This is a genomic window from Brotaphodocola sp. (genome assembly GCF_050873365.1).
Taxonomy (GTDB): domain Bacteria; phylum Bacillota; class Clostridia; order Lachnospirales; family Lachnospiraceae; genus Brotaphodocola.
The window spans coordinates 1-40,630 of the sequence record NZ_JBNMIQ010000030.1; the positions used below are offsets into that span (position 1 = coordinate 1).

Annotated in this window: 39 protein-coding genes, 2 tRNA genes and 1 pseudogene; 7 read left to right on the top strand and 35 right to left on the bottom strand. The window is 47.5% G+C overall.

Annotated elements, in window-relative coordinates; all coding sequences use genetic code 11:
• Positions 1–337: 337 nt before the first annotated feature.
• The 10 genes from ACR0QT_RS11985 to ACR0QT_RS12030 all read right to left on the bottom strand — a co-directional run bounded on the left by ACR0QT_RS11985 (position 338) and on the right by ACR0QT_RS12030 (position 8,591).
• Positions 338–426: transfer RNA gene (locus ACR0QT_RS11985), tRNA-Ser, on the bottom strand.
• A 64-nt stretch (positions 427–490) separates the two neighbouring features.
• Positions 491–576, bottom strand: a tRNA-Ser gene (locus ACR0QT_RS11990).
• A gap of 263 nt (positions 577–839) precedes the next feature.
• Positions 840–1,619 (bottom strand): 2-C-methyl-D-erythritol 4-phosphate cytidylyltransferase, encoded by a 780-nt coding sequence (gene ispD, locus ACR0QT_RS11995; protein WP_432630963.1) that lies wholly within the window; start codon positions 1,617–1,619, stop codon positions 840–842.
• Between the two features lie 62 nt (positions 1,620–1,681).
• A complete protein-coding gene (gene tsaD / locus ACR0QT_RS12000) occupies positions 1,682–2,770 on the bottom strand; it encodes a tRNA (adenosine(37)-N6)-threonylcarbamoyltransferase complex transferase subunit TsaD (protein ID WP_432630989.1) in 1,089 nt (362 codons plus the stop codon).
• Positions 2,771–2,772: 2 nt separating this feature from the next.
• On the bottom strand, positions 2,773–3,702 hold the full coding sequence (locus ACR0QT_RS12005) for a ribonuclease Z (protein WP_432630965.1): 930 nt from the start codon (positions 3,700–3,702) through the stop codon (positions 2,773–2,775).
• Positions 3,703–3,817: 115 nt separating this feature from the next.
• On the bottom strand, positions 3,818–4,060 hold the full coding sequence (locus ACR0QT_RS12010) for a hypothetical protein (protein WP_432630966.1): 243 nt from the start codon (positions 4,058–4,060) through the stop codon (positions 3,818–3,820).
• A gap of 354 nt (positions 4,061–4,414) precedes the next feature.
• Positions 4,415–4,864: a ribosomal protein S18-alanine N-acetyltransferase gene (gene rimI, locus ACR0QT_RS12015; RefSeq protein ID WP_432630967.1), complete on the bottom strand. Its 450-nt coding sequence runs from the start codon at positions 4,862–4,864 to the stop codon at positions 4,415–4,417.
• Positions 4,861–5,628: a tRNA (adenosine(37)-N6)-threonylcarbamoyltransferase complex dimerization subunit type 1 TsaB gene (gene tsaB / locus ACR0QT_RS12020; RefSeq protein ID WP_432630990.1), complete on the bottom strand. Its 768-nt coding sequence runs from the start codon at positions 5,626–5,628 to the stop codon at positions 4,861–4,863. Before tsaB ends, rimI begins: the two co-directional genes overlap by 4 nt.
• Before the next feature lie 129 nt (positions 5,629–5,757).
• Entirely contained in the window at positions 5,758–6,186 is a 429-nt protein-coding gene (tsaE, locus tag ACR0QT_RS12025; RefSeq protein WP_432630968.1) for a tRNA (adenosine(37)-N6)-threonylcarbamoyltransferase complex ATPase subunit type 1 TsaE, read from the bottom strand.
• 254 nt (positions 6,187–6,440) lie between these two features.
• Positions 6,441–8,591 carry a Tex family protein gene (locus tag ACR0QT_RS12030; protein WP_432630969.1) on the bottom strand — a complete coding sequence of 717 codons (2,151 nt, stop codon included), beginning with the start codon at positions 8,589–8,591 and terminating at the stop codon, positions 6,441–6,443.
• 259 nt (positions 8,592–8,850) lie between these two features.
• Here ACR0QT_RS12030 and ACR0QT_RS12035 point away from each other — a divergent pair, with 259 nt between their 5' ends.
• Positions 8,851–9,201, top strand: a complete 351-nt coding sequence (locus tag ACR0QT_RS12035) for a DUF4190 domain-containing protein (RefSeq protein ID WP_432630970.1) — start codon at positions 8,851–8,853, stop codon at positions 9,199–9,201.
• Positions 9,202–9,625: 424 nt separating this feature from the next.
• On the opposite strand, the gene ACR0QT_RS12040 is transcribed toward ACR0QT_RS12035, so the two are convergent.
• The 4 genes from ACR0QT_RS12040 to secA all read right to left on the bottom strand — a co-directional run bounded on the left by ACR0QT_RS12040 (position 9,626) and on the right by secA (position 15,417).
• Complete coding sequence (locus tag ACR0QT_RS12040; protein WP_432630971.1) at positions 9,626–10,843, bottom strand: homoserine dehydrogenase; 1,218 nt, start codon at positions 10,841–10,843, stop codon at positions 9,626–9,628.
• Positions 10,844–10,900: 57 nt separating this feature from the next.
• A complete protein-coding gene (locus ACR0QT_RS12045; protein ID WP_177978350.1) occupies positions 10,901–11,347 on the bottom strand; it encodes an ACT domain-containing protein in 447 nt (148 codons plus the stop codon).
• Positions 11,348–11,522: 175 nt separating this feature from the next.
• Positions 11,523–12,660, bottom strand: a protein-coding gene (gene prfB, locus ACR0QT_RS12050; RefSeq protein WP_432630972.1) for a peptide chain release factor 2 whose coding sequence is annotated in 2 segments (ribosomal slippage) — positions 11,523–12,584 and positions 12,586–12,660 — 1,137 coding nt in all. Because the reading frame shifts where the segments join, the coding sequence is not laid out codon by codon here.
• A 186-nt stretch (positions 12,661–12,846) separates the two neighbouring features.
• On the bottom strand, positions 12,847–15,417 hold the full coding sequence (secA, locus tag ACR0QT_RS12055; RefSeq protein WP_432630973.1) for a preprotein translocase subunit SecA: 2,571 nt from the start codon (positions 15,415–15,417) through the stop codon (positions 12,847–12,849).
• A gap of 424 nt (positions 15,418–15,841) precedes the next feature.
• Between secA and hpf the strand changes: the two genes are divergently transcribed.
• The gene (hpf, locus tag ACR0QT_RS12060) at positions 15,842–16,372 is read left to right on the top strand and encodes a ribosome hibernation-promoting factor, HPF/YfiA family (RefSeq protein WP_432630974.1); all 531 of its coding nucleotides are present in this window, start codon (positions 15,842–15,844) and stop codon (positions 16,370–16,372) included.
• Between the two features lie 102 nt (positions 16,373–16,474).
• On the opposite strand, the gene ACR0QT_RS12065 is transcribed toward hpf, so the two are convergent.
• The 3 genes from ACR0QT_RS12065 to ACR0QT_RS12075 all read right to left on the bottom strand — a co-directional run bounded on the left by ACR0QT_RS12065 (position 16,475) and on the right by ACR0QT_RS12075 (position 20,370).
• Positions 16,475–17,770 carry an acyltransferase family protein gene (locus tag ACR0QT_RS12065; protein ID WP_432630975.1) on the bottom strand — a complete coding sequence of 432 codons (1,296 nt, stop codon included), beginning with the start codon at positions 17,768–17,770 and terminating at the stop codon, positions 16,475–16,477.
• A gap of 9 nt (positions 17,771–17,779) precedes the next feature.
• Entirely contained in the window at positions 17,780–19,222 is a 1,443-nt protein-coding gene (locus ACR0QT_RS12070) for an NlpC/P60 family protein (protein ID WP_432630976.1), read from the bottom strand.
• Between the two features lie 83 nt (positions 19,223–19,305).
• Positions 19,306–20,370, bottom strand: coding sequence for an NAD(P)/FAD-dependent oxidoreductase (locus ACR0QT_RS12075; RefSeq protein WP_432630977.1), 1,065 nt, complete (start codon positions 20,368–20,370; stop codon positions 19,306–19,308).
• 375 nt (positions 20,371–20,745) lie between these two features.
• Between ACR0QT_RS12075 and ymfI the strand changes: the two genes are divergently transcribed.
• From ymfI to ACR0QT_RS12095, 4 genes are all read left to right on the top strand, one after another.
• Positions 20,746–21,477, top strand: a complete 732-nt coding sequence (gene ymfI / locus ACR0QT_RS12080) for an elongation factor P 5-aminopentanone reductase (protein ID WP_432630978.1) — start codon at positions 20,746–20,748, stop codon at positions 21,475–21,477.
• 165 nt (positions 21,478–21,642) lie between these two features.
• Positions 21,643–22,338 (top strand): hypothetical protein, encoded by a 696-nt coding sequence (locus ACR0QT_RS12085; protein WP_432630979.1) that lies wholly within the window; start codon positions 21,643–21,645, stop codon positions 22,336–22,338.
• 133 nt (positions 22,339–22,471) lie between these two features.
• Complete coding sequence (locus tag ACR0QT_RS12090) at positions 22,472–23,086, top strand: RNA polymerase sigma factor (RefSeq protein ID WP_432630980.1); 615 nt, start codon at positions 22,472–22,474, stop codon at positions 23,084–23,086.
• Positions 23,073–23,756 (top strand): hypothetical protein, encoded by a 684-nt coding sequence (locus ACR0QT_RS12095; protein ID WP_432630981.1) that lies wholly within the window; start codon positions 23,073–23,075, stop codon positions 23,754–23,756. Before ACR0QT_RS12090 ends, ACR0QT_RS12095 begins: the two co-directional genes overlap by 14 nt.
• A gap of 204 nt (positions 23,757–23,960) precedes the next feature.
• Here ACR0QT_RS12095 and greA read toward each other — a convergent pair whose 3' ends face one another.
• The 15 genes from greA to ACR0QT_RS12170 all read right to left on the bottom strand — a co-directional run bounded on the left by greA (position 23,961) and on the right by ACR0QT_RS12170 (position 38,172).
• Positions 23,961–24,461 (bottom strand): transcription elongation factor GreA, encoded by a 501-nt coding sequence (gene greA / locus ACR0QT_RS12100; protein WP_177978340.1) that lies wholly within the window; start codon positions 24,459–24,461, stop codon positions 23,961–23,963.
• A gap of 14 nt (positions 24,462–24,475) precedes the next feature.
• Positions 24,476–25,357 carry an ROK family protein gene (locus ACR0QT_RS12105; protein WP_432630982.1) on the bottom strand — a complete coding sequence of 294 codons (882 nt, stop codon included), beginning with the start codon at positions 25,355–25,357 and terminating at the stop codon, positions 24,476–24,478.
• A 184-nt stretch (positions 25,358–25,541) separates the two neighbouring features.
• On the bottom strand, positions 25,542–26,477 hold the full coding sequence (manA, locus tag ACR0QT_RS12110; protein ID WP_432630983.1) for a mannose-6-phosphate isomerase, class I: 936 nt from the start codon (positions 26,475–26,477) through the stop codon (positions 25,542–25,544).
• 99 nt (positions 26,478–26,576) lie between these two features.
• On the bottom strand, positions 26,577–27,536 hold the full coding sequence (locus ACR0QT_RS12115; protein WP_432630984.1) for a ketopantoate reductase family protein: 960 nt from the start codon (positions 27,534–27,536) through the stop codon (positions 26,577–26,579).
• A gap of 324 nt (positions 27,537–27,860) precedes the next feature.
• Positions 27,861–28,358, bottom strand: a complete 498-nt coding sequence (locus ACR0QT_RS12120; protein WP_432630985.1) for a flavodoxin — start codon at positions 28,356–28,358, stop codon at positions 27,861–27,863.
• A 419-nt stretch (positions 28,359–28,777) separates the two neighbouring features.
• Positions 28,778–29,686: a ketopantoate reductase family protein gene (locus ACR0QT_RS12125; protein WP_432630986.1), complete on the bottom strand. Its 909-nt coding sequence runs from the start codon at positions 29,684–29,686 to the stop codon at positions 28,778–28,780.
• A gap of 272 nt (positions 29,687–29,958) precedes the next feature.
• Complete coding sequence (locus tag ACR0QT_RS12130; protein WP_432630987.1) at positions 29,959–30,762, bottom strand: hypothetical protein; 804 nt, start codon at positions 30,760–30,762, stop codon at positions 29,959–29,961.
• A 17-nt stretch (positions 30,763–30,779) separates the two neighbouring features.
• Positions 30,780–31,598, bottom strand: a complete 819-nt coding sequence (locus tag ACR0QT_RS12135) for an ImmA/IrrE family metallo-endopeptidase (protein ID WP_432630988.1) — start codon at positions 31,596–31,598, stop codon at positions 30,780–30,782.
• The gene (locus ACR0QT_RS12140) at positions 31,598–31,975 is read right to left on the bottom strand and encodes a helix-turn-helix domain-containing protein (protein WP_113998665.1); all 378 of its coding nucleotides are present in this window, start codon (positions 31,973–31,975) and stop codon (positions 31,598–31,600) included. The genes ACR0QT_RS12135 and ACR0QT_RS12140 overlap by 1 nt, the downstream gene beginning before the upstream one ends.
• A 582-nt stretch (positions 31,976–32,557) precedes the next feature.
• Positions 32,558–33,769 (bottom strand): tyrosine-type recombinase/integrase, encoded by a 1,212-nt coding sequence (locus ACR0QT_RS12145; protein WP_055222189.1) that lies wholly within the window; start codon positions 33,767–33,769, stop codon positions 32,558–32,560.
• Between the two features lie 146 nt (positions 33,770–33,915).
• Positions 33,916–35,124, bottom strand: coding sequence for a tyrosine-type recombinase/integrase (locus ACR0QT_RS12150; protein WP_008396560.1), 1,209 nt, complete (start codon positions 35,122–35,124; stop codon positions 33,916–33,918).
• Between the two features lie 71 nt (positions 35,125–35,195).
• Positions 35,196–35,426, bottom strand: a complete 231-nt coding sequence (locus tag ACR0QT_RS12155; protein WP_002576363.1) for a hypothetical protein — start codon at positions 35,424–35,426, stop codon at positions 35,196–35,198.
• Positions 35,419–35,841 (bottom strand): type II toxin-antitoxin system PemK/MazF family toxin, encoded by a 423-nt coding sequence (locus ACR0QT_RS12160; RefSeq protein ID WP_002576364.1) that lies wholly within the window; start codon positions 35,839–35,841, stop codon positions 35,419–35,421. The genes ACR0QT_RS12155 and ACR0QT_RS12160 overlap by 8 nt, the downstream gene beginning before the upstream one ends.
• Positions 35,842–36,489: 648 nt before the next feature.
• Complete coding sequence (locus tag ACR0QT_RS12165) at positions 36,490–37,008, bottom strand: hypothetical protein (RefSeq protein ID WP_002576365.1); 519 nt, start codon at positions 37,006–37,008, stop codon at positions 36,490–36,492.
• 12 nt (positions 37,009–37,020) lie between these two features.
• The gene (locus ACR0QT_RS12170) at positions 37,021–38,172 is read right to left on the bottom strand and encodes an AAA family ATPase (protein WP_008396556.1); all 1,152 of its coding nucleotides are present in this window, start codon (positions 38,170–38,172) and stop codon (positions 37,021–37,023) included.
• Positions 38,173–38,317: 145 nt separating this feature from the next.
• Here ACR0QT_RS12170 and ACR0QT_RS12175 point away from each other — a divergent pair.
• Positions 38,318–38,500: pseudogene (locus ACR0QT_RS12175) on the top strand (ATP-binding protein); the annotation flags it as partial.
• A gap of 277 nt (positions 38,501–38,777) precedes the next feature.
• On the opposite strand, the gene ACR0QT_RS12180 reads toward ACR0QT_RS12175, so the two are convergent.
• The 3 genes from ACR0QT_RS12180 to ACR0QT_RS12190 form a co-directional block, all read right to left on the bottom strand.
• Positions 38,778–39,068 carry a helix-turn-helix domain-containing protein gene (locus ACR0QT_RS12180; RefSeq protein ID WP_002576367.1) on the bottom strand — a complete coding sequence of 97 codons (291 nt, stop codon included), beginning with the start codon at positions 39,066–39,068 and terminating at the stop codon, positions 38,778–38,780.
• Positions 39,069–39,541: 473 nt separating this feature from the next.
• Positions 39,542–40,273 carry an ImmA/IrrE family metallo-endopeptidase gene (locus tag ACR0QT_RS12185; RefSeq protein WP_117964036.1) on the bottom strand — a complete coding sequence of 244 codons (732 nt, stop codon included), beginning with the start codon at positions 40,271–40,273 and terminating at the stop codon, positions 39,542–39,544.
• Entirely contained in the window at positions 40,270–40,530 is a 261-nt protein-coding gene (locus ACR0QT_RS12190; RefSeq protein ID WP_013274265.1) for a hypothetical protein, read from the bottom strand. Before ACR0QT_RS12190 ends, ACR0QT_RS12185 begins: the two co-directional genes overlap by 4 nt.
• Between the last annotated feature and the right edge of the window lie 100 nt (positions 40,531–40,630).

The window sequence follows — 40,630 nt, forward strand, 5'->3', positions numbered from 1 at the left end:
CCGCCAGCGTTCATCCTGAGCCAGGATCAAACTCTCAAATTAAAGTTTGTTTCCCGATTCAATGATTAACCACTAGCTAATTATTAAACCGTTCTACTGTTGTTTGGTTTGTTTTTGTTCTGAATTTCTCAATTCAAAGATATCTTTACCAAAAGACTCTTTTTTATAAGAATTTTCAGGGTTTTAAACACTGTTCAATCTTTCATTTTCAAGGTTCAGTTTTGTTTTTCGCTTGTCTCTTTCAAAACAGCTTGTATATTTTATCAAACTATTTTGTTTTTGTCAAGCACTTTTTTCATCTTTTTTTCAAAGGCTTTTCCGATTCGAAAATCGGAAGCGCAGAAGGAGGGATTTGAACCCTCGCGCCGCTATTAACGACCTGCACCCTTTCCAGGGGTGTCCCTTCAGCCTCTTGGGTACTTCTGCAAAGTACCGATGCCTGAACATCAGTTATATCATATTTAATTGGCAGGCTTTCTTGCCTGTCCAGCGGAGAGGGTGGGATTCGAACCCACGCGCCCTTGCGGACAAACGGTTTTCAAGACCGCCTCGTTATGACCACTTCGATACCTCTCCTCAAACGTGCTCTGCTATTTTAACAGAAGTTTTTCCGTTTGTCAAGAGCTTTTTGAAATTATTTTTTAATGTTTTCGCTCCGAACTTTCGTCTCATTCGTTTCCGTTCAGCGCTGCAACGATTAATGATTCTACCACCAACATTTGATTCTGTCAACACTTTTTTCAAACTTTTTTGACATTTTTTTCAAACCCTGAAAAAGCGCCCTTTTAAGCCCACTCTTCCGCTATGCCCTTGCTAGTCTTCCGCCTTAGTCTTTCTTCCTAGTCTTCCGCCTTTTTCCGATGCGCCAGAAGTGCCTCCGCAAGCACGAGATCCTCCGGTGTTGTAACCTTCAAGTTTTCATAGCTTCCCGCTACCAGCTTCACCTTCTGCTTCGTACAGGTCTCCACAACCATCGCATCATCTGTGATTCCCTTCTGGAGAGACTCCTCCTGCATCAAACGATCATATGCTCCGCGCACCAGCTCATAGGAAAATGCCTGTGGGGTCTGCACCTGCCAGAGTTTCGAGCGATCCGGGGTCGCCTCTGCATATCCATCCTCATCTGCGACCTTGATCGTATCCTTCACCGGCATTCCTGCGACACACGCCTTCCACGTGGCCGTCTCCTCCACGATCCGGTCAATCATCTGCTCCGTAATCATTGGACGCGCCCCGTCATGGATCAGAACGTACTCACAGCCTTTTAACGCCTTTAATCCCTCATAGACAGAGTGGTAGCGCTCTTTTCCGCCCGGAACGACCGCACAGACCTTTTTTAAGTTCAGAGGCGCAAGGATCTCCTGACGCACATACTCCTCCTCACCTGCACCGACAACAAGCACAATCTGATCCACGCAACTTTTCTCAAACGCCTCGAGTGCATGACAGATCAGAGGACGCCCCGCCAAAAGCAGATACTGTTTCTGAACCTTGCTGTGCATCCGCTTTCCCTGCCCTCCGGCAAGCACAACTGCACCTACCTGTTTTGCTGTTTTCTCTGTTTTCTCCGTTTCCACAGCTTCCACAACAACTGCCGCTCTCTGCTCTGTCTTCTGCATCCTGTTTTCCCCCGTATTTACTCTTGGTGCTCTTGGATCTCTTCAAAAATCAACGCGTCTTTTTATCGCTCTCCCAGCTTCAGGTTCGGAATCGCATTCAGATCCCATCCGTGGCGCGTTCCCTTCATGTACTCATAATAACCGGCAACCCCAATCATCGCCGCATTGTCCGTACAGAAAATCGGTGACGGATGATAAAAATGAATTCCCGCCTTATCGCAGGCTTTCTGCATCGCTGTTCTGAGCGCAGAATTAGACGCAACTCCACCTGCAATCGCCAGACGGTCATATCCATAATTCTTTGCCGCAAGAACCGCACGGCTCACAAGGGCCTCAACGACCGCATTCTGGAACGATGCCGCCAGATCCGGCACACAGATCTCCTCCCCGGTCATCTTCGCCTTATTGATGTAATTGAGAACCGCTGACTTGATTCCGCTGAAACTGAAATCATACGGACATCCCTCAACCTTTGCACGCGGGAACTCCATCGCATGAGGATTTCCGTCTTTTGCCGCCTTATCGACCTTCGGTCCACCCGGATAACCGAGTCCGACTGCACGCGCAACTTTATCAAATGCCTCTCCCGCTGCATCGTCGCGCGTTCTTCCAATGATCTCAAACTCGCCGTAATCCTTCACGATCACGAGATGCGTGTGTCCGCCTGAGACGATCAGACACACAAACGGTGGCTCCAGATCCAGATTTTCAATATAGTTTGCAGACACATGCCCCTCGATGTGATGCACACCGACAAGCGGTTTCTTGGCAGCATAAGCGATCGCCTTCGCCTCTGCGACACCGACAAGCAGAGCACCCACAAGACCCGGTCCGTAAGTCACTGCGATTGCGGTGATGTCATCCAACGTCACATTTGCATCGGAGAGCGCCTGCTCAATCACCTGATTGATCTTCTCAATGTGCTTTCTCGATGCAATCTCCGGCACAACTCCGCCAAACTGTGTGTGCAGGGCAATCTGGGAGGAAATCACATTGGAGAGCACCTCTCTGCCGTTTCTCACAACAGAGGCCGCCGTCTCATCGCAGGAACTCTCGATTCCGAGAATCAGGACATCCTTCTTCTCAGTTCCAGCTTCCCCTGTCGTCTCTCTCTCTTTTTTCTCTTTCTCTGTATTCTCTGTATCTTCCATCATCATTTCTGCTCTTCTCCGCTCTCTTCCTCAAACATCAATTCTTTCGTCCAGCCGTCTCTCGCAGCCTTCGCCTTCGGGAAAATCTTTTTCACCTTGTCCATGAACTCATCCGGGCGCGTCAAAGACGGGCTGTAATGCGTCAACCACATCTCCCTCGGCTGAGCGCGACGTGCGAGATCTGCCGCCTCATACATCGTCATATGGCGGTGTTCTCTCGCCTTCGCCTCTTTTCCGTCCTCGCCGTACATGCCCTCACAGATAAAAAGATCGGCATCCTGCGCATACTCCGCAATCACCGGAACGGGACGGGTGTCCGTGCAGTACGTCACCTTGAGTCCCCTGCGGTCCGGTCCAAGAACCATATCCGGCGTGTAGGTCACTCCGTCCATCTCAAGCGTCTCGCCCTTCTGAAGACGGCTCCATGCCTTCATCGGCACGCCCTGCGCCTTTGCTCTCTCCACATCAAATTTTCCTGTTCTCGGAATCGAGATCGAGTAACCGTAACAGATGACATTGTGGTTGACGCGGTAAGCATCAATCGTGTACGGTCCGATCTTGAGCTGTTGTCTCTGCTCCTCCAGTTCAATAAACTGTAACGGAAACGGAAGTTCCGGCGCAATCACTCTGAGTGCTCCGACCACGCGCTCAAGTCCCTTCGGTCCGATCAGCGTCAACGGCTCCGTACGCTCCGCATTTCCCATCGTGAGCAGAAGTCCCGGAAGACCACTGATATGATCTGCATGATAATGCGTAAAGCAGATGACATCAATCGGCTTCGGGCTCCATCCCTTTTCTTTTAACGCAACTTGGGTTCCCTCTCCGCAGTCAATCAGAAGACTGCTTCCATCACAACGCGCCATCATCGCAGTCAGCCATCGGTATGGAAGAGGCATCATGCCTCCGGTTCCCAGTAAACAAATATCCAACATAAATGTGTGTTCCTCACTTCTGACAATTATGAACGCATTGAGAGAGTTTTCAAAAGCACTCAAGCCCCATCGAGATTCTCTCAAGGTTCACGCTTATCAAATGATAACACACCCTTTACATGAATTCAACCTGTTCCTCGGTCTCCACCGCAATCCGAAATCCGGAAATCAGCTCATCGTAACAGGATTCACACAGATCCCAGCGATGGATCTCTCCGTCCTTCTCCGAGAAGAAATTCCAGTTCTGAGTTGCCTCAAAAAATCCTTCTCTCACAATTCCATTCTTGACAATCAGTCTCTTCCCACACTGGTTGCAGATCAGCGCGCGAATCTCCCCATTCTCCGTATATTTTTTCAAAATCTTTTCCTCACTCTCTCACATTTTATCCAAATTTCTTGTTTTCCCTGCGCCGAGTACGCTTTTTCATTCCACTGCACCGAGTGCGTTTCTTCGTTTCACTGCGGTCGGTGCATAACAAGCGCCACTGGCGCTTTTCACCCTTGCAGAACATTTTCGTATGATAAGACGCAATTTCCTATGAAACAAAAAACGGGTAACCCACCTCTGGGCTACCCCTGCATTATAAACACAATTTTCTCAGTTTTTAAGTGGGAATTGATGTCAATTCCCGTCGTTTTGGGTATCTTGTTCCCGTTCACATATTGCGCAAATCCCTATTCATGCGTTTTCCTATTCACGCATTGCTCAAACTCAAACAGGATCGGCATTTTCCATCCGTTTCCACATGATCAGCGCATCCTCTGTCGGATTATGGTAATATCCCTTTCGCACTGCCTCTGCACGAAATCCCCAGGACTCGTAGAGATGGCGCGCCGGCGCGTTGCTCTCCCGAACTTCCAGGCTGATGGCATTCACCTGCTCAAATGCAGATTTTTCCATCATGCTCTTCATCAGCTGACCTGCAATTCCCATTTTTCGAAACTCCGGTCTCACCGCAATTCTCTGCACCTCGCCCTCCCCGGCAAGAATCCGAAGATTGCAATATCCGAGAATCTGTCCGTCCTGGGCGAACACATAGTAGGTGTCATAGGCGCTGTAAAGCCCCGACTCGAGAAGTTTATACGACCAGTTTTCGGAAAAACAGATCCGCTCAAGCTCTGCGACTGCCTCGAGATCTGCCTCCTCCATCAGGCGAATCATGCCTTGCCCTCTCTCTGACTTCCGTCACCGACGGAGTGACCCGCTGCGAGCTCTGCGACCTTGCCCTGACGCTTTGCCTCCTCAAGCTCTCTCTCCGCCTGTGCCTTGCGCAGGTAATCCGGCTTGTGCTCCATCGCCGTCTCCGTCTTTCCCTCTGCAAAATACACGCCACCAAGCACGGCAACACTCGCTCCGCGCTGTCGGGAACACTGTGCCGGTGCAAAGGAAAACGGAACCTCCAGATTCTCTTTAAAAATCTGCGCATTGACCGGAACACCATCACCAAGCAGGATCACGCGCTCCCCGTACTTGTTCAGTTCTCTCGCAAGTTCTCTCGTATCCATCATGCACGGCTCCATCACCGTCTCAAATTCCTGCTCAAACCGATAAACTCCGGTATAAACCTGATTGCGACGCGCATCCATCATCGGACAGATCAGCGCAGATGTTCCATAGAGATTGTATGCCATCGCATCGAGCGTCGGCACATGAATCAACGGCTTTTTCAGTGCAAGACCGAGTCCTTTTGCAGTCGCAGATCCAATTCTAAGTCCCGTAAACGATCCCGGGCCACCCGAAACCGCAATCGCGTCGATCTCACTCAAATCAAGCTCAATCATCCGACACACCTCATCAATCATCGGAAGAAGAGTCTGCGAATGTGTCTTCTTAAAATTGACGGTGTACTCCGCTGTCACAACCTCATCCGTGACAACTGCCACCGATGCAACGAGAGATGAACTCTCAATTCCCAAAATTTTCATCATCAAATCCTCTCAATTTTCAATATCACTTTTTTCTATCACGTTTCTTCTAGTCTTCTATCTTTCAAACCCGTTTCTGTCACCGTTTTTACCTTGCACAAACGGTAATGTCTGTGACTTAGTTATGATCTAACAAACCGTGATTTTCCGGTAATCAAAGCCCTTCTCGAGATCCTTCTCGATCTGAATGTGAATCACATTGTCGGGCAGGATCTCCGGCACAAGCTGAGCCCACTCAATCAGGCAGACTCCCTCTCCGTAAAAGCAATCCTCATAGCCGATCTCATCCATCTCACTCACATCCCCGATCCGGTACACATCAAAATGATAGAGCGGAAGTCTTCCGTCCTCATACTGCTGTACAATCGTAAACGTCGGGCTGTTTACCGGTCCCTCAATGCCGAGACCCTTTGCAAATCCCTGCGTAAAGACGGTTTTGCCAACTCCCAAATCTCCATCCAGACAATAAATCTGTCCCGGCTGTGCATTCTGTCCCATCTCAAAACCAAATGCATAGGTCTCCTCCGGTCCGTTTGTTATCTTCTCAATTTTCTCCATCTCTCTATCTATCATCCCTTCTATGATCTGTCTATTGTCTATCCCGTTATTCCTTCCGGTTTCTGCTCATCATTTCGACTCGCCTTCCCCGTTTTTAAGCCTGCATTTTGCCGTTTTTTTCTTGTCCCGCGTTTATTTCGCCCTGCATTCGTTTCGCCCTGCATTCGTTTCGCCCTGCATTCGTTTCGCTCTGCATTCGTTTCGCTCTGCATTTATTTTGCTTTGCATCCGTTTTGCCCGGAACATGCAGTCTCTCATTTTTCTTTCGTCTTCATCGTCAGAGAAATTCTCTTTTTCGCGAGATCCACACTCAGCACCTTGACTTCCACAATATCCCCGACGCTGACCGCCTCAAGCGGATGGCGGATGTAGCGATCCGTAATTTGAGAAATATGAACGAGACCATCCTGGTGAACACCGATATCCACAAATGCACCGAAATCGATGACATTTCGCACCGTTCCCTGAAGAATCATCCCCGGCTTCAAGTCCTTCATCTCCATCACGTCCGTTCTCAAAATCGGCTTTGGCATCTCCTCTCGCGGATCTCTTCCGGGCTTCTCTAACTCTTTTACAATATCTCGCAGAGTCACTTCCCCGATGCCAAGCTCCTCTGCCAGTTTTCCGTAATCGGAAATCTTCTTATCCAGACCAGAGATTCCACCCTTTGCAAGATCCTCTACTCCACATCCCAGCTTTTCAAGCAATTTCTGAGCCGGTCCATAACTCTCCGGATGCACCGAAGTCGCATCGAGCGGATTCTTCCCGCCATTGATTCGCAGAAAGCCCGCGCACTGCTCATACGCCTTCGGTCCGAGCTTTGCCACTTTCAAGAGCTGTTTTCTCTCCGTGAATGCGCCGTTCGCCTCACGGTAATCCACAATATTCTTCGCGATCGTCTTCGTGATTCCGGAAATATATCCGAGAAGCGGAGCAGAAGCTGTATTCAAATCCACGCCGACGCGGTTTACACAGTCCTCCACGACTCCGCCAAGCGCCGTGCCTAATGTCTTCTGGTTCATATCGTGCTGATACTGTCCAACTCCAATCGACGCCGGATCAATCTTCACAAGCTCCGCAAGTGGGTCCTGAAGGCGTCTCGCAATCGAGGTTGCACTTCTCTGTCCGACATCAAAATTCGGAAATTCCTCCGTCGCTAGCTTGCTCGCCGAGTAGACCGAAGCGCCCGCCTCATTGACAATCACATACGAAACCTTCTCCGGAATTTCCTTCAACAATTCGACAATGATCTTCTCCGACTCTCTCGACGCCGTTCCATTTCCAACCGAAATCAGAGAAATTCCATACTTGCGAATCAACGCTTTCAGTACCTTCTTCGACTCCTCGACCTTATTCTGAGGGGCAGTCGGGAAAATCACCGTCGTGTCGAGCACTTTTCCCGTCGGATCAACGACGGCGAGCTTGCATCCTGTGCGGAATGCCGGGTCCCAGCCGAGAACCACTTTTCCCGTGATCGGAGGTTGCATCAAAAGCTGTTGAAGATTCTTTCCGAAGACATGAATCGCCCCTGCCTCCGCCTGCTCCGTCAGACTTCCACGAATCTCTCTCTCTATCGCCGGTGCAATCAAGCGCGCATAGCTGTCTTCCACTGCCTCTCGAAGAATCGGACTCGTGTGCGGATTCTTTCCACGAATCACCTGACGCTCGAGATAAGCTAAAATCTCATCCTGCGGTGCCTCAATCCGGACACTCAGAATCTTCTCCTTCTCTCCGCGGTTGAGTGCAAGCACACGGTGACCGGCGCACTTCTTGATCGGCTCCTGATACGCATAATACATCTCATACACCGATTCCTGCTTCTCATCCTTTGCGCTTGAGACAATCAGACCCTTTTCCGTCGTCACACGGCGAATCCATGTCCTGTAATCCGCCTGATCGGAAATATGCTCGGCAATGATGTCTCTCGCCCCGTCAAGCGCCGTCTGAACATCCACAACTTCCTTCTCCGGCGCAACATACTTCTGCGCCACGTTTCGCAGATCCTCATCCACATTCTGAAGAAGGATCAAATTGGCGAGCGGTTCTAAGCCCCTCTCCTTCGCAATCATCGCTCTCGTTCTGCGCTTCGGGCGATACGGCAAATAGAGATCCTCAACCGCAACCATCGTCTGAGCAGATCGAATCTTCGCCTCAAGCTCCGGCGTCAGCTTTCCCTGCTCCTGAATCGTCGCAAGCACCTGCTCCTTCTTCTCCTCAAGACCGCGCAGATATTTGAGACGCTCGTCAAGATTTCTCAACACCTCATCATTTAAAGATCCCGTCACTTCCTTGCGGTAACGGGCAATAAACGGAATCGTGTTTCCCTCATCAATCAGGCGCACCGCTGCCTCCGCCTGCTTATATCCAATTTGCAATTCTTCCTGCAAAACTTTTATGATATCCATATGCTCTTATATGTCCTATCTGATATTCTATTTATGATGTTAAATATTTTTATCTTACGGCACTTTCGGTTCCAAAAGTGCCTACTTCTGAACAGTAACATCATTGTACCTCATATCAGATTCAGATTCAAGTCGACCCTTGAGGTTGATTTCTTTTTGTGCTACAATGGCGATACTATTTTGTTACAATTTAGGCACTACACTGTAACACGATTTTTTACCAAATAATCAAGAACACATAAGAAAGGTATTTTATTCCATGACACCATCTGAATCATCAAAATCTGCATTTCATATATGCGCCACCATCAGCCTGCTCTGCGGAATCCTCGGCATTTTTTCATTCTTCTATCCGCCGATTCAGCTGATTTTCGGCTCCTCCGCACTGATTCTCGCCTACGTCTCCAAAAACAGCGGTTCCCTGCATGGCTCCGCAATCGCAGGAATCATTCTCGGAGTCCTCTGCATCATTATCAGTTTCGTAATTTTCAAAGAATATATCTGGGTCATGGATCTGCTCGACGATCCCGCCTCCTCGGCAGAGATCAAAGAAATGATTCAGATGTACCGAGATCTCATTGAGCAGGCACTCCCGCTCCCGACCACCTGACAAGATTGATCAAAAGGCAACGAAAAACACCGGCATTTTCCCTGAACTTATTACAGAGAATATGTCGGTGTTTTTATTAAAAAAATTTGAAAATGTGAAGATTTGAACTTACCCATTCTTGCATCCAGCTACGCTGTACACAGGGTCGTACACAGGTTGCAGAAGCGAGAAAGATTTCGCAAACCCGTGTGAGACGTCGGTGCTTGGACTGCGTATTTTGCAGTCTTATGCACCGCTACGTCGAACCCGGAGTGCGAACGCGTTTGCGGAACTTATCTCGCTGGCGCAACCGTGAATCACAACCGTAAGTCACGATCATAAATCCGCAGCCACAATCGTAACCACTCCCGCAAATATAGCTCTCGAAATTTCTAACTATTTAATCAATCCTTCAGCCTCTTCACTCTCGAAAGCTCTCAATTACTTAGATTCTCGCACGGATAAACTGAAGCACCTCTGCCTCTAACTCTGCCTTCTTCGCCATAAACGTAGCCTCCGGCATCTCCTCCGTCACAAATGCGAACTCTCCGGTTCCGTCGAGAACGATCTTCTCAACCTTTCCAAATGCCTCCTCAACGGTCTTCTCCTTGTCTGCAAGCGTACCTGCAACACGAACAAAGTAGCGATGACGAGAAGACAGCATCGGCTCAATCTCAAGACGCTTTGCATCCCAGCCAAGGCGAATATTATTCTTCAGATTCTGTGCTTCCTCAATGATATCTGCGACAACCGCACTTGCAGTCGGGAGCTTTCCTGCACCACTTCCGTAGTACATCGAAGTTCCGAGCATATTGCCCTCAACGAGAATTCCGTTAAATACATCGCTGACCATATACAGCGGATGATCCTTTCCGATCATCACCGGTGCCACCCATGCATGCACCTTATCGCCATCGATCTGGCTCGTTCCAAACAGCTTCACAGAAGTTCCCATTTTCTCTGCATAGCGGAAATCCACATCCGTGATCTTCGTGATTCCCTCGGTATAGATATCCTCGTAGTTGACCTCATGACCGGTCGCCATAGCCGTCAGGATTGCGATCTTACGGCAGGTATCGTGGCCCTCCACATCTGCCTCCGGATTGCGCTCTGCATAGCCGAGATCCTGTGCCTCTTTAAGTGCAGACTCAAACGTTGCTCCGCACTTATCCATCTTCGTCAGGATGTAGTTCGTCGTACCATTCAGGATTCCGGTGATCTCCTCGATCTTCTCTCCATTCAGGCAACGATACAGCGGGCGGATGATCGGAATACCGCCTCCCGCACTCGCCTCAAACATGAAGTTTACGGATTTCTCGCGTGCGATCTCGAGAAGCTCGGTACCGTAAGCTGCGACAAGTGCCTTGTTGGAAGTCGTCACATTCTTTCCTGCAAGCAGGCATGCCTTTACGAACGGATAGGACGGGTTGAGACCTCCCATCGTCTCCACTACGATGCTGACCTCCGGATCTTCCTCAATCACCTTGAAATCATGGATGATCTTGTCTGCAACCGGGCTGTCCGGAAAATCTCTCAGATCCAATACATACTTTAATGCAACTTCCTCACCGACTGCCTCTGCAATCTTTTCTCTGTTCTGCTCAAGAACCTCCGCAACACCGGAACCGATTGTGCCATAACCCATGATTGCTACCTGTATCATTGTCTCTTCCTCACTTTTCTCTGATTTTCCCAGTTTGCTCTGGTTTTCCCAGCCCGCTTATTCTCTGGCCAGAATCTTAACGTAATGAATGCCCTGCTGTTCCTCGATCTCCTCCACCATCTTTGATACGTTTCCGGTGTTCGATTTGACCTCGACAGACAGAGTCAGCGTCGCCACGCCGTTGACGGGAATACTCTGGTGAATCGTAAGAATGTTCGCCTTATAAACTGCTACAATGTGGAGCAGATCGGAGAGGAGTCCCTGCTCATCGTCCATCTGAACCACAAATGTGACTGTTTTTCCCTTTGTGTTGTCATAGAACGGAAAGATATCATCCTTGTACTTGTAAAAAGAGCTACGGCTCAAACCGACCCGTTCTGTGGCATCCTGCACCGTCAGCGCCCGTTCCGATTCGAGAAGTCTTTTCGCCTCCACAACCTTCAACAGTACTTCCGGCACCGCTTTCTGCTTTACCACAAAATACTTGCTCTTCTCTTCTGCCATCTCTGATTCCCTCCGTCATTTGTTCGTGTAACAAGCACACTTGTGCTCATGTGGAAGATATTAGCACAAAAAGAAACAGGATGCAAGCATTTTATAACATGCATCCTGTTTTTCTGTTTAACATTTAATCTATTAATCCGTTTAATCCATTAATCCGTTTAGTCCATTAATCTGTTTAATCCTCAGAAGCCGTTCTTCGATCCGGGCATCCCAGACTCAGCCAGCGCAGGTATGCACTGATGAACGGATCGAGATCTCCGTCGAGAACCGCACTGACATTTCCGGTCTCCTCGCCGGTACGCAGATCCTTGACCATTGTGTACGGCTGAAGCACATAGGAACGGATCTGGCTTCCCCAGCCGTTCTCCATAACCTCGCCTCGAATATCAGAGAGTTTCTCCGCATTTTCCTGCTGTTTGAGCATATACAGCTTTGCTTTCAGCATCTGCATTGCCTTGTCCTTGTTCTGGAACTGAGAACGCTCATTCTGACACTGTACCACGATTCCAGTCGGGAGATGCGTGATACGGATCGCAGAAGAAGTCTTATTGATGTGCTGTCCACCGGCACCACTCGAGCGGTAGGTATCGATTCGCAGATCATCCGGATTGATATCGACGTCGAGATCCTCCTCGATATCCGGCATCACATCACAGGAAACGAACGAAGTCTGGCGCTTACCTGCCGCATTGAACGGGGAGATACGCACAAGACGGTGCACGCCTCGCTCGGACTTCAGATAACCGAACGCATTTTCGCCGTTGATCTGGATCGTCACCGACTTGATACCTGCCTCATCGCCGTCAAGATAATCGAGAACTTCGGTCTTGAAGCCCATCTTGTCTGCCCAACGACAGTACATGCGGTAGAGCATCCCACACCAGTCACAGGACTCAGTTCCGCCCGCACCTGCATTCAGGCGCAAGATCGCATTGTAGCGGTCATACTCGCCGGAAAGCAGGGTCTCCATGCGGAGTTTCTCAAGGTTATGCTCCAGCTCTGCAAGCATCTCCTCGACATCCGGAATGACGGATGCGTCATTCTCCTCATTTCCCATCTCAATCATGACCTGGATATCCTCATACTGCTGTTCCAGCCCATGATAAAGCTCTACGGTGTCCTTGAGATTCTTGGCTTCCTGCACGAGCTTTGCAGAGCGCTCCGCATTGTCCCAGAATCCCGGCTCCTCCATAGATTTGTCTAACTCATCGATTCGTCTGACCTTGTTGTCCAGGTCAAAGTGAATCCCTCACTTCCACTAATGGTTTTTCGAATGTTGATAACTTGTACTTGTACGGATCAAGCTCGACCATTGTGTCACCCACTTTCATTTTTATATTTTTTAAAGCAATTTTTCAATTTTTCAAATAATTTCCAAAGCGCTTGTGGCTTCCTGATGTTCCGATTTTCTAATCTTCTTTTCTAAATCAATCTTCTTTTTTTCTAATCTTTTTTCCTAATCTTCTTTTCTAATCTTCTAACGATTATTCGATTATTTCTTACACCAGTTTTCTTCCACAGCACTGCTTATACTTCTTACCGCTTCCGCACGGACACGGATCGTTCGGGTAAATCTTCTGCTCTTCTCTCTTCTTCGGAGCCTGAACAGCAGACTCATCGCGGTTCGTTCCGGTTACCTTTGCAGCCGGCTCACGCTCGAGCTTCTGCTCAACGCGGATGTGGAACAGGATGCGAACGGTCTCCTCGGTGATCGCAGCAGTCATTGCCTCGAACATCTCGTATGCACTCATCTTGTACTCGACAACCGGATCACGCTGACCATAAGCCTGAAGACCGATTCCCTCGCGGAGCTGATCCATATCATCGATGTGGTTCATCCACTTGTTATCGATAACCTTTAACAGAACGACACGCTCGATCTCACGCACCTGCTCAGCATCCGGGAACTGTGCTTCCTTCTCCTCGTAGAGCTTGATTGCCTCTTCCTTGAGCATATGCTTAAGCTCGTTCTTCTTGCTGACCGGATGGTTCTCCTCATTGATCGGCTGAAGCGGAATTACCGGAGTCAGCAGGTTGTTAAGCTCTGCCCAATCCCAGTCAGAAACGCTCTGCTCATCGGAAATCGACATATCCACTGCATTCTCCACGATGTCAGTGATCATCTTCAGAACGAGGTCACGCATGTTGTCGCCATCAAGAACTTTCCGGCGCTCTGCATAGATGATCTCACGCTGTTCGTTGTTGACCTCATCGTACTTGAGCAGGTTCTCACGCAGACCGTAGTTGTTCGTCTCGATCTTCATCTGAGCCTTCTCAATCGCGCTGGAGAGCATCTTGTGCTCGATCTGCTCGCCCTCCGGCACACCGAGAGCCTCAAACATCTTCATCAAACGCTCAGAACCGAACAGACGCATCAGATCATCCTCAAGAGAGATGTAGAAACGGGACTCACCCGGATCTCCCTGACGACCGGAACGACCGCGGAGCTGGTTATCGATTCGTCTCGACTCATGACGCTCCGTACCGATTACTTTCAGTCCGCCTGCTTTTCTTGCTTCCTCATCCAGCTTGATATCGGTACCACGACCTGCCATGTTCGTCGCGATCGTGACTGCTCCGTGGATACCTGCATCTGCAACGATCTCTGCCTCGAGCTCATGGAACTTCGCATTCAGGACCTTGTGCTGGATTCCGCGCTTCTTGAGCATCTTGCTTAAAAGCTCGGAAGTCTCGATTGTGATCGTTCCGACCAGAACCGGCTGTCCCTTTGCGTGAGCTTCCTCAACCTCTTTGACAACGGCATCGAATTTTTCTTTCTTTGTCTTGTAAACGGCATCCTCATGGTCGATACGCTGTACCGGACGGTTTGTCGGGATTGCGATTGCATCCATGCCGTAGGTGTTACGGAACTCCTTCTCCTCGGTCAGAGCTGTACCGGTCATACCAGATTTCTTCTTGAACTTGTTGAAGAAGTTCTGGAACGTGATCGTCGCAAGCGTCTTGCTCTCACGGCGAACATTTACATGCTCCTTCGCCTCGATTGCCTGGTGCAGACCATCGGAATAACGACGACCCGGCATGATACGTCCGGTAAACTCATCGACGATCAGAACCTCGTCATCCTTGACAACGTAATCCTTGTCGCGGTGCATCAGGTAGTTTGCACGCAGAGCGAGGATGATATTGTGCTGGATCTCCAGATTCTCCGGATCTGCAAGGTTCTCAATGTGGAAATACTCCTCGACCTTGCGCACACCTTCCTCAGTCAGGTTTACAACCTTATCCTTCTCATTGACGATGAAGTCACCAGTCTCCTCGATGTCCTCGCCCATGATTGCATTCATCTTTGTGAACTCGCCGGAAGCCTCGCCCTTCTCAAGCTGATGAGCCAGAACGTCGCAGACCTCATACAGCTTTGTGGACTTTCCGCTCTGACCAGAAATGATCAGCGGAGTTCTCGCCTCATCGATCAGGACAGAGTCAACCTCATCGATGATCGCATACTCAAGACCTCTTAAAACCATCTGCTCCTTGTAGATTGCCATGTTGTCACGCAGATAGTCGAAACCGAGCTCGTTGTTCGTTACATAGGTAATATCACAGGCATATGCCTTCTTACGCTCCTCAGAATTCATCGGGTTTAAGACGATACCAACGCTCAGTCCCAAGAACTCGTGAACCTGTCCCATCCACTCGGCATCTCGCTTTGCCAGATAGTCGTTGACGGTGACAATGTGAACACCCTTTCCAGTCAGTGCATTTAAGTATGCCGGAGCGGTCGACACAAGGGTCTTACCTTCACCGGTTCTCATCTCTGCGATACGTCCCTGGTGAAGAACGATACCACCGATGAGCTGTACCGGATAGTGCTCCATCTTCAGCACACGCTTTGCAGCCTCACGGACCGTTGCAAATGCCTCCGGCAGAAGATCGTCAAGCGTCTCTCCGTTTGCCAGTCGCTCTTTGAAAATACGGGTGTTGTCGCGCAACTGCTCATCCGTAAGCTCTCCCATCTTGGGCCTCAGCGCCTCAATCTTGTCCACAATCGGATAAATCATCTTGAGTTCCCGCTCGCTGTGGGTGCCAAATAATTTCTCTATGAGATTCATAAATTCTGTCTCCTAAACATTTTTCTTTCCAGCCAGACAAGTAGAGTCTGACCCATTTTACAGTCAATCCTAGTCATTGTAACACTAACCCTCGATTTATTCAAGTTTTCCCCCTCTACTTCACAAAAAATTAACCTCTTTTTTGATCCGTTTTCCACTCCTCTCCCCTAGTTTTCCCACTTTTCCACCAAAACAAGACAGAAACAAAACAGAAATGAAACAGAAAATCAAACTTTTCTCTCCAAATCTATCCCTCACTTTTCCATTTTTACAAAGTATATTTTTTCAATATTTTCTCTTATATAGAAATATTTCTATTTATATTTTTTTAAGAATAATTGTCACAACAATTTGTGTATTTTGGTTGAATTTTTCGGACTTGTGTGTTATACTGGAGTCATCTCAAAAGAAGGAGCTGATGACTATGCGTTATACTATTACAGGAAGAAACATCGATGTGACTCCGGGTCTGCGGGCAGCAGTAGAAGAAAAGATTGGAAAGCTCGATCGCTATTTTAATCCGGACACAGAGGTAATCGTCACTCTCAGCGTGCAGAAAGGCAAACAGAAAATCGAAGTTACGATCCCGGTTAAGGGAAATATGATCCGTGCGGAAGAATCCAGCAGTGATATGTACGTTTCCATCGATCTGGTAGAAGAGATCATCGAGCGTCAGATGAAAAAATATAAGAACAAACTGATCGACAAGAAGCAGAGCGCAATGGCATTCTCAGATCTGTTCATCAACGAGGAGTTTGATGGCGATGACGAGATCAACATCGTGAAGACCAAACGCTTCGCAGTAAAGCCGATGGATCCGGAAGAGGCTTGCGTGCAGATGGAACTGCTTGGTCACAGCTTCTATGTATTCCTGAATGCAGAGACCGAACAGGTCAATGTGGTATACAAGAGAAAGAACAACACCTATGGTCTGATTGAGCCGGAATTCGAGTAATTATTCCAATTGATTAGATTCATAAAAAACCAAATTTGGGGAAAATTCGAGGAGGTGCAATTGCACCTCCTCATTTTAGCTTTATTGCTCAGCTTATTCTACTTAGATCAGCTTTCTGACCCATCTCTTTCGCTCTCCCAGACATGCCATCCCCCACGCAAAAATCAGCATCGGAATAAAGATGCAGAGCATAATATTTTTCTCCGTCAACGGCAGAGGATTGATCTTTGCCGTCCACGAGAAGAAATAAAAGAAATAAAAGTGAGACAGATACACCCACTCGCTCATCGCTCTAAGTCTCGTGAAAAGTTTCCAGTCCGGCAGACGCAAGGAGAGCGCCGACTCGGTCAGGAAAAAGGCGGTCGGGGCAGCGGAAATCACAATGTTGATATTTCCGCAGTGTGTGACCTCCTTTTTCATCGCCCAGCAAAAGAAGACTGCCAGCGCAAACGATACAAGAAACGGCAGGCTCCTCTTTTTCTTCGCAAAAACAAGGCCGAGACACACATAAAAACTCCCGTAAAAAATTCCATTTCTCATCGTCATGCAGTGCTGTCCGTAGAGATAAATCAGGTTTTGGATCTTCTGCGGAAGCATTGCCGTGAAATACCAGTTATCGCCGAGACACCCTGCAATAAACAGCGCGCCTGTCACAATCAGCGCCGGTGTGACGTAGCGCGCGCCGAGTGACACGCACCAGACGATCAGACATGCCGTGATCAGCGCCGGCAGATACCAGAGCTGGGCTATCGTGCTCGAGAAGAAGAACGAGCGGATGTAGAAAATCACACTCTCCTTGATCGACGCGGTCCCGTGGTACCAGTTATAAATATCAATTGGCCAGTAGATCACGCACCAGAGCACATAGAGTTTTAAAATGCGCCAACAGTATTTGCAAACCTGTCTCCATCCACCTCTTTTTACGGAACCTGAGAGACTGCGACTGCTTCCACCGGCTCCCGATTTTCCGTTTTTTGACGGATCTGAGGTTTGATTTGCCAACTCTCTCTGAACAGAGGATGACGAGGCTCTTCTCTGCGGTTTTCTGCGACTTCTCCCGCGTCCAGCTTCCTCATTTCCACTTTCATTTCTATTGTTACTTCCATTTTTTTCATTTCTTTTATTTCTTTCGTTTCTCCCGTTTCCGGTTTCCGTTTCTTTTTTCTTTTCTGATCTCTCCTCTGCGGATCTTTCAGTCCCGCAGATTTTCCGAAACAGAAGAAATCCGGCGACGGTGAAGAAAAACGGCACTGCCAGATTGGAGAGCCACGAGCCGACGGTCAACCGCCACGGGCTCTCCTGCGCATAAAACACCTGAATCATATGACGACCGGCGACGAGAAGGGCGAGAACAAACTTTACAACATCAACACCATAGTACTGTTTTTTCTGCTCCATGCCTACCCCTTAATTCAAGAATGTTCCCGCTTTGCTCGGGGTTCGATAATTGTACGGGGATATGATGACACCGGTCCTCGAGTTGCTCGAGTGGATAACCTTTCCATCTCCTATGTAAATTGCCACATGGGTGATCGTGCTTCCGCTTCCATAGAACAGAAGATCGCCCGGCTGAACGCTCGAAATCGGGATCGTCTTGACATTCTGAGCCTGATCTCTCGAGGTTCTTCCCGTCGTGATTCCAAAGTGCGCAAAAATCGCCTGCGTAAATCCGGAACAGTCTGCTCCTGTCGTTAGGCTTGTCCCACCGTACACATATTTGTTGCCGAGGAACTGTTTTGCGTAAGCGACAATCGCCGTTCGCGTCGCGGTGACAACTGCGGTAGAACCCGGTCCGCCACTGCCTTTGATCGTCGCACTGTTCTTGGAATCCGAGGTTCCTGCGGTCGTCGTGCCAGAAGAAGTCGTCGTGTTCGACGGCTGTACAACAGTCGCAGACGGCTTCGTGCTCGTACTGCTACTATTGCCATTGCTTGTCCCACTGCCACTTGTTCCACTGTTTCCACTGCTATTGCTATTATTATTGTTATTATTCTGCGCCGGTGAAGTCGTCTCAACCTCATCCGGTTTTGTCGCAATGATCGTCGCCCCGTTGTCGGAGGACGGATTTGACGTTGCAGGTGTTGATCCGCCATTTGCAGAAGAATCCGTACCCGAAGGATTTGGAGCGATCGTCGTGCCATTGTTTCCGGTCTGGCTCTCCTCCGCCTCCTCCTTCGCCTCAACTCTGCGGACTTCCTCAAGTTGTGCAATCGCGGAGTCTGCCTCCTGCTTTCTCTTCTCCTCTTCCGCCTTCTTTTCCTTTTCCTCCTGAAGCGTCACTGCCTGATCGAACTCCACGCGCGCCGTACAGTAGTTCTTGGAAATATAACCGACAAGGTCTTCATCGATCTCGACCTTGAAGAAGTCTCCCTCATCGTCAACGACAATATACTCCGCGCCCTGAGACAGCAGAGTCAATGTCGTGCTCGTCAGATTCGGCTCTGCTCTCAGGCGAAGTCCATCCGCGCTGATCGTGACGAACTCTCTCCGAATCGAGCGTGCAAGCTGTTCTGCCGCATCTCCGGTCACAAAATACTGTGCCTTGATGTATCCGGTTACCGCGCCCGACTGGATTCGGTACCATTTTCCACCCTCGCCCTCGACGGTTTCAAGAATCGTCGCCGCACAGTTGTTATAAATCTTTCCGACAATCGTGCTGTCCGTATTTGGATTCTCTCTGATATTTACATAATCGGATACCTGCGAGACTGCAATATTCTCATAATTTCCCTGTGATGCCACAACCGACACCGTATGCTGAGATTTCTGCACATCTGCGTAAGCGGGAATCACTCCCAGAGTCATTGCGCACACACAACCCAGGGTTAACATCCTGATTGTTTTTTTCATCTATTTTTCTTCCTCTCGTCTCCCTCGAATTCAAGTAATTCAAGTATTGCAAAAACGTTCACGAAACCTTTAACCGTGCTTCTTTAATGGTGATCCCGGTGATTCCATTCATTTAAGTACCGCTCAGCACTGCTGACTGCATTCGCGCCATCCGCAGTAGCCGTCACTATCTGGCGAAGCTGTTTCGTTCTCATGTCCCCCGCCACAAAAATGCCCGGCACACTCGTCTCGCACGTCTCCCCGGCACACACATAGCCGTGATCTGTCTGAACCAGATCTTCCACGAACGTGCTGTTCGGCTCAATTCCGACTGCCACGAAGACTCCGCTCACAGAAAGCTCCGAATGTTCCCCGCTCTTCACATTGCGAAGCTGAATGTTCTCAACTCTCTGCTCCCCGCAGATCTCCTCGACCACAGTGTCCCAGAGAACTGTCACATTCTCAAGCGCCAAAAGCTGTTCCTGAAGGGATCTCGCCCCGCGCAGTTCTCCTCTGCGATGAATCAGATAGACGTGACTGCACATCCGGGACAGAAAAATCGCATCTTCGAGCGCGACATCTCCGCCTCCGACGACAGCGACCTCTTTTCTGCGGAAAAATGCTCCGTCACACGTCGCACAGTAGCTCACACCGGAACCGCGAAGGCGCTCATCGCCCGGAACTCCAAGGCTCTTGTGCGTCGCCCCCGAAGCCAGAATCACCGTCTTTGCAAGATAGGTTCCCTTCTTTCCCGTGAGCACCTTCCATGTCTTTTCAGAGTCAAAATGTGGTACCATCTCTGTGACACCCGGCGCTTCCACCTGCGCAACACGCAGATCCCTCGGATCCCTCGCTCCGTCCTCCGAAGCATCGATCGCCTGAAGATCCGTCTCCTGCTCTTGCATCAGGCGAATTCCCACAATCTCATCGGTGACAAATTCTGCTCCGAGGTGATCTGCATGCTCCCGGAATTTCGTTCCGAGCGTAAATCCATCCACCCCCGGAAATCCCGGATAATTCTCTACCTCATACGTCGTCAGCACTTGTCCTCCGCTGACCATCTCTTTCTCAATCACAAGAGTATTCAATCTCGCACGCTGTGCATAAATCCCTGCGGTCAGTCCTGCCGGACCGGAACCGACAATCACCAGATCATATTTTTTTTCCATGTTTCACTCCTGTTTTATTGCTTACGTTCCGTTACAGTAAAGTAACTTCGTTGCTCCCCATCGCGTCAAAACCGCGTCACTGTGGTTCAGTATAACACAAGTTTCTTTTAAGATACAGAGAGTTACGGAAATTGTAATTGAATCGTAAAAGATTCCAAAAAGTTCGAGATCACTTGGGAAGATTTCTTTCTGTGGGTAGGAATTTTCGGATCTGAAAACTCCGTATGATCCCACAGTGGAAGCAGATTTTCCTTGCTCATTATTCCCGAAAAACTTATAATAGAATTATCGTAACGATTATCAGATTTTCGGACCTGATAAATACAACACACACTTATCACATAAGCAAATAAGAGAGAAAGGAAGCGTGTTTCTATGGCAAAAAAAGTAGTACTTGTAACGGGTGCTTCCCGCGGAATCGGAAAGGCGATCGCCGTAAAATTTGCGAAAAAAGGATATAACGTCATCATCAACTGCGCACACCGCGAGCGCGAACTTCTTCAGGCTCAAAAAGAGATTTCCAGTTATCAGGTCGGTTGTACCGCCTTCCTCGGAGACATGGGAAAAATGGAAGACTGTGAGAAATTATTTGCGCTGATCCGCAAGCAGTATGGCTCTCTCGACGTCCTCGTCAACAATGCCGGCGTCGACTATATCGGACTTCTTCAGGATATGACGAGTGAGGATTGGGACCGCATCATCCGCACGAATCTGACCTCTGTCTTTAACTGTTGCAAACTGGCAATCCCGATGATGCTGTCTGCCGGTTCCGGAAAAATCGTAAACATCTCCTCCGTCTGGGGAAATGTCGGAGCTTCGTGTGAAGTCGCCTACTCCGCAACAAAAGGCGGAATCAACGCGTTCACTCGCGCCCTCGCAAAGGAACTTGCGCCGAGCAACATTCAGGTCAACGCCGTTGCCTGCGGAGCGATCGACACAGAGATGAATCAGTGGATGGAGGAAGATGAGATGCTCCAGCTCGTCGATGAGATCCCGGCAGGTCGTCTCGGAACCGCGGAGGAAGTCGCTGATTTTGTCTACCACCTCGGATATAAGGGTTCCTACCTGACCGGACAGGTCATTGCGATGGACGGCGGATGGATCTGATCCCCATAAAAATAATTTTTTAAAATTTTTTATTTTTTTTGCAACATTTTATTCTCCTCATCTGTATAACTCATGAAGGGAAATAATTCCCTTAGGAGTTATCCTGTAACCCATTCAAGGATTCAAGTTGAAAAAACAATCAGGAAAGATGAGGAGAATTTTATTATGAGAAGAACAAACAAAAATGAGAATGTAGCAAAGGTAGCAAACTGGAACAAGAATGATCTTGATATGCAGGGCAGAAAAACTGGCAACCGCAAGATCCGCACCTGTCTCACGGCACTCGGTCTTCTGACACTCGTTTCGATGAGTGCCTGCGCAAGACACGAGACGGCAATCGCAGCAGAGACAACCTCGATCGGTGCAGAGACCTCCGTGAATGAGACCGGACAGATGACCTCGATGCCAAACCCATTCACGGATCACACAACCCTTGATGATGCACAAAACAGTGCCGGATTCTCCATCAAGATTCCGAACGAGATCCAGGGCGTCCCTGCAAATGTCTTTCGCACACTCGACAAGGAAATGATCGAGGTGATTTATCTCAAGGACTATGAGGCAAAGAGCGATCAGACAGGTGCAACCCCGGACACGAACGTTTCGGAACCGTCTTACACAGACCACACCGAGATCGCGCGGATCAGAAAAGGACTCTACGACAAACAGGACATCAGCGGAGACTACACCACCTACTCCGAGACTTCCACAGTTGAAGTTGGGACGCGCAAGGTTACGCTGAAAGGTGACAATGGCATCGTGATGACTGCAACCTGGACAGACGGCGATTACTCCTACTCGATCAGCACAGATGGCATCTCCGCCGACGAGATCAGCGCTCTGATTGCGGAGATTGAGTAATGGATTGCGTCATAGATTGCGTCATGTCATGGATTAAGTCATAAATTAAGGATTGGATTAAATCATTGATTACGTCATTGATTGAATATTGAGCCATGAAAAGATTTCATAAAAACATGTTTAGGGGATTTGTATGAGTATACTTTCGTTGGAACTTCCCTGCTCGCCGGGCAGTTTCGATTTTTTGAGATCACTGAAAAAATTTTTATCTGCTTTCCATGCAAAAATTTACGGATATGCGTCCGAGAAAAAACGCCTTGCACGACAGGACTCTGTCGCAGACGATGCCGAATACCTTCTCGATACCTACGGCAATTCAATTCTGCGCCTTGCCTATTCCTACGTCCACAATATGAGCGATGCCGAGGATCTTCTTCAGGATACCCTGATCACCTACCTCGACTCTGCTCCCGAGTTTGAAAATGAGGCGCACGAGAAAGCATGGCTTTTAAAGGTCACGGCAAATCTCTCCAAGAACAAGATTGCCTACAATCGCCTCCGCATGACCGACGAGCTCGATGAACAGCTGATCGACGAAAAGCAGGAAGATCTCTCCTTTGTCTGGGAGGCCGTCAAAAATCTTCCCGACAAATACCGGGAAGCGATTCATCTGTTTTATTATGAGGGCTACTCGACTGCGGAGATTGCAAAGATTCTCGAGCGCAAAGAGAGTACGATCCGCTCAGATCTACGGCGGGGGCGCGCGGAACTGAGATTTATTTTGAAGGAGGTGTATGACTTTGAATAAATCCCCCAAGAATAACTCCTACAAAGAAATCATGGACCGCATTGAAGTCTCGGATGAGATGCGCAGTCGGATTCTGGAAAATGTCGTGCTCTCCCAGGAGAAAAAACGTTTTCCGTTCCAGCGATTTTCCCGCTACCTCCCAGTGTGTGCCAGCCTCCTGATCCTCGCAATCGGAGCTTCCACACTCCCGCAGATGGTTGACCGCATCACAAACCCGACGCCGATTGAGGGAGTTGGAGGTGCCCCGGGAACTGCATCTATTGAGACCTGCAAATCCATCAATGAGCTCTCCCGAAGAATGGGATTTAAGGTCTTTGGGCTCTACGATTTCCCGTTTGAAGTGAAGTCCACCGAGTACACCTCCTACTTTGATGAGCTTGCACAGATCACTTACAGGGGCGCTGACAATGAGATTTCCTACCGCCAGTCCGCAAGAGGAGACGAGACCGACAATTCCGGAGATTACAACGAATATCCCGATGTCATCACGACGGAGCTTAGCGGACTTCCGCTTATCTTAAAGGGAGAAAATGGAAACTACGTTCTTGCGATCTGGTACGACAACAATTTCTGTTATTCGATCAAAATGGAAGTCGGATTGGAGAGAGCTAAGATCGAGCATCTTGTGGAGCAGATTGCGACGGAAGTAACCGAAGAATCAAGCAAATAAATTATCACAATAGCAGGCAATTTCCTATCACAAAAAAAGTCCCGCACCACCACCCGCTTATGACGGAGTCAAAAGCCGATGGGAATGCGGGACTTTTCTGTTTTTCACTTCTTTTAATTTCGGTTTTCCGGATTGAATTAATATTTAAATTAATATTTGAATTGATATTTAAGCTAATATTCAAACTAATATTTGATATTTCGTTTAATATTTCCGGATCGTGTCATCCGAATCGTCGGTGTTCTCGATTTTTCGGATTGTCACATAGTAGCTGTATGTCTCATTTGCCTGCACCAGCACGCGATCGCCGACTTTATGGCGCAGAATCGCCCGACCGAGCGGGGACTCGGTGCTGATCATATTGTGAATCGAACTTCCCCGGATACTCGTCACGAGCTTGTAGACCTCTTCCTCGTCGTCATCCTCCATGAAAAGCGTCACCGTATTGTTCAGTCCAACCTCATCCTCGCGGGACGCATCCGAAATCACAATCGCATTCTTGAGCAGATTCTCCAGATAGCGGATTCGGCTCTCATTCTGATTCTTTTCCCGCTTTGCCGCATGGTACTCAAAATTTTCGCTCAGATCGCCGTGGGAGCGCGCCTCCTTGACCGCCTCGATCAGTTTCGGTCGCTCCTCAAGTTTTCTCTGATCAATCTCCTGCTGAATTTTCTCTACGTCGTGCTGTGTCAGTTTCTCTCTCATTTTCCGTCAGATCCTTACTTATTTTCCTCTTCCAGGCTGTTCATTGCCAGCTTGATACATCCCATGATTCCCTGATCGTCGTTGAGACTTGCCGGAACGATGTAATTGTCGATGTCAGCCAGCTCTTTTGCCTGAATATAACCGTTCAATTCCTTGAGCATCTTCTCGCGAATCATCGGGAAGAGCTGTTTCTGGTGCATAACGCCACCGCCTAAGATGATCTTCTGCGGGCTCAGAGTCAGAACGATTCCCATCAGAGCCTGAGCGATATAATAGCTCTCAAGATCCCAGACTTCCTCGCGATCTGCGAGCTGGATTGCCTTTGCTCCCCATCTCTCCTCGATTGCCGGGCCCGCTGCCATTCCCTCAAAGCAGGTTCCGTGATACGGGCATTTTCCCTTGTAGGTATCGCCACTGCGCGGAACCATCTTCACATGACCAGCCTCCGGATGAAGCATGCCGTGAAGCATCTTTCCGTTCGTCATGATTCCAGCTCCGACACCGGTTCCGATCGTGAAATAAACGGCATCGGTCAGACCCTTCGCACAGCCCCAGGTCACCTCGCCCAGAAGAGAACCATTTACATCGGTATCAAAACCGACCGGAATGTTCAGTGCATCCTTGACTGCGCCGACAATGTTGTAATTTCTCCACGGAATCTTCGGCGTGGAAGTGATGTATCCGTAAGTCTCAGAATTCTTATTCAGATCGATCGGTCCAAAGCAAGCGATTCCAATCGATGCAATCTCCTTGTCCTTGAAGTATTCCAGAATTGCCGGCATCGTCTCCTCCGGAGTCGTTGTCGGAATCGACTTCTGCTCTAAAATCTCTCCGTTCTCATTTCCGATTGCACATACCATCTTGGTTCCGCCCGCTTCAAGTGCTCCAAACAGCATAGTATTACTCTCCTTTTCTTATTCTTATTTTCCCGTTTTTATTTTTGTATTCGGATTCTCATTTTATTTTGGCATTTTTATTTTGCCTTCTCAATCTTCAATCTTCAACTTTCGTTCCCATTTTTCCGTCACGGATTTTCTCTGTTTCTTTCTTCCAGCGAAATTTAAAAGAAATCTCCTTTGTTTAGGAAACGTGGGAAGTAATCAGCTCAAGTTTTCCGATAAATTCCAGATCTCCACAGCCAAACGGTGCAATGAAATGATCGCCTTTCTTGATCGGATGACCGTTCACACTTCCCTCGCCCTCAAGGACATCGACAATCAGGAAGGAGTACGGCTGTTCCATCGTCATCTTCTCTGCCACCTCAAAGTGATCTACGGTAAACAGCGGACAGCTCACAAGACGCTGGCTTACGTTTCCATCCTTCTCAACTGCCTCCTGCACGGTATTTTCTCTCTCCTGCGGACAACGGATCACATCGAGACTCTGCTTGATGTGAAGCTGTCTCGGCTTGCCATCCTGCAATCTTCCGTAGTCATACAGGCGGTAGGTGATGTTGCTGTTCTGCTGGGTCTCAAGAATCAACGTGCCCTTGCGGATCGCATGAACCGTTCCTGCCGGAATGTAGAAGAAATCTCCCTTGTGAATCGGGATCACATTCAGAAGATCGTCCCATCTTCCCTCGTCAATCATCGCCTTCAGCTCTTCTTTCGTCTGAGCCTTGTGACCGATGACAATGTCTGCTCCCTCATCACAGTCCACAATGTACCAGCACTCGGTCTTTCCTTTTTCTCCATTCTCATGAGAGTACGCATACGCATCATCCGGATGCACCTGAATGCTTAAATGATCTCTTGCGTCAATGAGTTTGATCAGAAGAGGAAAGACATCGCCCTCCAGATTTCCAAAAAGCTCTCTGTGCTCGTCCCAGAGTTCCTTCAGCGTCTTTCCCTGATAATGCCCCTCTGTCACAACACTCTGACCATCTGGATTCGCACTGATCACCCATGCCTCTCCGGTGTGATCTCCCTGCGTCTCATAACCATAAATGCTCTTTAATTTTGTTCCGCCCCAAATGACTTCCTTGCAATAAGGCTTCATAAATAACAGTTCACCCATGAGAAATCTCCTTTGCCATTTTTTTAACTATCTTGCTTGTCCCATCATATCACAAAACAGAGCGCGGTGAAAGAAATTTTTATGTCTGTTTTTCAAAACTTATTTTGACCAGACAAGCTCCTCTTTCTGATCGTCGTAATCAAATTTTCCGTCGTTCTTTTCCTCGAGTGCCTTGATCATGTGATAGGTGTACTCGTTGTACGGAGTCGCGATTCCAAGCTCTTTTCCCATCCGCATCAGCGCACCTGAGAACATGTCGATCTCGGTGTGTCTTCCCGCCTCAATATCCTGAAGCGTGGAATATCTTGCCGACGGTCGAACCGGTGCCCCATGATTCGAAGAGCTGTCAATCCGACTCATATCCACACCTTTCGCCTTCGCAATCGCCTCAAGCTCTGCGCGTAGACCGTCGCTGATCGCCTTCATATGCGCACTGTCACGGTAACATCCGACTCCTGCCCCGAGAATCGCCTGCGGAAGGTTGTTGCAGACATTTAAGCGGAACTTGCTCCACATCTCCTCTCTTATGTATTCGGTGGAGCGGATGCGAATTCCGGTATCTGCAAACAGCGCCTTGACCGCCTGCACACGCTCACTCTCATACGACTTTGCGACTTCTCCGAAAATGATTCCGATCGTCGTCTCCGGATCAAAATGAATGCCATCCTCTTTTCTCTGGGATGCTACCTTGATCAGCGAATTCAGGATGTGAGACTCCCCGATCTCCTTTGCAATCAGCTCCTCGCTGTCGATTCCGTTCATCAGGCTCATCACGATCGTGTTCTCGCCGACAATCTCCCGAATCATCCCCATTGCCCCCGGAAGTGCGCCATATTTGAGCGAGACAATCAAAAGATCCACGCCGTGCGCCTCCTTGGGCGACCAGATATTCGGGCGGTAGACCTCCCCGTTGATCGTGCATCCGTTTGCCTTTAAGCGCTCTGCGCGCTCCCCGTCTGCAACCACACCAAGTCTGACATTTTTATCCTCATAAAGTCCCCAAATGATGTATGAGCCGACTGCCCCCGCTCCCAAAACTGCAACTGATTTTATCTCCATCTCGATTGTCTCCTCCTTCTCTGAATCGAAATTTTAATCTTATCCCTGCCACCATTATACACGATCTGTGCACTTTATCCATATCCGTTTCGCGCTGTTCGGAGAAAATTTTTTAGAACACGGAAACTCAAATCCAACGTACATCTTTGCGGAGCATTTTTTCAAGAGGAGGAGAGGACATCCACTCTGCGTTATATAGTAGGACGCAATTTCCCATCATACAAAAAATCCCTACGGGCAGAAGAAATGAGGAAACTGATGTCACCCCAAATCCTCCCCCCATAGGGACTTTTTTGCTGATTTATTATCCTTTATATTCTTCGCTTACAGCAGTGCTTTCACACTCTGCGCCCATTTCTCAATCTTCTGCTTCGGAGTCTCAAGTTTGTCTCCACCATTCGAGTCAAACTGCACCTGAAGCTCGCAGGTCACCTCTGCACCCGGACATGCCGTCTTCATGTCGCGGATCACATGGCCCGGCCAGCCTCCGTTTGTCATGAACGGCACAACGACCTTGCCTTTCCAGTTCTGACTGTGAAGAAACGTCAGCACTGCCGGAGCCATCGTATACCACCAGGTCGGTGTTCCAACCGCGATCACATCGTAATCCGCAGGATTTTTCTCGAGAGGTTTCAGCTCCGGCTCGTAACCGCGGTTGACCTCCTCCTGACCCTGACGCACGACATCATTGTAACTGCCGGAATACGGAACTGCGGTGTCAATCTTTAAGAGATCTCCACCAGTCACACTCTGAAGCTCCTTTGCAATCCGCTCCGTATTTCCATTCGACCATGAATAGTAGACAATCAACATCTTTTTCATTTCTATCGCCCTCTCCTATCGTTCTTATTTATTTTCTTAACCCTTTTCAAGTCGACGCTCGCGGAGACTTGGCGCGTGATTTTGGTCAGCTCTGCTGACATCTTCCCATCAAAATCACTGCGCATCCTCGCGGAGCGTATAACTCAGAAGGGGATTGTCTCCCCTCCTGAGAAAGTTTGTGATACCCCCACCTATAGAGGAGGGGGACATCCACTCTGAGTTGTACTTATTGTTCTTGTGTCTGTTTCGTTTGCTTTCTTATACCATAGCACTTGAAGTTTACTTTAAGTCAAGAACTTTTTAAATAGGCAATAGGCGAATGGACAAATCATTAAATTTCTTCAACGTCCGGTCAACTAATTCCTCAAACAGGCAATCTCATACGACTCATACGACTTTTATTTATTTTTATTGATTTTTTATCGATTCTCCATCGCATGAACCAGCTCCACCATGAGCTCATGGGTCGGCACCAGCACCTGATGTGCATGACCAGCTCTGACAACTGCTCCGCTGATCACATCAACCTCTGTCTTTCGTCCGGCTTTCAGATCCGCATAGATGCTCGTAAGTCCATCCGGTGCATTCTGCAAATGTTTTTTAATGCGCGCAATCTGCGCCTCCGCGTCAAACGGATATCCATCTGCGGTTGCCGTCGCACAGAGTTCGCGGATCAGTTTCTGCGCAATCCTCCATGCGTAATCATCTTTCTCCACATATCCCTGCGGAACCTGCAAAACGCCGGAGAGCACGCTTGAGGACGCATTGATCATCAGCTTGTCCCAGATCATTCCCTGAACCTGATCGCAGACCTCACACGAGAATCCACACTCCGCAAAGGTATCGGCAATCGCTTTAAACCGACTGCTGTCGCCATTTACTGCACCGAGAAACGTCTTTCCACCTCCACTGTGACAGATCGAGGTCTCGCTGAGTTTAAAACTTCCCTGCTGGGTCGTTCCAATTACAAGCTGGTCTGCCGGAGCAAAACGACTCATCACAACTTCATGACCCATTCCGTTTTGTAGAGTCATCAGAACCGTGTGCTCGCCGATGATTCCCTGATTTTTTGTGAGCGCACTCTCAGAGGCACTCGCCTTGACCTGAAGAATCGCTAAATCCACCGGCTCCATGTCAGAAGAATCCGCAGTTGCATGCGGATAAAACGTTTTCTCCGTTCCATCCGTCTCGCGAATCATCACCCCCTGCTTCTCAATCGTCGCCATCTTCTCCGGATTTGTTCCGATCAGAGTCACCTCATTTTTCTGGGACAGGTATCCTCCAAATAGAAGTCCCATCGCTCCCGGTCCGATCACTGCTATTCTCATACGTTCGTTTCTCCTTCACACATATTTTCATTTTGCATTTGCTTAATCATAATCATCATATCTTTTATTTTTTATCTTTGCTTTTATTATATTAGAATCCACTCCAAAAACCAAGCAAAACCCAGTTCGTTTTTCAAGCGTTTTCACAACGTATTTGTATTTCCCATATTTTTAGAAAATTCAGAAATGTGCGTCGCTAGGGCGCAGACGCAAAAAATGACCAGCGGACCATGTGATCCATTCCACACGACACGCTGGCTATTTATTTTCACTTACTGCTTGTACCGCAACATACCATTTTTCAATTCAATAAATTTTCCGTCAAAGATTTCCTGCAATACCTGTCTGCATGGTATCCGTTGCAATCTTCTAACCTCAGACGCTTCCATTACTCGGAAAGTAGTTTGGTGATGATCTTGATAAAATGCAATGAGCGATTCAATATACGGCTCGGCATCATCAATCGTCCAGTTTGCTTCCTCTTTCAAACGCGAGAATGCCGATACCAGACTAATACACCGAACATCTTCAAAACTCATAGCTCCGTTGCGAGCGTTTTTGTCATCGGAACAGAACACATATATCTGCTCACCAAGCATCACTGACAAAACCTGCAATAGCACAAAAGACTTGATTTCTCCAAGATTATTTTTCTTTCCCACTTCAATATCAAGCAGTTGAAGTTCTTTCAAATAATCTCCATTTGATATTGCCACGTAGTCCACATCTTCCAATGCCCGATAATGTTCCGAATAGTAATCTTTAGAAAAAGCATCACACGCCAATTTTAACATCTGCGTATAGGTTACACACGCCAGTGGTCCTCGTACAAGTGACAGGCTTTCAAGAATTGCTTGGTCTGTGTAGCTTTTTATCTTTTGCGTTTCAATCTTTTTTCTCAACCATCCTGGCGCATCAGCATTATACCGATTAAGTTCTGTTACGATTTGTGCGTGACAAAAGAACTCATATTCCGGCAATTCCATGACCCGATCAATCAAATGATTATCGCTACCATCTTGAACAGAGTGCGTTTTAGAAATGAAATCGGTATCCAGCAATGCGTATTTTTTCACTTCGATCTGACACCCCCTCAATCCAAATCGTACTCTTTTTTCAGTTGAGTAATGTAAGCTACATCTTCATTTTCTCTGGATTCTGTCAAATACTCATGCTGTCTGTTGTACTCAACTTTTTCAAGAAGTGTGCCAAAAGATTCTGTTCCCCTGCCATCAAGCTGCCAGCGTTTTGCCTTACCTGTCAGTGATACCCTTTTCGTTACATCCACAGAACTTATCTTTAGCAACTTTTCAGCCTGCTGGTGAGATATATTTCCGCTTTCAAACAAACGCAGTACAACTGCTTTATAGGGCATAGCAAACATATCCATAAGCATCAGAACAGAATCTACCGCAACCAAATCTTTATCGATCCCATACAGTAGAATTTGCTCATGGAGAAGTTGATCCGGCATCAGAAGCAGCCCTGCAAAGGCATTCGCTTCCAAGTCCTCCTGTGTTCTTCCTGTTTCATCCCCTGTTGCCGAATCCAGCATAGAACCATTTTTTATATAGCTCTGGTCTGCATTTTCTACATAGCAATAGATATGATACAATTCATGCGCCGCAGCGAAAAACTGCTTACAAAGTGGAAGCGTCGTATTTACGCACACGAAAATCGTATCCTGCTTCAAGAAAGTCAATGCCCATAATTCATCATCACGGATTGGAAAACGAAGTAGTTCCAGCGCGATTTCTTTCTTTCTTGCATAGTTCTGTATAACAGCAAAGATATTATCCTTGATAACAGAATTACCGACATACTCTGCCGAAAACTGCCTGACAACAGATTGAATTTCATCAAATTTCTTGTTTTGGCTTACAAAAAGGCTATTTCCCAGAACATCGCTCATCACTTATCCTCCCAGGGTTGCTCCATCTTTTTCCCATTCTCGCATACCCTAGTGTGGAACAGAATCATGTCGGACAGTTCATCCGCAAGTTGGATTCCTTTTCTTGCTTCTTCTGTTTTTACACGCCCCATAAACGCATGAATCACATTCGTATCCATCGGCTTTTCGGGCATCTTCATCAGAGAATCCATCGACACATGAAGATATTCAGAGATCTTATGAAGTTCAATCGCATTGATTGCTCTTGCACCATTCATAATTTTACTCATTGTCTGCTTGGAGACTCCAATTCCTTCTGCCAGATCAACTTGCTTTTTGTTTTCTTTTTTCAGTTCAGCCTGAATGTTGTTTGCAATTATCATATTTACATCCAGCATATAATCGCCTCCTATTCTTGTACTTATATTTATTATATGCTCTCTCGCATAGAATATCAACTATTTGGAAACTATTTTTAGTTTACCATTAATTTTGTTTCCATTTTAGTTACAAGTCACCATGGTATCCCTATCATGCTTTGTGAAAATTTCGATTCTATGAAAGGAATGTACCGAGTGATTAAGCAAAATCGCTTTAATAGGACGCAATTTCCTATCATATGAAAAAGAATGTGCCTTGGCACATTCTCGCGCTGAGGCGCGGTTGCTTCAGCAACCATCTTCCCCTGCGCCGAGTGCGCATCCTTACGGAGCATTTTTTGTATGATAGGACGCAATTTCCTATCATACAAAAAAAGACCCGGAAAACTTTCGTTTTCCGAGCCTTTTGTATATTCCAAATAGGAACGCCCTGAAATAAGCAATTATCTCTTGGAGAACTGCGGAGCGCGACGTGCAGCCTTTAAGCCGTACTCACCTGACCTTGATCCAAAAAGACCAGTATTCATGCGGTTTTTCGGGCTTTCCTCTCTCAGTAAACCCATAGGTAAACCCACGAAATCGCGAAATTTTTGGTGCAGTTTAACGCAGCCCGAATGCAGCATTCACAACGCTGCTTAATTCCTCAGGTTTATTATACTTGACTTTCGCATAGATGTCCATAGTCGTTTTGCTGTTCTCATGGCCTGCCAGATACTGCACCGTCTTAGGATCAACACCTTTGTAAATCAGATTGGTGATGTAGGTGTGCCGCAGCATGTGCGGAGTCACCTTGAAGTCCATCGTATACACCAGTTTGGGATTATTCGGCTGATGCTCACCAAGCCTTGGCTTTATTCTATGCTTGATGGACTGTCCATTTACATAAGTGTAATAACAGCGTTCTGCAGTAGAACGGACTGTTATGTACTTCCAGACTCTCACAAACTGTGTTTCCGTCAAAACAGTTCCCTTCGAATTCGAGATCACATATTCCGATTCTGATTTTTCCCTTTCTTCCTTGAGACAGGCTACCAGGCATTTTGGAATCGGAACATCTCGTTTTGCTGCCGGTGTCTTCAATAACGTGTTGACTACCGGCTCACCGCCTTCCACATGCCATGCACGCCTTACCGAAATGTACGGCGTTTTTTCATCCAGGAATACGCAGTCCCATTTTAATCCAAGGATCTCTTCTCTACGCAATCCTGCGTACAAACCGATCATCACGAAGACATACGGTGGAAGCTCACGAATGCTATCCAGCAAAATGGCAGTCTGTTCATCTGTCAAAGCCTCGCGCCGTTTCGCTGGCTTTCCGCCTCTTGCGCAAATCGTTTTGGATGGATTCTCTTTAATCACCTTGCTCTCTTCTGCTGAATTAAAAATGTTCTTAATCAGCATATTGAGCTGACCATACATTCCGGAAGAACCTTTTGATAACGGAACCATCAGCAGCCGCAGGTCATCTGTGGTCACCTCGTCCATATACATCTGTCCAATCGGACCCACGATGTACCGATTCACCATCCGTGCGTATCCTTCCAACGTATTAGTTCTTACCGTTCCAGACCGCATCAGCAACCATTTTTCACAGTACTCTTCCACGGTCGGATTCTCTCTATGGAAAACCACTTCCGCAATTTTCTTCTGGGCATCTTCCACCCGGTCATACAATTCTTCGCGTGTCAGCCCATAAATCGCCACTCTCTTTCCGTCTGCATCTGTAATCCGGGTGCGGTAATACTGTACCCCTTTCATCATCACTGTTCCGTATTCCGGAAGTTCAGCAGGACGCTTTTTCCCTTTAGCCATGTGTTCTCCTCCTATCTATCTTCATACATTGCGTGTTGTCACTTTTATTATCATGGCGTACAGCACTTCCTTCAAGGATGTCGAATGTATGTAAAAAGGGCAGGGATTTTTGACCATCCCTGCCCTAATTTCTTTCTGATTTACTCTTAATCCCACGATGCAAAAGCATCTTCCAGCACTCCTGCGAGCTGCTCTGGGCGATTATATTTCACCTTGGCGTAAATATCCATGGTGATCTTGCTGCTTTCATGACCGGCAAGATACTGAACCGTCTTCGGATCAACCGAAGCATGAATCAGATTCGTAATGTAGGTGTGCCGCAGCTGATGCGGAGTCACCTCAAAGTCCAGACTGTAAACCACATTTCCATTGTGTGCTGCCTTTTCCCCCAGAACCGGCTTCACCGTATGCTTCACCCTCTTGCCATCTTCATAGCGGTAATAGCAGCGTTCCTTGGTGGTACGGGTTACGATATACTGCCATAATCTCTTGAACTGCGTATAGGACAACGGGTCTCCATCCCGGTTTGCAACCACAAAATCCGATGTCGATGTCTTCTTCGCCTCTTTCAGACATTCCAGAAGATTGTCCGGCAGAGGGACATTCCGATGCGCTGCCTTTGTTTTCAGCTCTGTCAGAATCACCGGACGATTATGCTCCGTATGCCAGGCTCTCCGAACGGTAAGGTACGGAGCCTCGCAATCAAGATACACCGAATCCCATTGAAGTCCGAGGATTTCTTCTCTCCGCAATCCTGCGTACAGCCCCAGCATCACGAACACATACGGCGGTAAGCCGTAAATGGCATCCAGCAGCTTATCCACCTGCTCATCCGTAAGCGGGAGGCGGTCCTTCTGGGGAATCCCGCCCACATTCTTCTTCAGATAGATGGTCGGATTCTCATCAATGATCTTACTCTCCATTGCTGCCGTGAAAATACACTTATATAGAACGTTCACTGATTTGTACACGGATGCCGACTTTTTCGATGCCGCCAACAGTGCCAGGCGAATGTCATCTGCTGTTACATCTCCCATATGCATATCGCCCAATGGCTTGATGATGTAGTTCTTCACTTTCGATGTATAGTCAATCAGCGTTGTCATCCTGATCTGTGCCGACTGCATCAGCAGCCATTTCTCGCAATACTCCTCCACTGTAGGTGTACTGCGGCGATACGTCTTGTTCTCAATCTGCTGGATCGCTTCCTGTTCCTTCTGGTACAGTTCCTCTCTCGTTCTTGCATATAAGGAAACCCGCCGTCCCTGCTGATCTGTTACACGGGTTCGATAATATTGCGTTCCCTTCATACTCACCGTACCATAATCGGGAAGCATCATTCTTCTTGCCGCCATATCATTACCTCCAATCCTGTTGATGCTTTCATTATTGCGGATTCATCGTCCATACTCAACGATGTCGATTTTCACCGCCGAAAGCTTCGAGGTTTGCGATATGTCGCAGCACGTTCCATCGGTTTTGCACGGTGCGTACATTTTGCAATGTACTCCTGAATCCCCACTTCCGTGAAATAAACGCAGCCGTTTTCCACATACTGAACATAGGAGATCAAACCGTCTGTTCTTGCAGCATCCAGTGTTTTTACGCTGATTCCCAGTATACTGGCTGCTTCTTTCCTTGTAATCAGTTTATCCATCGCCTTCTTCGCCATCCTTTCGGCATTTGCCCTGTCTTTTTTTCTCTGCTTGTTCCGGAATGTAATATCCAAGTTGAATCCTTACAGCTTCATCAATCCCACGCATCTGCCCCTTACTTACCCGCCCAAGATAGCGAATCACGCATATCTTGTCGCAGGTGTCGAGCTGTTCTGCCAATACCATGGACGGTTTTGCCAGTCCCTTTGCTTTACGGAGAAAGAAATGCGTTGGCTGTTTTCGCTTCTTCTCAATTTTCGATGTCAGCGGAGCAATCGTGATCGTCGGCGCATAATAATTGCCGACATCATTCTGAAGAACCACAACAGGACGAACACCGCCCTGCTTTGATCCGACCGGAACACCGAGATTGGCGAGATATAAATCACCTCGCCGATAAACCCAGTTTTCTTTCATATGCTGTTGTCTCCAATCTCCATACACTGATATGGATAAAGCCTGCCAGGTATCATGCTGATACAGCACCCGGCAGCGCTTTCTGAAAATATGGTTTCTCTGTACTTTTTCTTATCACCCCAGAGATGTAGGATTTCTCACAGGCGGCAGTGTGCTTCACTGCTCCATTGGAATTTAACCATCCCGCCTTCCTTATGGCCGGACCGCGAATTACGGAAGTATCATTGTCCCTGTCTGGCTTTAACACCGCCGCCGGTTGCAATCCGGCATTTGCTTCTGCGAAACCGCTATCGCCCCGATGGGCTTCATGGCGTGCAGTCGAAGGCTCGACCAAACAGGAATGTACCCGAAGAATGAGTATTCAGTTTTCAAGGGACATTCGGACTTTCGTCCTTACAAAGTAAGTTTAACAAGAATCCTCCGGTTTCGCGTTGGCCTCGTAGGCGCACTTTGGTTGTCCTTGCAGGACTACATACGGTTCGTTTTGACTTTTTCAGTGTTCTATACAGCCGGATTGAGGCAAAAAAATACCCCGTTGGTTTCCCAACGAGGCATCAAAGACGATTCTATTCTATTTTCTATAAACTGGTACCCGTTTATCTCCTGGTGACCATTTGAGTCACGGCTAATGTATCAAAAAAGCAACGCTCATCTCAGCAAATCAGACAAACTGTATTCTCCTTTGGGGATATTTGCTGTTCTGCGATACTCTTTTATGGCTTTCACCAAGAGCTGAGGATTACTGAAATACTGCTTCACAAAATCATACGACTTCACATCATGCATCCGAAGATTTATTTTACAAAATTCGCTTGGTTTTTTTCCAGAACGCTTAAACTGATCATATGCTCCTTCCGCATGAATAATCAGCATTTCAATTTCTGGAGCAGTAATGACATTTACCACGTCAATTTTCTGCTCATATGCTTTACTCAATCGAAATTCCTCTCTGCGAGAATCCAAAATCCGTATCACAGAAATCTGCTCATCGAATCCTTTCCGTAAGTATCGCTCCTCGAATCGTTTAGCACTTCTGCAACGAATGACACGTTCTTCCAACATTTCTTCTCTGTTGAAAATCAGAAGATCATTATCAACCAGTATGTCGATAATAGCTTCTTCGGCAGAGCCTTCACATATACACGCCTTGTATTTTGCTAATTCCATTCTGCCGCCTCCTTAATTGATTGAAGCAGCCAGGCTTTTCTTCAAGCGCATATACGCTTCATATGCTGGCGTTGTTCCCTCAAGGAAGCCGCTCTGGTAAGCATCACTCTTTTTAATATCATTACGTTTCAATATATAGCTCAGATTTTCTGCTGTAATGCCATTACGGTTTCTAACGATACAAATTCCGTCATTTCGGTCATATTCGTCCAGCAGTTCCGGATAATGCGTAGTGAAAATAAGCGTTCCGCCATTTTTGTTCAGTCGGCTGTCCATAAAGAAGCGCACTAAGGTCGTTACAATTTCCTTGTTGAAATGATTCTCTATTTCATCTACCAGAAGATAACCACCTGAATGAAGAACTTCCTTTACCATCGAGAATGTAATAATACCCTTAATCGTACCAGAGGACAGATACTGCTCAAGGTCTGCCGCATTATTCAGGATAATCTCTTCTTCATCCTTAAACTTCAAGTGGATAAATGTTTTTCCCTCTGTCTGCTCAAAACACAATTTCTCAATGGTCGGATCGAGAAACGCAATTACCTCCAATGGAATATCTTCGGTAAATGGAAGCACATTCACATTCGTATAGGAAAGCAGGCTGAATATTTCCACTGTATCATTCGCTTTTTTATTATGTGCAATGACAAAGCTGACATCATCAGAAAGGTATGCTTCATCGCTATTGCGCTGCTCTACAGGCTTCATTCCTGTAAAATCTGTCAGATACTTTTTCGACTTAACGGTTGCAATCGGTTTTTCCCAAAGGCTTTCAGACAGAATCGAATACACATATTCCCCTGTTTTCGACTTCTTTGCCGCAATTACAGTTTCCAAGCAGCAGACGTAGCTACGCTTATCATAAAAATATGTGCGGATTGTAACATTCTTCGCTCCGCCAAGAATGCTTTTTGCCTCCACATGATTGATGGGCTCATTTTTCACAATATTTAAGGCCAAGCTAATGACCTTTAATACCGAGGTCTTGCCAGATGCGTTAATTCCAATGAAAGCACAGGCAGAGTGGAGATAGTAGTTATCCGTCAAACGGTAAAGACTATCTTTGTCCTCTTCGCAAACACGTTGCTGCGTATAAAAGCAAATATCCAAGTCTTTTTTGAATAATGGGAGTCCTTGTGCGGTGATGCGGAGTATTTTCATAGGTAGTCCTCCTCTAAAAACAGTTTTTTTGTTTTTATTTTCTTATAATCTTATTATACGCCGCAAATCAGAAAATATCAACGGATTTTCCGTTTTTATTTTCTGATTTGTTTTTGACACTAAAAAGTATCCGTTCAATATGGCAAGCCCTGTGATTGCTGACCCGTTCCACCGCATGAAATACATGGAGCGTCAGGGAAGCGGCCTACGCAAAATCGTCAGGGAAACCGAAAAGCCGCCTGGATATACAGCGGCATATAATCCGAAAATTTTCTCAACGGCAACAGATTTCAGAGTCATCTTGAAAAATGTAAATTACCAACTTAGTCAGAAAAACTTAGTCAATGACCAAGTTAGTGAGCAAGATAAATCACCGGACATCCCACACACAGTTTTGAATCTTTGTATCCACCTTATTGCCCACGGCAGTGAGGGTGCTCAAATCACTCATGCTCACTCTATCATGGGTACAGCCAATGATAAGTCCTATGACGCACCCCATGATACAACCCATGATAACTTAGAGGATGACACCCATCAAGGTATCCACCAAGATAGCCACCATGATTCTACGCCGTCAGCAGTTATATTGCGCCTAATGCTTTTTAGATTTTCTTCGCAATCGTAGACAGCTCCGAAATAATACTAAGAAGATCATTTTTGACTTCCTCTTTGCTTGGCTCGCTGCCCATCAGAAGATAATCCGTGCTGACATGGAGGATGCAGGACAGTTCAATCAGCAAGTCAATAGAGCAGCTGCGTTCACCGTTCTCCATGCGGCTGACATGCTGCTTGCTTGCCAGGCCCAGGCGAACCGCCAGTTCCTCCTGCGTAATGCCACGGGAAGTGCGAACATCGTGAAGTCTCTTACCAAACTCTTTTGCGTCAAAATACATACGTTTCTCCTTCCGCACAGCCGGTACAGAACCGGATCGACGGAAGGTCAAAAAAAGAGCCGCATGACGGTGAAGAAAAATCCTGTGCCGATAAAACAGAACATGGGTATCCCATAATTCTGTCTCATGCGGCATTCGGAAGACTTCGCCTGTCAGCGGCTCCACAGCACAGCTATGACTTATAAAATTGTGTTAATAGGGTTATTTATTGTCATCTCAACCATTCAAAGACGAATAGTAGAGCTGCAATCTCCGTAATCTTCTCATCTCCAAAACATTGAAGACGGTCTCGCGTCCGCAGGCCTTGCATTTGGTCTGCACATGTCCTCTGGTATCCTCAAAGACGATGATTGAATTGTGTCGGCAATAAGGGCACCTGACAATCCTGGGCTTTTGCGAAGCAATCGCATCCTTTGCCCGGATGATTTTAATCTGCATTTCCGCAGATGGTTCCGATACTCTGATATTCCTGCTCATGGCCACACCTCCAATGGATCACGATATTCATAATCCTTTTTCCGGTTCAGATAGCCCAGTTGTTCCAAGCGGATAGCAGCTGCCGATCTCGAAACGCCAAAGACACCACAGAAAGTATCTATCTTCACCTGATCTTTGTTATAAAAACGCCATCCATAACATGTCAGAGGCTTTCTGCTGTTGATGAACCACATCGCCCGATCCACTTCTGACTGGGGCATCAGGATGGCAGCTCCCAGCGAATTGGCCTGCCACTCGTTCCAATCTTCCTGCGTTCTCAGAACGCGGGAACCTTTTTTCCTCACTTCCGGTCTCTTATGGCAGGCTATCTTTCGGTCATCGGCATCCAGCTGAAACAATATCTGGTGAGCGCACTCATGTGCCAGCGTAAACCTGCGTTTTCCGCAGAGTTTCCGTATATTCTCCGGTTCAATGAAGCTCTTGTCCAGAACCACATCATTGGTTTTCAGGAAGATGCTCCTCTGACTTCCATCGACTTCAATCTGATATTCTGTATCCACATACGCGGTCAGACCATAGATGCTTCCGTCCGAGGACAACTTTTGAAATGACACCTTCAGGTTCAGATAATCGGATGCAAACTGGTCAATGGGTGTCGGAAGTGCGAATCTTGCCGGATCATCTGCTTCGCTGCCGAAAAAGGACTTTTGAAAATCTCTTATCACTGCAACAGCGATTTCTTCTATGTTTTTCTGTGAAAGGATCATAGGCACGGCTCCTTTGCTTCAACGAACCATTTTTCATCTTCGTTGTACAGGAAACTCTCATGCCCACCGATCATGACCGTATAGCGGATTCCGCAGCCACCTACCTTCGTGGAAGCAGCCCGGCACTTATGTTTCAATCGGTCGATCTCATACACCCGTCCGTCAATCCACCGAATCAGACGCGGACGGATATTTCCCTCCGCATCCACATCCAAATTCACAGGTACATATACTTTTCTACATTTCTGTTCCGACATATTCTACGCTCCTCCTCTGTAAACCGGCGAATGTGTTGACTTCTTTTAGCAAAGAACTCACCAGATTCTACCGGTGCTGTATTAACCAATCATTCCTGTC

Excerpts from the sequence above, each read along its gene's own strand:
- ispD (WP_432630963.1), bottom strand. The coding sequence starts at position 1,619 with ATGCAGAAGACAGAGCAGAGAGCGGCAGTTGTTGTGGAAGCTGTGGAA.
- tsaD (WP_432630989.1), bottom strand. The coding sequence starts at position 2,770 with ATGGAAGATACAGAGAATACAGAGAAAGAGAAAAAAGAGAGAGAGACG.
- ACR0QT_RS12005 (WP_432630965.1), bottom strand. The coding sequence starts at position 3,702 with ATGTTGGATATTTGTTTACTGGGAACCGGAGGCATGATGCCTCTTCCA.
- rimI (WP_432630967.1), bottom strand. The coding sequence starts at position 4,864 with ATGATTCGCCTGATGGAGGAGGCAGATCTCGAGGCAGTCGCAGAGCTT.
- tsaB (WP_432630990.1), bottom strand. The coding sequence starts at position 5,628 with ATGAAAATTTTGGGAATTGAGAGTTCATCTCTCGTTGCATCGGTGGCA.
- tsaE (WP_432630968.1), bottom strand. The coding sequence starts at position 6,186 with ATGGAGAAAATTGAGAAGATAACAAACGGACCGGAGGAGACCTATGCA.
- ACR0QT_RS12030 (WP_432630969.1), bottom strand. The coding sequence starts at position 8,591 with ATGGATATCATAAAAGTTTTGCAGGAAGAATTGCAAATTGGATATAAG.
- ACR0QT_RS12035 (WP_432630970.1), top strand. The coding sequence starts at position 8,851 with ATGACACCATCTGAATCATCAAAATCTGCATTTCATATATGCGCCACC.
- ACR0QT_RS12040 (WP_432630971.1), bottom strand. The coding sequence starts at position 10,843 with ATGATACAGGTAGCAATCATGGGTTATGGCACAATCGGTTCCGGTGTT.
- ACR0QT_RS12045 (WP_177978350.1), bottom strand. The coding sequence starts at position 11,347 with ATGGCAGAAGAGAAGAGCAAGTATTTTGTGGTAAAGCAGAAAGCGGTG.
- secA (WP_432630973.1), bottom strand. The coding sequence starts at position 15,417 with ATGAATCTCATAGAGAAATTATTTGGCACCCACAGCGAGCGGGAACTC.
- hpf (WP_432630974.1), top strand. The coding sequence starts at position 15,842 with ATGCGTTATACTATTACAGGAAGAAACATCGATGTGACTCCGGGTCTG.
- ACR0QT_RS12065 (WP_432630975.1), bottom strand. The coding sequence starts at position 17,770 with ATGGAGCAGAAAAAACAGTACTATGGTGTTGATGTTGTAAAGTTTGTT.
- ACR0QT_RS12070 (WP_432630976.1), bottom strand. The coding sequence starts at position 19,222 with ATGAAAAAAACAATCAGGATGTTAACCCTGGGTTGTGTGTGCGCAATG.
- ACR0QT_RS12075 (WP_432630977.1), bottom strand. The coding sequence starts at position 20,370 with ATGGAAAAAAAATATGATCTGGTGATTGTCGGTTCCGGTCCGGCAGGA.
- ymfI (WP_432630978.1), top strand. The coding sequence starts at position 20,746 with ATGGCAAAAAAAGTAGTACTTGTAACGGGTGCTTCCCGCGGAATCGGA.
- ACR0QT_RS12085 (WP_432630979.1), top strand. The coding sequence starts at position 21,643 with ATGAGAAGAACAAACAAAAATGAGAATGTAGCAAAGGTAGCAAACTGG.
- ACR0QT_RS12090 (WP_432630980.1), top strand. The coding sequence starts at position 22,472 with ATGAGTATACTTTCGTTGGAACTTCCCTGCTCGCCGGGCAGTTTCGAT.
- ACR0QT_RS12095 (WP_432630981.1), top strand. The coding sequence starts at position 23,073 with ATGACTTTGAATAAATCCCCCAAGAATAACTCCTACAAAGAAATCATG.
- greA (WP_177978340.1), bottom strand. The coding sequence starts at position 24,461 with ATGAGAGAGAAACTGACACAGCACGACGTAGAGAAAATTCAGCAGGAG.
- ACR0QT_RS12105 (WP_432630982.1), bottom strand. The coding sequence starts at position 25,357 with ATGCTGTTTGGAGCACTTGAAGCGGGCGGAACCAAGATGGTATGTGCA.
- manA (WP_432630983.1), bottom strand. The coding sequence starts at position 26,477 with ATGGGTGAACTGTTATTTATGAAGCCTTATTGCAAGGAAGTCATTTGG.
- ACR0QT_RS12115 (WP_432630984.1), bottom strand. The coding sequence starts at position 27,536 with ATGGAGATAAAATCAGTTGCAGTTTTGGGAGCGGGGGCAGTCGGCTCA.
- ACR0QT_RS12120 (WP_432630985.1), bottom strand. The coding sequence starts at position 28,358 with ATGAAAAAGATGTTGATTGTCTACTATTCATGGTCGAATGGAAATACG.
- ACR0QT_RS12125 (WP_432630986.1), bottom strand. The coding sequence starts at position 29,686 with ATGAGAATAGCAGTGATCGGACCGGGAGCGATGGGACTTCTATTTGGA.
- ACR0QT_RS12135 (WP_432630988.1), bottom strand. The coding sequence starts at position 31,598 with ATGAGCGATGTTCTGGGAAATAGCCTTTTTGTAAGCCAAAACAAGAAA.
- ACR0QT_RS12140 (WP_113998665.1), bottom strand. The coding sequence starts at position 31,975 with ATGCTGGATGTAAATATGATAATTGCAAACAACATTCAGGCTGAACTG.
- ACR0QT_RS12145 (WP_055222189.1), bottom strand. The coding sequence starts at position 33,769 with ATGGCTAAAGGGAAAAAGCGTCCTGCTGAACTTCCGGAATACGGAACA.
- ACR0QT_RS12150 (WP_008396560.1), bottom strand. The coding sequence starts at position 35,124 with ATGGCGGCAAGAAGAATGATGCTTCCCGATTATGGTACGGTGAGTATG.
- ACR0QT_RS12155 (WP_002576363.1), bottom strand. The coding sequence starts at position 35,426 with ATGGATAAACTGATTACAAGGAAAGAAGCAGCCAGTATACTGGGAATC.
- ACR0QT_RS12160 (WP_002576364.1), bottom strand. The coding sequence starts at position 35,841 with ATGAAAGAAAACTGGGTTTATCGGCGAGGTGATTTATATCTCGCCAAT.
- ACR0QT_RS12165 (WP_002576365.1), bottom strand. The coding sequence starts at position 37,008 with ATGGAATTAGCAAAATACAAGGCGTGTATATGTGAAGGCTCTGCCGAA.
- ACR0QT_RS12170 (WP_008396556.1), bottom strand. The coding sequence starts at position 38,172 with ATGAAAATACTCCGCATCACCGCACAAGGACTCCCATTATTCAAAAAA.
- ACR0QT_RS12180 (WP_002576367.1), bottom strand. The coding sequence starts at position 39,068 with ATGTATTTTGACGCAAAAGAGTTTGGTAAGAGACTTCACGATGTTCGC.
- ACR0QT_RS12185 (WP_117964036.1), bottom strand. The coding sequence starts at position 40,273 with ATGATCCTTTCACAGAAAAACATAGAAGAAATCGCTGTTGCAGTGATA.
- ACR0QT_RS12190 (WP_013274265.1), bottom strand. The coding sequence starts at position 40,530 with ATGTCGGAACAGAAATGTAGAAAAGTATATGTACCTGTGAATTTGGAT.